At 71.9% G+C, this 57,671-nt stretch carries 44 protein-coding genes (1 of these 44 running past the window's edge); 17 read left to right on the top strand and 27 right to left on the bottom strand.

From position 1 onward, the window contains the following. The 9 genes from AQJ84_RS33100 to AQJ84_RS33060 form a co-directional block, all read right to left on the bottom strand. Positions 1-213, bottom strand: the 5' end (the start) of a protein-coding gene (locus AQJ84_RS33100; protein WP_030040307.1) for a GNAT family N-acetyltransferase. The gene continues 315 nt to the left of window position 1, outside the view; the window shows 213 of its 528 coding nt (coding positions 1-213); its start codon is at positions 211-213; the stop codon falls past the left edge of the window. Beyond that, a complete protein-coding gene (locus AQJ84_RS33095; protein WP_030040306.1) occupies positions 210-1,493 on the bottom strand; it encodes a lysine N(6)-hydroxylase/L-ornithine N(5)-oxygenase family protein in 1,284 nt (427 codons plus the stop codon). Before AQJ84_RS33095 ends, AQJ84_RS33100 begins: the two co-directional genes overlap by 4 nt. Then, a complete protein-coding gene (gene desA, locus AQJ84_RS33090) occupies positions 1,477-2,919 on the bottom strand; it encodes a lysine decarboxylase DesA (protein WP_030040305.1) in 1,443 nt (480 codons plus the stop codon). The genes AQJ84_RS33095 and desA overlap by 17 nt, the downstream gene beginning before the upstream one ends. Positions 2,920-3,106: 187 nt before the next feature. Continuing rightward, the gene (locus tag AQJ84_RS33085) at positions 3,107-3,973 is read right to left on the bottom strand and encodes a siderophore-interacting protein (RefSeq protein ID WP_030040304.1); all 867 of its coding nucleotides are present in this window, start codon (positions 3,971-3,973) and stop codon (positions 3,107-3,109) included. Between the two features lie 48 nt (positions 3,974-4,021). Next, entirely contained in the window at positions 4,022-5,068 is a 1,047-nt protein-coding gene (locus AQJ84_RS33080; protein WP_030040303.1) for an ABC transporter substrate-binding protein, read from the bottom strand. A gap of 394 nt (positions 5,069-5,462) precedes the next feature. Beyond that, the gene (locus tag AQJ84_RS33075) at positions 5,463-6,623 is read right to left on the bottom strand and encodes an acyl-CoA dehydrogenase family protein (protein ID WP_030040302.1); all 1,161 of its coding nucleotides are present in this window, start codon (positions 6,621-6,623) and stop codon (positions 5,463-5,465) included. Then, entirely contained in the window at positions 6,623-7,585 is a 963-nt protein-coding gene (locus AQJ84_RS33070; protein WP_030040301.1) for a hydroxymethylglutaryl-CoA lyase, read from the bottom strand. The genes AQJ84_RS33075 and AQJ84_RS33070 overlap by 1 nt, the downstream gene beginning before the upstream one ends. Continuing rightward, positions 7,582-9,513: an acetyl/propionyl/methylcrotonyl-CoA carboxylase subunit alpha gene (locus tag AQJ84_RS33065; protein ID WP_053191208.1), complete on the bottom strand. Its 1,932-nt coding sequence runs from the start codon at positions 9,511-9,513 to the stop codon at positions 7,582-7,584. Before AQJ84_RS33065 ends, AQJ84_RS33070 begins: the two co-directional genes overlap by 4 nt. A gap of 14 nt (positions 9,514-9,527) precedes the next feature. Beyond that, on the bottom strand, positions 9,528-11,144 hold the full coding sequence (locus AQJ84_RS33060) for a carboxyl transferase domain-containing protein (protein WP_030040298.1): 1,617 nt from the start codon (positions 11,142-11,144) through the stop codon (positions 9,528-9,530). 96 nt (positions 11,145-11,240) lie between these two features. On the opposite strand from AQJ84_RS33060, the gene AQJ84_RS33055 reads away from it, so the two are divergent. The 3 genes from AQJ84_RS33055 to AQJ84_RS33045 all read left to right on the top strand — a co-directional run bounded on the left by AQJ84_RS33055 (position 11,241) and on the right by AQJ84_RS33045 (position 14,620). After that, entirely contained in the window at positions 11,241-11,831 is a 591-nt protein-coding gene (locus AQJ84_RS33055) for an SACE_7040 family transcriptional regulator (RefSeq protein ID WP_030040297.1), read from the top strand. Positions 11,832-12,545: 714 nt separating this feature from the next. Then, on the top strand, positions 12,546-13,703 hold the full coding sequence (locus AQJ84_RS33050; protein WP_030045194.1) for an acyl-CoA dehydrogenase family protein: 1,158 nt from the start codon (positions 12,546-12,548) through the stop codon (positions 13,701-13,703). A gap of 35 nt (positions 13,704-13,738) precedes the next feature. Further along, complete coding sequence (locus AQJ84_RS33045) at positions 13,739-14,620, top strand: acyl-CoA thioesterase (protein WP_030045193.1); 882 nt, start codon at positions 13,739-13,741, stop codon at positions 14,618-14,620. A 104-nt stretch (positions 14,621-14,724) separates the two neighbouring features. Here the strand turns inward: AQJ84_RS33045 and AQJ84_RS33040 are convergent, their stop codons facing one another. Together AQJ84_RS33040 and AQJ84_RS33035 are read right to left on the bottom strand one after the other, a co-directional pair. After that, positions 14,725-15,513 carry a phosphatase gene (locus AQJ84_RS33040; RefSeq protein WP_030045192.1) on the bottom strand — a complete coding sequence of 263 codons (789 nt, stop codon included), beginning with the start codon at positions 15,511-15,513 and terminating at the stop codon, positions 14,725-14,727. 84 nt (positions 15,514-15,597) lie between these two features. Then, entirely contained in the window at positions 15,598-17,184 is a 1,587-nt protein-coding gene (locus AQJ84_RS33035) for a PucR family transcriptional regulator (RefSeq protein WP_198536310.1), read from the bottom strand. A gap of 187 nt (positions 17,185-17,371) precedes the next feature. On the opposite strand from AQJ84_RS33035, the gene speB reads away from it, so the two are divergent. From speB to AQJ84_RS33020, 3 genes are read left to right on the top strand one after another with little or no spacing between them, the layout of a single operon-like run. Beyond that, positions 17,372-18,340, top strand: a complete 969-nt coding sequence (gene speB, locus AQJ84_RS33030) for an agmatinase (RefSeq protein WP_030045190.1) — start codon at positions 17,372-17,374, stop codon at positions 18,338-18,340. A 22-nt stretch (positions 18,341-18,362) separates the two neighbouring features. Continuing rightward, positions 18,363-20,048: a thiamine pyrophosphate-binding protein gene (locus AQJ84_RS33025; protein ID WP_030045189.1), complete on the top strand. Its 1,686-nt coding sequence runs from the start codon at positions 18,363-18,365 to the stop codon at positions 20,046-20,048. Positions 20,049-20,065: 17 nt separating this feature from the next. Beyond that, positions 20,066-21,073, top strand: a complete 1,008-nt coding sequence (locus tag AQJ84_RS33020; protein WP_030045188.1) for a phosphotransferase enzyme family protein — start codon at positions 20,066-20,068, stop codon at positions 21,071-21,073. Between the two features lie 146 nt (positions 21,074-21,219). Here the strand turns inward: AQJ84_RS33020 and AQJ84_RS33015 are convergent, their stop codons facing one another. From AQJ84_RS33015 to AQJ84_RS33005, 3 genes are all read right to left on the bottom strand, one after another. Then, positions 21,220-21,903, bottom strand: coding sequence for a DUF7691 family protein (locus AQJ84_RS33015; RefSeq protein ID WP_445585616.1), 684 nt, complete (start codon positions 21,901-21,903; stop codon positions 21,220-21,222). Between the two features lie 106 nt (positions 21,904-22,009). Next, positions 22,010-22,819, bottom strand: a complete 810-nt coding sequence (locus tag AQJ84_RS33010; protein ID WP_053191210.1) for an endonuclease I family protein — start codon at positions 22,817-22,819, stop codon at positions 22,010-22,012. A gap of 200 nt (positions 22,820-23,019) precedes the next feature. Next, positions 23,020-25,326: an ArnT family glycosyltransferase gene (locus tag AQJ84_RS33005; RefSeq protein WP_053191212.1), complete on the bottom strand. Its 2,307-nt coding sequence runs from the start codon at positions 25,324-25,326 to the stop codon at positions 23,020-23,022. A 155-nt stretch (positions 25,327-25,481) separates the two neighbouring features. Between AQJ84_RS33005 and AQJ84_RS33000 the strand changes: the two genes are divergently transcribed. The 5 genes from AQJ84_RS33000 to AQJ84_RS32980 all read left to right on the top strand — a co-directional run bounded on the left by AQJ84_RS33000 (position 25,482) and on the right by AQJ84_RS32980 (position 33,437). Then, positions 25,482-26,333 carry a serine hydrolase gene (locus AQJ84_RS33000; protein ID WP_030045184.1) on the top strand — a complete coding sequence of 284 codons (852 nt, stop codon included), beginning with the start codon at positions 25,482-25,484 and terminating at the stop codon, positions 26,331-26,333. Between the two features lie 61 nt (positions 26,334-26,394). Continuing rightward, positions 26,395-27,411 (top strand): esterase-like activity of phytase family protein, encoded by a 1,017-nt coding sequence (locus AQJ84_RS32995; protein WP_053191223.1) that lies wholly within the window; start codon positions 26,395-26,397, stop codon positions 27,409-27,411. Positions 27,412-27,511: 100 nt separating this feature from the next. After that, positions 27,512-31,279: an ABC transporter ATP-binding protein gene (locus AQJ84_RS32990; protein WP_053191214.1), complete on the top strand. Its 3,768-nt coding sequence runs from the start codon at positions 27,512-27,514 to the stop codon at positions 31,277-31,279. A 176-nt stretch (positions 31,280-31,455) separates the two neighbouring features. Beyond that, positions 31,456-31,836 (top strand): hypothetical protein, encoded by a 381-nt coding sequence (locus AQJ84_RS32985; RefSeq protein ID WP_030045180.1) that lies wholly within the window; start codon positions 31,456-31,458, stop codon positions 31,834-31,836. Positions 31,837-31,985: 149 nt separating this feature from the next. After that, positions 31,986-33,437, top strand: coding sequence for a S28 family serine protease (locus AQJ84_RS32980; protein WP_030045179.1), 1,452 nt, complete (start codon positions 31,986-31,988; stop codon positions 33,435-33,437). A 51-nt stretch (positions 33,438-33,488) separates the two neighbouring features. Here the strand turns inward: AQJ84_RS32980 and AQJ84_RS32975 are convergent, their stop codons facing one another. The 4 genes from AQJ84_RS32975 to AQJ84_RS32960 all read right to left on the bottom strand — a co-directional run bounded on the left by AQJ84_RS32975 (position 33,489) and on the right by AQJ84_RS32960 (position 40,753). Then, positions 33,489-37,619 (bottom strand): nSTAND1 domain-containing NTPase, encoded by a 4,131-nt coding sequence (locus AQJ84_RS32975; protein ID WP_053191216.1) that lies wholly within the window; start codon positions 37,617-37,619, stop codon positions 33,489-33,491. A 3-nt stretch (positions 37,620-37,622) separates the two neighbouring features. After that, a complete protein-coding gene (locus tag AQJ84_RS42660; RefSeq protein WP_037804248.1) occupies positions 37,623-37,970 on the bottom strand; it encodes a CU044_2847 family protein in 348 nt (115 codons plus the stop codon). Positions 37,971-38,156: 186 nt separating this feature from the next. After that, the gene (locus AQJ84_RS32965) at positions 38,157-38,801 is read right to left on the bottom strand and encodes a hypothetical protein (RefSeq protein WP_030044041.1); all 645 of its coding nucleotides are present in this window, start codon (positions 38,799-38,801) and stop codon (positions 38,157-38,159) included. 116 nt (positions 38,802-38,917) lie between these two features. Then, positions 38,918-40,753, bottom strand: a complete 1,836-nt coding sequence (locus AQJ84_RS32960; RefSeq protein WP_053191218.1) for a glycoside hydrolase family 3 protein — start codon at positions 40,751-40,753, stop codon at positions 38,918-38,920. A gap of 675 nt (positions 40,754-41,428) precedes the next feature. Between AQJ84_RS32960 and aroA the strand changes: the two genes are divergently transcribed. The 3 genes from aroA to AQJ84_RS32945 are packed head-to-tail and all read left to right on the top strand — an operon-like array spanning position 41,429 to position 43,720. Next, the gene (gene aroA / locus AQJ84_RS32955; RefSeq protein ID WP_030044037.1) at positions 41,429-42,673 is read left to right on the top strand and encodes a 3-phosphoshikimate 1-carboxyvinyltransferase; all 1,245 of its coding nucleotides are present in this window, start codon (positions 41,429-41,431) and stop codon (positions 42,671-42,673) included. A gap of 8 nt (positions 42,674-42,681) precedes the next feature. Then, positions 42,682-43,323 carry a GNAT family N-acetyltransferase gene (locus AQJ84_RS32950; RefSeq protein WP_030044036.1) on the top strand — a complete coding sequence of 214 codons (642 nt, stop codon included), beginning with the start codon at positions 42,682-42,684 and terminating at the stop codon, positions 43,321-43,323. Beyond that, positions 43,316-43,720 carry a hypothetical protein gene (locus AQJ84_RS32945; protein WP_051870197.1) on the top strand — a complete coding sequence of 135 codons (405 nt, stop codon included), beginning with the start codon at positions 43,316-43,318 and terminating at the stop codon, positions 43,718-43,720. The genes AQJ84_RS32950 and AQJ84_RS32945 overlap by 8 nt, the downstream gene beginning before the upstream one ends. Before the next feature lie 72 nt (positions 43,721-43,792). On the opposite strand, the gene AQJ84_RS32940 is transcribed toward AQJ84_RS32945, so the two are convergent. The 4 genes from AQJ84_RS32940 to AQJ84_RS32925 form a co-directional block, all read right to left on the bottom strand. Beyond that, the gene (locus tag AQJ84_RS32940) at positions 43,793-44,593 is read right to left on the bottom strand and encodes a sugar phosphate isomerase/epimerase family protein (protein ID WP_030044034.1); all 801 of its coding nucleotides are present in this window, start codon (positions 44,591-44,593) and stop codon (positions 43,793-43,795) included. An 11-nt stretch (positions 44,594-44,604) separates the two neighbouring features. Next, entirely contained in the window at positions 44,605-45,537 is a 933-nt protein-coding gene (locus AQJ84_RS32935) for a bifunctional helix-turn-helix transcriptional regulator/GNAT family N-acetyltransferase (protein ID WP_030044033.1), read from the bottom strand. Positions 45,538-45,648: 111 nt separating this feature from the next. Further along, complete coding sequence (locus AQJ84_RS32930) at positions 45,649-46,245, bottom strand: dihydrofolate reductase family protein (protein ID WP_030044032.1); 597 nt, start codon at positions 46,243-46,245, stop codon at positions 45,649-45,651. A 563-nt stretch (positions 46,246-46,808) separates the two neighbouring features. Next, positions 46,809-47,855: a LacI family DNA-binding transcriptional regulator gene (locus AQJ84_RS32925; protein WP_030044031.1), complete on the bottom strand. Its 1,047-nt coding sequence runs from the start codon at positions 47,853-47,855 to the stop codon at positions 46,809-46,811. 254 nt (positions 47,856-48,109) lie between these two features. Between AQJ84_RS32925 and AQJ84_RS32920 the strand changes: the two genes are divergently transcribed. The 3 genes from AQJ84_RS32920 to AQJ84_RS32910 are packed head-to-tail and all read left to right on the top strand — an operon-like array spanning position 48,110 to position 51,239. Continuing rightward, the gene (locus AQJ84_RS32920) at positions 48,110-49,261 is read left to right on the top strand and encodes a Gfo/Idh/MocA family protein (protein WP_030044030.1); all 1,152 of its coding nucleotides are present in this window, start codon (positions 48,110-48,112) and stop codon (positions 49,259-49,261) included. Continuing rightward, positions 49,258-50,409 (top strand): dihydrodipicolinate synthase family protein, encoded by a 1,152-nt coding sequence (locus AQJ84_RS32915; protein WP_030044029.1) that lies wholly within the window; start codon positions 49,258-49,260, stop codon positions 50,407-50,409. Before AQJ84_RS32920 ends, AQJ84_RS32915 begins: the two co-directional genes overlap by 4 nt. A 32-nt stretch (positions 50,410-50,441) precedes the next feature. Further along, positions 50,442-51,239 carry a sugar phosphate isomerase/epimerase family protein gene (locus AQJ84_RS32910; RefSeq protein WP_051870198.1) on the top strand — a complete coding sequence of 266 codons (798 nt, stop codon included), beginning with the start codon at positions 50,442-50,444 and terminating at the stop codon, positions 51,237-51,239. Positions 51,240-51,501: 262 nt separating this feature from the next. Here the strand turns inward: AQJ84_RS32910 and rbsD are convergent, their stop codons facing one another. The 5 genes from rbsD to AQJ84_RS32885 all read right to left on the bottom strand — a co-directional run bounded on the left by rbsD (position 51,502) and on the right by AQJ84_RS32885 (position 57,389). Then, a complete protein-coding gene (gene rbsD, locus AQJ84_RS32905) occupies positions 51,502-51,891 on the bottom strand; it encodes a D-ribose pyranase (RefSeq protein WP_030044027.1) in 390 nt (129 codons plus the stop codon). Further along, a complete protein-coding gene (locus tag AQJ84_RS32900; protein WP_030044026.1) occupies positions 51,888-52,790 on the bottom strand; it encodes a ribokinase in 903 nt (300 codons plus the stop codon). Before AQJ84_RS32900 ends, rbsD begins: the two co-directional genes overlap by 4 nt. An 81-nt stretch (positions 52,791-52,871) precedes the next feature. Beyond that, positions 52,872-54,824: an ABC transporter permease/substrate-binding protein gene (locus AQJ84_RS32895; protein WP_053190418.1), complete on the bottom strand. Its 1,953-nt coding sequence runs from the start codon at positions 54,822-54,824 to the stop codon at positions 52,872-52,874. Continuing rightward, positions 54,814-56,334 (bottom strand): sugar ABC transporter ATP-binding protein, encoded by a 1,521-nt coding sequence (locus AQJ84_RS32890; RefSeq protein WP_030044023.1) that lies wholly within the window; start codon positions 56,332-56,334, stop codon positions 54,814-54,816. The genes AQJ84_RS32895 and AQJ84_RS32890 overlap by 11 nt, the downstream gene beginning before the upstream one ends. Further along, positions 56,331-57,389 (bottom strand): LacI family DNA-binding transcriptional regulator, encoded by a 1,059-nt coding sequence (locus tag AQJ84_RS32885; protein WP_030044022.1) that lies wholly within the window; start codon positions 57,387-57,389, stop codon positions 56,331-56,333. The genes AQJ84_RS32890 and AQJ84_RS32885 overlap by 4 nt, the downstream gene beginning before the upstream one ends. Between the last annotated feature and the right edge of the window lie 282 nt (positions 57,390-57,671).

Raw genomic sequence — 57,671 nt, 5'->3', positions numbered from 1 at the left:
GTCGTACCTCTCCATCAGGAAGGCGGGGACGCCGTCGCTGAGGCCGAGCAGGGCGTGGTGGTGCTCGTCGGCGGCGATCTCCATGTAGGCGCGCTCGACGTCCTCCAGTCTGGCGTCCTGCATCATCCAGTAGGCCGCCTTGGGGTGGGTGACCCAGGAGTGCAGCAGCTCGGCGTCCTTCAGGGGGTCGAGGGGGCGGAAGGTGAAGGTCATACGGAGAACTCCTGGAACGCGATGGTCTTCTCGACCGGGTAGTACTCGGTGCCGAGCAGCTCGCGGATGATCGAGCTGTTGCGGTAGGCGCCCATGCCCAGGTCCGGGGACGTGATGCTGTGGGTGTGCACGCCGGCGTTCTGCAGGAAGACGCCCCGGCCCGTGGTGTCGATCGAGTAGTTGCGGGCGACGTCGAAGTTGCCCTGTGAGTCGTAGCGCAGCCGGCTCCTGACGGGCCGCAGGAACTCCGGCTCGGCGTACCTGTAGCCGGTGGCCAGGACCAGGCCCTGCGACTCGATCTCGTAGTCCTTGCCCTGCTCCTCCTGGCGGAAGGACAGGGTGTAGGTGCCGTTCTCGTACCGCGCGCCGTTCAGCGCGGAGTTGGTGAGCAGCCGCGTGGGCACCGGACCGCCGAGGTTCTTCTGGTAGAGCAGGTCGAAGATCTCGTTGATCAGATCGCCGTCGATGCCCTTGAACAGGCCCTTCTGTTCGGCGGTGAGACGGTAGCGCGTCGGCTCGGGCAGCTCGCGGAAGTAGTCGATGTACTCGGGCGAGGTCATCTCCAGCGTGAGCTTGGTGTACTCCAGCGGGAAGAAGCGCGGGGAGCGGGTGACCCAGTTCAGCCGGTAGCCGTGGACGTCGATCTCGCTGAGCAGGTCGTAGTAGATCTCCGCGGCGGACTGGCCGGACCCGACGAGGGTGATCGACTCCTTCTTCTGCAGCTCCGCCTTGTGCTGCACGTAGCGGGAGTTGTGCAGGAAGTCGCCGTCCAGGCCCTGGCAGGCCTCGGGGACGTACGGAGGCGTGCCCGTGCCGAGGACGAGGTGGCGGGCGCGGAACTCCTCGCCGGCCGTGGTGCGCACGACGTAGAGCTCGGCACCCTCGTCGTACCCGACCTCCGCGACCGTCGTGGAGAAGCGGACGCCGCTGAGTTTGTTCGCGGCCCAGCGGCAGTAGTCGTCGTACTCGACCCGCAGCGGGTAGAAGTTCTCCCGGATGTAGAACGAGTACAGCCGGCCCTTCTCCTTCAGGTAGTTGAGGAAGGAGTACGGCGAGGTCGGGTCGGCGAGGGTGACCAGGTCCGACATGAACGGGGTCTGGAGGTGGGCGCCCTCCAGGAACATGCCGGCGTGCCACTCGAAGTCGGGCTTCGACTCCAGGAAGACGCCGTCGAGTTCGTCGATCGGCTCGGTGAGACAGGCGAGGCCCAGGTTGAACGGGCCGAGCCCGATCCCCACGAAGTCGTAGGTCTTTTTCGTGGTGTCAGGAAGCGCGGTCAAGGGACTCTCCCAGGTACTGCTCGGCGTGGCCGGCGATCAGGTCGAGTACGACGGACATGTCCTCGACCGTCGTCTCGGGATTGAGCAGGGTGAACTTCAGGTAGTGACGGCCGCCCACCTTGGTGCCCGCGACCACGGCGTCACCGGAGGCGAACAGGGCCTTACGGGCGTACAGGTTGGCGCGGTCGATCTCGGCCGGGTCGGTGACGGCGGCCGGGATGTAGCGGAAGACGAGGGTGGAGAGCGTGGGCTCGACGACCACGTCGAAGCGCGGGTCGGCGGCGAGCAGCTGCCAGCCCTCGACGGCGAGGTCGCAGACCTCGTCGAAGAGCTGGCCGATGCCGTCGGCGCCCATCACCCGCAGGGTCATCCACAGCTTGAGGGCGTCGAAGCGGCGCGTGGTCTGCAGGGACTTGTCCACCTGGTTGGGGATACGTTCCTGCACCATGCGGCGCGGGTTGAGGTACTCCGCGTGGTAGGTGGCGTGCCGCAGCGTGGCCGCGTCCTTGACCAGCACGGCGGAGGAACTCACCGGCTGGAAGAAGGACTTGTGGTAGTCGACGGTGACCGAGTCGGCGCGCTCGATGCCGTCGATCCGCCCGCGGTACTTCACCGAGGCGAGCAGTCCGCAGCCGTAGGCGGCGTCGACGTGCATCCACACGCCGTACTGGGAGCACAGCTCGGCGATCTCGGGCAGCGGGTCGATGGAGCCGAAGTCGGTGGTGCCGGCGGTGGCGACGACGGCCATCGGGACGAGGCCGTCCTGCTCGCAGCGCTCCAGCTCGTGGGCGAGCGCGACAGTCTGCATGCGCTTGTCGTGGCCGACGGGGATCGACACGACGGCGTCCTGGCTCAGGCCCAGCAGTTTCGCGGACTTCTTCACGCTGAAGTGGCTGACCTCGGAGGCGAAGACGCGCAGCCGGCCGAAGTCGTCGGTCTTCGCCTCCTCGCGGGCCAGGAGCAGCGCCTGGAGGTTGGACTGGGTGCCGCCGGAGGTGAACACGCCGTCGGCGTTCTCGCCGAGGCCGATGCGGGCGGTGGTCCAGTCGATCAGTTTCCGCTCGATGAGCGTGCCGCCCGCCGACTGGTCCCAGGTGTCCAGGGAGGAGTTGACGGCGGAGAGGATCGCCTCGCCGAGCACGGCCGGGATGACGACCGGGCAGTTGAGGTGGGCGAGGTAGCGGGGGTGGTGGAAGTACACCGCGTCCCGGAGGTACACGTCCTCCAGCTCGTCGAGGACCGCGGCCGTGTCGAGCAGCGGCTTGTCGAGGTCGATCTCGTCGATGCGGGGGGCCAGGGCGTCGACGGTGACGCCGGTGAACGGACGGGAGGTGGTGGCGAGTTTGGCCGCCACCCGCTCTATTCCTTCGGTCACGGAGCGGCGGTAGTGCTCCGCGGTCGTGTCGTTGAGCAGGTGCGAGCGCATGTGCGGGTCCTCCGGTGGGGACAGTCCGTGGGGCGGGGGAGCGGGGCGGAGCCTCGGCTTCAACTTAGGTTAGCCTAACCTAAATAACTTTGGCGACGTCTCGCATCGTCCGTGACTGCTGTCACTCTGAACGGCGGCCTGTCGTGGGCGAGTTGGCGGTCGCCGGGGCGATGTCCCGGCTGTGCGGCTACTCCTGCTCGCGCAGTTCTTCCTCGGTCAGGCCGTAGCGCCAATAGCCGACGAAGGTGACTCTGCGGCGGTCGAACCCGCGCTCGCGCACGAAGTGCCGGCGCAGCTCCTTCACGCAACCGGACTCGCCCGCGATCCAGACGTACGGGTGCTCGGCGGCCGGGAGCCCGGCGTCGCGCAGCGGGCTGAGGGCCATGGGACCCTTCCTGGCGCCCTTCTCGTCACGGATCAGCCAGGTCATCTCGGTGTCCGCCTCCGTCGTCACGTCCTGGACGTCACCGGCGTGCGGGACCTCCAGCCAGACCCGGGCACGGGTGCCGGCCGGCAGCGACTCGACGATGGCACAGGCGGCCGGGACCGCGGTCTCGTCGCCCCAGATCACCACGAGGTCGGTGTCCTGCGGCGGCCGGAAGCGGATCGCCCTGTTGTCCGCGACCGCCGGGCCCAGCAGCAGGACCCGGTCGCCGGCCGTGGCCCGCGAGGCCCAGGTGGAGGCGGGTCCGGCGGGGACCGCCGCGCCGGGCTCCAGGCCGTGCAGGGCGAAGTCGACGTCGATCTCGGCGGTGTGCCCGGCCGCGTCGCGCCGCAGGGAGCGGAGCGTGTACGAGCGCATCACCGCCCGTACGTCGTCCGGGAGTTCGCGCCAGGCCTGCCACCACCCGTCACCGAGCTCGACGGGCACCTGGGGCTCGGACTGGCCGGGGTGCGGCAGGAACAGCGACAGGGACTGGTCCTGTCCGTCGGAGTGGAAGTCCCTGAGGTCGGGGCCTTCGAAGGTGACCCGGACCAGAGACGGGCCGAGCCGCCTCGTCCGTACGACCTGGAGGGAGAAGAAACGGAACGGGGCGGCCACGGCGGCAGTCACTCTTGTCTCCTGAGAGTCAGGAAGATGTCGGGTGGACAGGTGCGGGGGTCAGCTGACCTTCTTCGCCTTCTCCAGGGCCTCGGCGAGGCTGGTGAGCAGCGGGGTGCACTTGTCGTAGGACAGGATCGGCTCCGCGGAGCGCGCGATGACCTGACCGGCCTTGACCGCGGGCAGCTTCTTCCAGGTCGCCTCGGCGATGTCGGCGGGCTGGATGGCCGAGGAGCGGTCGTCCATCATGATGATGTCGGCCTTGTACTTGTCGACGTTCTCCCAGCTCAGCGACTCGAACCAGCCGCCGCCCTGCTTCTTGGCGCTCTCCGGCGGCTCGACGAAGTTCACGCCGAGGGCCTTGAAGTACTCGAGGTCGATGGAGAGGTTGGTGCCGGAGACGTAGAACAGCTCCTGGCTCGCCGAACCGGCCAGCACCTTGATCTCGGGCTTGGCCTTGGCGGCCGCGCGCAGCCGGGTGGCCGCCTCCTCGAAGGCCTTCTTCGCGTCCGTCACCTTGGTGGCCGTCATGTCGGCGCCCAGGGACTCGGCCAGCTCCCACATGCGCTCCAGCGGCGCGGTGAGCTGACGGTCGTAGACGGAGATGCCGACGCTCGGGGCGAGCTTGGCGATCTTGTCCTTGGACGCCTCGGGGACGTACCAGAGGGTGCCGGCGTCGTCGAACATCGTGGAGATCAGGACGTCGGGGGCGAGGGCCGCGTACTTCTCGACGTTGAACTGGTCCCACACGTTGCCGAGGACGGTGACCTTGCTGATGTCCATGTCGCCGGCCTGGACGTCGGCCTTGCCGTCGGCGGTCTTGGTCGGGCCGAACACGCCCTTGACCGAGATGCCGTAGTCGTACAGGGCCGCGGCGACACCGGTGAAGGCGACGATGTTCGCGGGACTCTTGTCCAGCTTCACGGTGGTGCCGCGGTCGTCCTTGAAGGTCCAGGGGCCGGAGGCCTTCGCGGAGGCGGTCGAGTCCGAGCCGCTGCTCTCCGAGTCGCTGTCGCCGCACCCGGCCAGGAAGGCGCCGAGGCCGAGAGCGCCGCCGGTGGCGAGGATGCCACGGCGGGAGAAGGTGGCGGTTCTGGCGTTCGACATGGGATGGGTCTGCTTTCGTGCGTACGGGGCCACTGGGGGGTCCGCGCCTGCGGGTGGCTGGAATCAGGCTTAGGTTAGCCTAACCTTCTGTCTTGTCCAGGGGTGCCCTGGTACCTGTGCCCCAGCCGTGAACGGGCGATGCCCGCGGGTGCGGTGATCCGAATCACAGACACCGACGCGGGCGGAACGGCGCCTGGAGTACGGCGCCGGTGAACTCCCCGACAGAGCGCGGCCCTTCAGCCCGCCGTCCTCGGACGCACCGGCCGCGAACCCGCCGACGACGGCAGGCCGCTCCGGGCGCTGCCTGAGGGGCGTCACGGGGCGTGGGCGTCACCGGTGCCGGCCAGGGGTGCCGGCGGGAGTGCTCGGCGCGTGACGCCCTCGCGGCCGCGGGTCAGCCGGTCAGGCCCAACTCCCTGGCGATCAGCATGCGCTGGACCTCGCTCGTGCCCTCGCCGATCTCCAGGATCTTGGAGTCGCGCCACATCCGGGCCACCGGATACTCGTTCATGAAGCCGTAGCCGCCGTGGATCTGGGTGGCGTCGCGGGCGTTGTCCACCGCGATCGTCGAGGAGTACAGCTTCGCCAGGGCCGCCTCCTTCTTGAAGGGGTCGCCCGACACCAGCCGGGACGCCGCGTCACGCCAGGCCAGGCGGGCGGTGTGCGCCTTCATCTCCATGTCGGCGACCTTGAACTGGATGGCCTGGTTGGCGCCGATGGGCCGGCCGAAGGCGTGGCGTTCCTTCGCGTACTTCACCGACTCGTCGACACAGCCCTGCGCGAGGCCCGTCGCCAGCGCGGCGATGGCGATCCGGCCCTCGTCGAGGATGCGCAGGAACTGGGCGTAGCCCCGGCCCTCCTCGCCCAGCAGGTTCGCCGCCGGGACCCGGACGTCGGAGAAGGCCAACTCGCGGGTGTCCGAGGCGTTCCAGCCGACCTTCGAGTACGGCGCCGCGACCGTGAAGCCGGGCGTGCCCGACGGGACGATGATCGCCGAGATCAGCGGTTTGCCGTCCGGCTTGCGCCCCGTCACCGCCGTGACCGTGACCAGGCCCGTGACGTCGGTGCCGGAGTTGGTGATGAAGCACTTGGTGCCGTTGATCACCCACTCGTCCGTCTCCGGGTCGAGCCGCGCCGTGGTGCGCGTGGCCCCCGCGTCCGAGCCGCCGTCCGGCTCCGTGAGGCCGAACGCGCCCAGGATCTCGCCGGAACACAGCCGGGGCAGCCACTCCCGCTTCTGCGCCTCCGTGCCGAACAGATGGAGGGGCATCGCGCCCAGCGAGACTCCCGCCTCCAGGGTGATCGCCACCGACGAGTCGACGCGTGCGAGCTCCTCCAACGCGATGCCCAGGGCGAGATAGTCGCCGCCCATACCGCCGTACTCCTCCGGGAACGGCAGCCCGAACAGGCCCATCCGGCCCATCTCGCGGACGATCTCGTACGGGAACTCGTGCCGCTCGTAGAAGTCGCCGATCTTGGGGGCGACGACGTCGTGGGCGAACTCCTCGACCGTACGGCGGAGTTCCTCCAGCTCTGGGGAGAGACGGTGGTCCATCACTGCTCCTTGGGGTCGGCCGGCGCGTCCTCGTGGGACAGGGCACGGACGGTGCGGGACGGGCTGGGTCGGCCCAGGTGGCCGGCCATCCACGCGCTGGTGGCGACGAGGCGGCCGAGGTCTACGCCGGTGTCGATGCCGAGCCCCCGCAGCATCCACACGAGGTCTTCGGTGGCGAGGTTGCCGGTCGCGGACTTCGCGTACGGGCAGCCGCCGAGGCCGCCCGCCGAGGCGTCGACGGTGCTCACGCCGTACTGGAGCGCCGCGAGGGTGTTGGCGAGGGCCTGGCCGTACGTGTCGTGGAAGTGCACGCCCAGCACGTCGGTGGGCACCCGCTCCGCGGTGAGCGCGGTGAGCAGCGCGAGGACATGGCCCGGCGTCGCCACCCCGATCGTGTCGCCCAGGCTCAACTCGTCGCAGCCCATGTCGATCAGGGCCCGGCAGACCCTCACGACCTGGGGGACCGGGACCGCGCCCTCCCACGGGTCGCCGAAGCACATCGACAGGTAACCGCGCACATGGACGTCCGCCGCCTTCGCCCTCGCCACCACCGGCTCCAACATCGCCAGCGCCTCGTCGACCGTGCGGTTGAGGTTGGCCCTGGCGAAGGACTCGGTGGCGCTGGCGAAGACGGCGACGCGGCGGGCGCCGAGCGCGAGCGCCCGGTCCAGCCCGCGCTCGTTCGGCACGAGCACCGGCAGCGCCACGGGAAGATCGCCGACGAGCGGGAACAGCTGCTCGGCGTCGGCCAGTTGGGGCACCCACTTCGGGTGGACGAAGCTGGTGGCCTCGATGGTCGTCAGACCCGCGCCGGCAAGCCGGCGCACGAACTCCGCCTTGACCTCCGTCGGGACGGTGCCCTTCTCGTTCTGCAGTCCGTCGCGCGCGCCGACCTCGTGGATCCGGACGCGGTCGGGCAGGCCGGGGAGCGGGACGACCATGGGCAGTGCGGACGCGGTCATGGCTGCGCCTCCTCGTGGGGTTCGACGACCGCGAGGACCTGGTCCATGGCGACCGTCGACCCCGGTGCCACGTCCAGCTCGGCGACCGTGCCGGCGTGCGGGGCGGAGATGACGTGCTCCATCTTCATCGCCTCGACGACCAGCAGGCTCTGCCCGGCGGCGACCTCGTCGCCGACGGCGACCTTCACGACGGTGACCGTGCCCGGCATGGGTGCGGTCAGGGAGTCGGCACCGGCGTGCCCGGACCCGGTGAGCGAGGCGGCGACCGGGTCGTGGTCGCGCACGTGCCAGGCGTCGCCGTCACGGCCGAGCCAGTCGCCGGCGCGGTGGAAGGTGTGCCGGACACCGTCGAGGGTGACGGCGACCCGGTCGTCGGTGACGGTGTGGGTGCCCTGCGGCACCCACTCGACGGGATCCTGGATCCGCAGGGGGAAGCCCACCGGCCGCGAAGTGCCCCCGAGACGCCAGCCGTTCGGCACCGAGAAGGGGTCCACCCAGCCCTCGGCACGAGGCCTGAGACCCTCCAGCCGCACGGCCGCCGCCGCCTCGTACACCTCGTCCGGTACGTCCGTGGGGACCAGCCCCTCCGCCTCCCGCTCGACCAGCCCGGTGTCCAGCTCGCCCGCCACGACCGCCGGATGCGCGAGCAGCCGCCGCAGGAATCCGGCGTTGGTCTGCACGCCCAGGGTGACCGTCTCCGCGAGGGCCGCGCGGAGCTTTCGCAGCGCGGTGGCGCGGTCCGGGCCGTAGGCGATCACCTTGGACAGCATCGGGTCGTACAGGCTGCCGACCTCGGTGCCCTCGCTCAGTCCGGAGTCGGTGCGCACCCCCTCGCCCTGCGGCTCCCGCAGCCTCAGCACGGTGCCGCCGGAGGGCAGGAACCCGCGCGCCGGGTCCTCGGCGCAGACCCGGGCCTCGACGGCGTGCCCGGTGAGCTCGACGTCCGCCTGCCCGAAGCCCAGCGGCTCGCCCGCCGCCACCCGCAGCTGCCACTCCACCAGGTCGACGCCGGTGACCAGTTCGGTGACCGGGTGCTCCACCTGGAGACGGGTGTTCATCTCCATGAAGAAGTACGACGACGGATCGTGGCCGGGGACGATGAACTCCACCGTGCCCGCCCCCGCGTACCCGCAGGAACGCGCCGCCTGGACCGCCGCCTCACCCATCGCCGCCCGGGTCTGTTCGTCGAGGAGCACACTGGGCGCCTCCTCGATGATCTTCTGGTGGCGGCGCTGGAGGGAGCACTCGCGCTCGCCCAGGTGGACCACCTGCCCGTGGCCGTCCGCCAGGACCTGGATCTCGATGTGCCGGGGCCGGTCGATCCACCGCTCGACGAGCAGCGTGTCGTCACCGAAGGAGGCGCGGGCCTCGCGGCGCGCGGCGGCGATCTCGTCGGCCAGCACGGCCGCGTCCCGCACCAGCCGCATGCCCTTGCCGCCCCCGCCGGCGCTCGGCTTCAGCAGCACCGGCACACCGATCTCCCGGGCCGCGTCGGCGAGCTGGGCGTCCGTCAGCCCGCTGCCGCTCGAACCCGGCACCACCGGCACGCCCGCCGCCCGCACCGTCTCCTTGGCGCGGATCTTGTCGCCCATCAGCGCGATCGCCTCGGCCGGCGGCCCGATGAAGACGAGCCCGGCGTCGGCGCACGCGCGCGCGAAGCCGGCGTTCTCCGCGAGGAAGCCGTACCCGGGGTGGACGGCCTGGGCGCCGGTTCGGGCGGCCGCCGCCAGCAGCCGCTCGACGGACAGATAGCTCTCGGCGGCCGGCGCCGGACCGATCCGTACGGCCGTGTCGGCCTCCCGGACGTGCCGCGCGTCGGCGTCGGCGTCGGAGAACACGGCCACCGAGCGCACGCCCAGCGCCCGCAGCGTGCGGATGACGCGGACGGCGATCTCGCCCCGGTTGGCCACGAGGACTGTGTCGAACATCGTCTGGGTGCCCCTCACATCCGGAAGACGCCGAACTGGGGGTCACCCAGCGGGGCGTTCGCACAAGCGGTCAGTGCCAGGCCCAGCACCTGCCGGGTGTCGAGCGGGTCGATGACCCCGTCGTCCCACAGGCGGGCGGTGGCGTAGTACGCGTTTCCCTGGCGCTCGTACTGCGCGCGGATCGGGTCCTTGAAGGAGTCCTCGTCCTGGGCGGACCACTCCTCGCCGCGCGCCTCGAGCTGGTCCCTCTTCACCGTGGCCAGCACGGACGCGGCCTGTTCGCCGCCCATGACGGAGATCTTGGCGTTGGGCCACATCCACAGGAAGCGGGGGGAGTAGGCCCGGCCGCACATGGAGTAGTTCCCGGCGCCGTACGACCCGCCGACGACGACGGTCAGCTTGGGCACGCGGGTGCACGCCACCGCGGTCACCATCTTGGCGCCGTGCTTGGCGATGCCGCCGGCCTCGTAGTCCTTGCCGACCATGAAGCCGGAGATGTTCTGGAGGAAGAGCAGCGGGATGCCGCGCTGGTCGCACAGCTCGATGAAGTGGGCGCCCTTCTGGGCGGACTCGGAGAACAGGATGCCGTTGTTGGCGAGGATCCCGACCGGGTGTCCGTGCACGCGGGCGAAGCCGGTGACGAGGGTCTGCCCGAACTCGGCCTTGAACTCGGCGAAACGGGAGCCGTCGACCACGCGCGCGATGACCTCGCGCACGTCGTAGGGAGTGCGGGAGTCGGCCGGCACCGCGCCGTACAGCCCGTACGGGTCGACCTTCGGCTCGACCGTCTCGGTGACCTCCCAGGGCAGCGGCGCGCGGCGCGGGAGCGTGGCGGCGATGGTGCGCACGATGCGCAGCGCGTGCGCGTCGTCCTCCGCGAGGTGGTCGGTGACGCCCGACACGCGCGCGTGGACCTCCCCGCCGCCGAGCTCCTCGGCGGTGACGACCTCGCCGGTGGCTGCCTTCACGAGCGGGGGTCCGCCGAGGAAGATCGTGCCCTGGTTGCGCACGATCACGGCCTCGTCGCTCATCGCCGGGACGTACGCCCCGCCCGCGGTGCACGAGCCGAGCACCGCGGCGATCTGCGGGATGCCCGCCCCCGACATCCGGGCCTGGTTGTAGAAGATCCGCCCGAAGTGCTCGCGGTCGGGGAAGACCTCGTCCTGCATGGGCAGGAAGGCGCCGCCGGAGTCCACGAGGTAGAGACAGGGCAGGCGGTTCTCGAGCGCCACCTCCTGTGCGCGCAGGTGCTTCTTCACCGTCATCGGGTAGTACGTCCCGCCCTTGACGGTGGCGTCGTTGGCGACGATCACGCACTCGCGCCCGCTGACCCGGCCGATCCCGGCGATGACGCCGGCGGCCGGGGCCTGCCCGTCGTACATCCCCTCGGCCGCCAGGGGGGCCAGCTCCAGGAAGGGCGAGCCGGGATCGAGGAGGGCGTCGACCCGGTCCCGGGGCAGCAGCTTGCCGCGCGCGGTGTGCCGGGCCCGCGCCTTCTCGCCACCGCCGAGGCGGGCGACGGCGAGCTTGCCGCGCAGCTCCTCGACCAGTGCGCGGTGGGCCTTCTCGTTGGCCTGCCAGGCTTCCGACGCGGGGTCTGCCGCGCTCGTCAGCTCCGCTGCCTCCTGCATCCTGCGGTCCCCTCACCCAGTGATCGACCGGTTAATGAGCGTTAACCATTTCCATCAGGTTAACGACCGCTAACCTTCCTGTCTAGAATTGCTTCCATGGCCACCAGAACCGACGCCCCCACCCGCCGTGAGCAGATCCTCAAGGAGGCTGCCCGGCTGTTCGCCGAACGCGGCTTCCACGGGGTCGGCGTCGACGAGATAGGCGCCGCCGTCGGTATCAGCGGGCCGGGCCTGTACCGGCACTTCGCCGGCAAGGACGCGATGCTCGCGGAGCTCCTGGTGGGCATCAGCGGGCAGCTCCTCACGGGGGCGAAGCGGCGGGTCCGGGAGGCGGACGGGGTGGGCGCGGAGGCCCTCCTCGACTCCCTGATCGAGGGCCACATCGACTTCGCCCTCGACGACCGGCCCCTGATCACCCTGCACGACCGCGAGCTGGACCGCCTGCGCGACAGTGACCGCAAGCTCGTGCGCCAGCTCCAGCGGCAGTACGTCGAGCTGTGGGTGGAGGTGGTGCGGGAGCTGTACCCCGAGCTCACCGAGCCGACCGCGCGGTCCGCCGTGCACTCGGTGTTCGGGCTCCTGAACTCGACGCCGCACCTCGGGCGGGCCGGGTCCCTGCCGGGGCGGGGGGCGACGGCGGCGCTGCTGCACCGGATGGCCCGCGGCGCGTTCGCGTCCGCGGGCTGAGCGGAACGGGCCTGCCGCTCCCACCCGCCCGCCCGTACCCCTCCCGTCGCCGGGTGCGGGTGGCCCTGGCGGGGGCGAACGCCGTCGGCGGGGTGCGGGGGTCCTGACGGGCGCGAAACGCCGTCGGCGGGTGTGGGACGGAGCCCGGCGAGGGTGTCTCCGGCAGGGCCGTGTTCCCACCCGCACCACCCGTACAGCTTTCGTCGCCGGGTGCGGGTGGCCCTGGTGGGGGCGAAACGCCGTCGGCGGGTGCGGGGGCTGCGGGGCACAGGGAGCCGAGCACCCCCGCCGGGGGCTGGGGCGGAGCCCCGTGGCGGGGCCTTGTGTCCCACCGAGTCGGGTGGTGGGTGGGCGAGGTCGGGGTTCGGGGCGGAGCCCCGTGGCGGGGCCTTTGTGTCGTGCCGAGTCGGGTGGTGGGTGGGCGAGGTCGGGGTTCGGGGCGGAGCCCCGTGACGGTGCCCGACGTCCGGTGCCGGCCTCGCCGGAACGTCCGGTGCCGGCCTCGCCGGAACGTCCGGTGCCGGCCTGGCCGGAGCGCCCGGTGCCACCCTCGCCGGCGTACCCCGCGCCACCCTCGCCGGCGGACCCCGCGCCGCCCACCGGCGACGTCCGGCTCCGCACGTGACGAGCGTTACCTGGACGCCGCTTCGTACTCGCCGGTACGGTGATATGAGCAAGCGCTTAGACATGCCCAGAGTCATGGAGGTGGCGGCGGTGCGCCGTACGGTGTTCAACGAGGATCACGAGGCGTTCCGGGAGACCCTGCGGGCCTTCATCGAGGCCGAGGTCGTCCCGGTCTACGACGAGTGGTTCGCAGCCGGCCAGGCGCCGCGCGACTTCTACTACAAGCTCGCCGAGCTCGGCGTCTTCGGCATCCGCGTCGACGAGGAGTACGGCGGCGCCGGCATCGACTCGTACAAGTTCGAAGCCGTGATGTACGAGGAGACCGCCCGCGCCGGCGTCCAGTTCGGCGGCTCCGGCGTGCACGTGCTGCTCGGCCTGCCGTACATCAAGATGCTCGCCACCGACGAGCAGAAGAAGCGCTTTCTGCCGAAGTTCGTCTCCGGCGAGGAGATGTGGGCCCTCGCGATGACCGAGCCGGGCACCGGCTCCGACCTCGCGGGCATGAAGACCACCGCCAAGCTCAGCGAGGACGGCACGCACTACGTCCTCAACGGCTCCAAGACCTTCATCACCGGCGGCGTCCACGCCGACCGCGTGATCGTCTGCGCCCGCACCTCCGCGCCCACCGCCGAGGACCGCCGCCACGGCATCTCCCTGTTCGCCGTGGACACCAAGTCCGAGGGCTACTCCATCGGCCGCAAGCTCGACAAGCTCGGCCTGAAGACGTCCGACACCGCCGAGCTGGCGTTCGTCGACGTGAAGGTCCCCGTCGAGGACCTCCTCGGCGAGGAGAACAAGGGCTTCTACTACCTCGGCCACAACCTGGCCTCCGAGCGCTGGGGCATCGCCTTCGGCGCCTACGCCCAGGCCAAGGCCGCGGTCCGGTTCGCCAAGGAGTACGTGCAGGACCGCACGGTCTTCGGCAAGACCGTCGCCTCCTTCCAGAACACCAAGTTCGAGCTGGCCGCCTGCCAGGCCGAGGTGGACGCCGCCGAGGCCGTCGCCGACCGCGCGCTCGAGGCCCTCGACGCCGGCGAGCTGACCCCCGCCGAGGCCGCCAGCGCCAAGCTGTTCTGCACCGAGGTCGCGCACCGCGTGATCGACCGCTGCCTCCAGCTGCACGGCGGCTACGGCTTCATGAACGAGTACCCGATCGCCCGCCTGTACGCGGACAACCGCGTCAACCGCATCTACGGCGGCACCAGCGAGATCATGAAGTCGATCATCGCGAAGGACATGGGTCTGTAAGGCCCGCGAAATTACCTGCCGGTAGAACTGACGCCATGAGTCAGGCACTACACGATCTCCTCGATCTGCTCGACCTGGAGCAGATCGAGGAGAACATCTTCCGCGGCCAGTCCCGCTCCGCCGTCGTCCCGCGCGTCTTCGGCGGGCAGGTCGCGGCCCAGGCGCTGGTCGCCGCCGGGCGTACGGTCCCCCAGGACCGCCTCGCCCACTCCCTGCACGCGTACTTCCTGCGGACGGGCGACCCGGGCGCACCCATCGTCTACAACGTAGAGCGCATCCGCGACGGCCGCTCCTTCACCACCCGCCGGGTGGTCGCCGTCCAGCACGGCAGGCCGATCTTCACCCTCTCCGCGTCCTTCCAGACGTACGAGGAGGGTCTCGACCACCAGGCCCCCATGCCGCCCTCCCCGGACCCGGCCACACTGCCGACCTCCGAGGAACGGCTGCGCGACTACGACCACCTCGACGCGGCCGTGGTGGAGAAGTTCCTGGAGACCCGCGAGGCGATCGACCTGCGCTACGTCGACGAGCCGCCGTACGGAAGGTTCGGCGAGGCCCGCGAGCCGCACTCCCAGGTGTGGTTCCGCACCAACGGCAAACTCGGCGGCGCTGTCGACGAACCTCTGCTGCACGTCGTCCTCGCCACGTACGTCTCCGACATGACGCTCCTCGACTCGGTCCTCCTCGCGCACGGCCGCGGCGGCTGGGCGGTCGGTGACGTCGTCGGCGCCTCCCTCGATCACGCGATGTGGTTCCACCGCCCGTTCCGCGCCGACGACTGGCTCCTCTACGACCAGGAGTCCCCGTCGGCCCACGGCGGCCGCGGCCTCGGCCAGGCCCGCATCTACACCCAGGACGGACAGCTCGCGATCTCGGTGATCCAGGAGGGCGTGGTCCGCGTCCCCCGGCAGGACTGAGGAACCGGGCCCGGCCGGGGCGGACCCGACGCGGGCCCCGACGAGACCGCCCGGTCCCGCCCGGCCGCACGCGGGGGCTGCGCCGCGCCCCGCCCGGGCTCTGCCTACGCCAGCCCCGCCTCCGACAGGAGATACGCAGTCATCGGGTCGTAGTGGCGCGGGCTGACGACGTGGTCGTCGAGGGGGACCGCCACCTGGACCGTGCCCTCGGACTCGGCGAGGAACAGGGCCGGGTCGTTGCAGTCGGCGTACCCGAGGGAGTCGACACCGTGCTGACCGGCGTAGCCAGCCCAGCCGTGGTCGGCGACGACCAGGTCGGGCAGCGGGCGGCCCGCGCGCTCCAGGTCCGTGAGGATGGCCTTCATCGGCTCGCCGGAATGGGTGTGCCACAGGGTGGCGCCGTGCTCCAGGACGGCCACGTCCGCGAACTGCATCACGTACCCCTCGTCCGTCTGCAGCCCGTCCGGGATCACGACGATCTCGCAGCCCGCCGCGCGCAGGGCGGCGGCGGTCGCGCGGTGCACGTCGAGCAGGCCGCCCGGGTGCCCCGTGGCGAACAGGACCCGCTGCTGCCCGTCCGCCGCCTTGCGCAGCCGGCCGGCCATGCGGTCCAGGCCGGCCACCGTCAGCTCGGGGTCGATGGTGTCCTGGCCGTAGCGGTACTCCGGGTCGTCGTTGACGCCCACCCGCTCCGCCATCACCGCGAGCACGTCCTGCTCGTCGCTCCAGCGGTCACCGAGCTCCAGGCCGAGCCAGAAGTTGCGGACGCCGTTGGCGAGCTGGCGGTAGTGGGAGAGGTTGTTCTCACGCGGAGTGGCGACGTCGCCCGCGATACGGGTTCTCACAAGGTGTTCGACGAGCTCGTCACGGCTGGGTGTCCCGGATATCGGCATGCCTCCCATTGTGAGGCAGCGGCCGGTGGGAGCACCTGTCGTCCCGCACGCTGGGACGTGGGTCACGGTCGGTGCGGGCGGGGGTCACCGCCGCCGCAGCGCGAACCACAACTCCATCCGTACGTCGGGATCGTCCAGGTCGGCCGACAGCAGCGCCGCGCACCGGGCGACGCGCTGCCGCACGGTGTTGCGGTGCACGGCCAGCGCCACCGCCGTACGGTCCCAGCTGCCGTGCAGGGAGAGCCAGGCGCGCAGCGTCTCGGCGAGCACGGGGGTGAGGGGGGCCAGCAGCCCGCGGGCGTGTGCCTCGGCCTCCTCCTCGGGAACCAGGTCGGCGAGGGCCGGGCGGGCGCCGTGCCGGACCAGCGGCGCGCGGGTGGCGCGCGCCCGGGCCAGCGCCCGGGCCGCCTGCCCGTCGGCCGCCGCCCATTCGCCTGGGCCGACGGCCGCGCTGACACCCAGCGTCCAGCCGGGCTGCGGATCCGGCGCGCGCTCGGCCGGCACCAGCACCCGTACGACGTCCCGCGCAAGGTCGACCAGCGGGGAGCCGAGTGACGCGCCGAGCGCGGAGGCCGCCACCGCGTCGGCGGGCCGGCCCTCGGGACCGGCGTGCACGACCACCCAGCGTTCGCCCCCGAGCAGCGGCGCGACCGTCTCCGGCCCGGCCCCCAGCAACAGCCGTACGAGCGCCGACGACCGAGCCGCCCCCGCCCCGCTGTGGTGCTCGCCGGTGAGCAGCGAGAGCAGCACGGCGGCCACCGAGGCGATGGTGTGGTCACCGGCTTCGCGCCGCGGCGCCGCGACCCCGAGCACGAAGCCATGACCGGCGCCCAGGGCGTAGGCGGCGAGGTGCGTGCCGGCGAGGGTGTCGGTGGCGGAGGAGGGAGTGGGCCGACCGGTGGCGGGTGAGCTGCTGGTGCCGGTGCCGGTGCCGGTGGCCCTGCCTCGGCCGGGGCCGGGGCTGCGCACCGGCGCGGGCGGCTCGTCCGGCCGGGGCGGCCTCGCGTCGGGGCGGGGGACCCCGGTCACGGGGCGTACGACCCGCGCCAGCCCGGTCAGGGCCGCCCGCACCTCGTCGGCGGGCTCCCTTCCGGCCGTCGCGATCTCCGTGCCCTCCGGCCCGTACAGCACCGCGCGGCCGCCCACCCGCCGGGCGAGCTGCCGTAGGACGGAGGGGACGGGGTCGGGGCCGGAGGCCGCCGCGGCCAGGCTCTGCTGGGCCTCGGTGACGCGGCGCAGCTCGGCCAGGCGGGCCTGGGCCATCAGCTGCCAGACGGCGCGGGCCACCCCCGAGAAGGTGGTCTGCGGAGGGACCTCCACCAGCGGCAGCCCGTACGCCTCGCAGGCCGCGACCAGCGCCCGCGGCACCGTGTCGTGCACCGGCGCCATTCCGAAGCCGAGGGCCGCGCCGCCCGCCGCGACGATCCGCGAGACGTAGTCGTCGAAGTACGTGCCGGACCCGGCCGCCTCCGGGACATGCACCCCGGCCGTCAGCAGCAGCTCCCCTCCGAGCAGGTAGGGGTAGGGGTCCGCCATCTCCGAGGTGTGCGCCCAGTGGATGACGACGCCGGGGCCGGAGGGTCCCGCGATCTGCCGCAGGGCCAGGTCCTCGCGGGCCAGCAGGGCCGCCAGGGGCACGGGCGGCGTGGGGGGAACAGCGGGGTCCGGCATGGTGTGCGTTCCCTCCACCAGGCAAGGCTCGAATGGATGAAACGTACACTTCGCAGTCGCCCTTCGCCCACCTAGTGTCGGTCCCGACCGGCAGCCGCGGGCACGTCCCGGCTTCCCCGTAGAGTCGTACGAGAAGTAGTGCAAAACGCTCATACGCGATGAAGCGTAGGAAAGAAGGCAGTACCCCATGAGCAGCAACGAGACGCCCCGCGGCCCCGTCGACTCCTCCCGCGTCCCGCGGTACGCCGGTCCCGCGACCTTCGCCCGGCTGCCTCGCCTCGACGAGGTCGGCCGCGCCGACGTCGCCGTGGTGGGCGTGCCGTTCGACTCGGGTGTCTCCTACCGGCCGGGCGCCCGCTTCGGCGGCAACGCGATCCGCGAGGCGTCCCGGCTGCTGCGGCCCTACAACCCGGCACAGGACGCGTCCCCCTTCGCGCTGGCCCAGGTCGCGGACGGCGGCGACATCGCGGTGAACCCGTTCAACATCAACGAGGCCGTGGAGACGGTGGAGGCGGCGGCCGACGACCTGCTCGGCACCGGCGCCCGCCTGATGACCCTGGGCGGCGACCACACCATCGCGCTGCCGCTGCTGCGGTCGGTCGCCAAGAAGCACGGACCGGTGGCGCTGCTGCACTTCGACGCCCACCTCGACACCTGGGACACGTACTTCGGCGCGGAGTACACGCACGGGACCCCGTTCCGGCGGGCGGTGGAGGAGGGCATCCTCGACACCGAGGCCCTCTCCCACGTCGGCACCCGCGGCCCGCTGTACGGCAAGCAGGACCTGACCGACGACGAGAAGATGGGCTTCGGCATCGTCACGTCCGCGGACGTCTACCGGCGCGGTGCCGACGAGGTGGCCGACCAGCTGCGCCAGCGCATCGGCGACCGTCCCCTCTACATCTCCATCGACATCGACTGCCTGGACCCGGCGCACGCCCCCGGCACCGGCACCCCGGAGGCGGGCGGCATGACCTCCCGCGAGCTGCTGGAGATCCTGCGCGGCCTGGCGTCCTGCCACCTCGTCTCGGCGGACGTCGTCGAGGTGGCCCCCGCGTACGATCACGCGGAGATCACGTCGGTGGCGGCTTCCCACACGGCGTACGAACTGACCACGATCATGTCCCGCCAGATCGCGGCGGCCCGCACCGCGTGACGCGCAAGGAGACCGAGACCAAGTGACCCACGACCACGACCTGGTGCTCCGTCCGACGCAGGCGCAGATCTCCGCTGCTCTGAACCCTCCGGCCGGCCGCATCGGCGGAGACCTGGTCGTGGAGACGCTGGCCGGGCTCGGCGCGACGACCGTCTTCGGACTGCCCGGCCAGCACGCCCTCGGCATCTTCGACGCGCTCCGTCGCTCCGACCTGCGTTACGTCGGCCTGCGGGTGGAGAACAACGCCGGGTTCGCGGCCGACGCGTACGGCCGGATCACCGGGGAGGCGGCCCCGCTGCTGCTGTCGACGGGACCAGGGGCGCTGACGTCCCTGGCGGCCCTCCAGGAGGCGGCGGCGGCCTCCGCCCCCGTCCTGGCGATCAGCAGCCAGATCCCGACCGCGGGACTGGGCGGCGGCCGCCACGGCTATCTGCACGAACTCCCCGACCAGTCTGCCTCGTTCCGGGGCGTGGTGAAGTCGGTGCACACCGTCCGCAGCCAGTCCCAGATCCCCTCGGCGATCGCCGAGGCGTGGAAGTCCGCGCTGACGGCCCCGCACGGACCCGTCTGGGTGGAGGTCCCGCAGGACGTCCTGCTCGCCCGGACGGCGATCCCGGTGGTGACCGGCGGCGACGCCTTCCCCGAGGAACTGCCCCCGCGCCCCGAACTGACGGCGGTGGCGGCCGACCTGCTGTCCCACGCCGCCCACCCCGCGATCATCGCCGGCGGGGGAGTCGTACGGGCGGACGCGGCGGGCAAGCTGAGGCAGCTGGCGGAGAAGGTACGGGCGCCGGTCGTGACCACCTTCGGCGGCAAGGGCGCCTTCCCCTGGCAGCACCCGCTGTCCCTCCAGTCCTGGCTGGAGGACCGGCACGTCACGGACTTCCTCGAGGACGCGGACGTACTCCTGGTGGTCGGCTCCGGCCTGGGCGAACTCTCCTCCAACTACCACACGTTCAAGCCCCGCGGCCGCGTCGTGCAGATCGAGGCCGACCTCGGGAAACTGGAGTCCAACCACCCGGCGCTGGGCATCCACGCGGACGCCCGGCTCGCCTTGCAGGCCCTGCTGGAGACGGTTTCCGAGCGGACGGACGACTCCGCCCCGGAGCGGGTGAGCACGGTCCTCTCGCGGGTCCGCGAACGCGTCGCCGCCCAGGAACTCACCCTGGAACAGGACGTGCTGGCCTCGGTGCGCCGAGCCCTTCCGACCCGCTCCCCGTCGTTCTGGGACATGACCATCCTGGCCTACTGGGCCTGGTCGGCCTTCGACGCCAAGGCCCCGAACACCATGCACTCCGCCCAGGGCGCCGGCGGCCTCGGCTACGCCTTCCCGGCGGCCCTGGGCGCCGCGGTTGCCGACCCCACCCACCCGGTACTGGCGGTGTCCGGCGACGGCGGCGCCCTCTACTCCATCGCCGAACTGGCCACGGCCCGCCAGTACGATCTGAACGTCACGTGGCTGATCGTCGACGACGGCGGCTACGGGATCCTGCGCGAGTACATGACCGACGCCTTCGGCGAGGCGACGGCCACCGAACTGAGCCGACCGGACTACGTGGCCCTGGCCGAGTCGTTCGGGGTACCGGGGGTCCGCACGACCCCGGAGACCCTCGCGGACGACCTGGCGAAGGCACTGGCGGCACCCGGTCCCGCGGTGGTCGTCCTCCCCGCGGTGCTGCGGATGTTCGCGCCCACGCATCTGGACTGACCGAGGAGAGGCCCTTCATGCGGAGCGTGGCGGCGGCATTCATAGCGGACACCTACGCGCTCGGCACCGGACCCTGGACGGTGTCCCCCGTCGCCCGGGGCGCCCTGGGACAGATCTGGAAGCTGTCCGGGCACGGCTCCTCGTGGGCGGTCAAGGAGCTGCTCTTCGGCTGCGACGAGGAGCAGGTCGAGCGGGAGGCCGCCCTGCGCGACGCCACGGAGAGACTCGGCATCTCCTCGCCGACGCTCGTCCCCAGCCGCGCCGGCGCCCACGTCTGCCGGCTCCCGCCGTCGCTGGGCGGCTCCTTCGTGAAGCTGTACGACTGGATCGAGGGAACCGAGGCGGACCCCCGCGACCCGGATGTCCTGAGCTGGTGCGGCCGGACCCTGGCCCTGCTCCACCGGGCCGGCGAGGGGGCGGCCGGGAGGCCGAGCGCCTGGTACGAGGAGTGCCCCGGGGAAGCGGACTGGGAGGAGTTGCTCGAGGCGGCCCGCCGGGCCGGCACCCCGTGGTCGGAGGACCTGGGCCGGTTCGTCGCCACCTCGGCGGCGGAACTGGCGCGGCACGTCACCCCGTCCGGCCCGGACCCGGTGACGTCCCATCTCGACATGCGGCCGCAGAACGTGCTGGTCGGCCCGGCCGGACCGGTACTCCTCGACTGGGACAACGCCGGACCCGTCTCGGCGGAACGCGAGCTCGCCCGCGCCGTGTACGTGTGGGCGGGCGGGAACCACTTCGACGCCGATCGCGCACGGCGGCTGGTGCGCGCGTACCGGGACGCGGGGGGCCCCGGCGCCGTCAAGGGCCCGGACTCGTTCTCGATGCTCTTCGCGACCGACCTGAACTACGTCCGCGTACAGGCCGAGTGCGCCCTCGACCCGACCGTGACTCAGGCGCAGCGCCGGTTCGCGAGCGACCAGGTGGTCGCCGCACTGCGCGGTCTGCCGGACCTGTCCGCCGTCACCCGGCTGACGCGGGCCCTGGAGTGCGACGGCCCGGCCGCGAAGCCCGCTGGTGAGCCGTGACCGGTGGCCGGTGAGCGCTCAGCGGCGGCCGGTGACCCTGACCCGTGACCCTGACCCGTGACCCGTGACCCGTGACCCGTGACCCCTGACCCGTGACCCGTGACCGCTGACCTGTGCCTCGGCGCGGCGCTCCCCGCCGGGCGCCGTCACGCGAACCAGAAGAAGATCGTGTCCAGGGTCTGCCCGAGTTTGCGGGCGCTCTCCCACTCCTCCGCCTCGAAGCGCATGAGCTCCGCGAACTTGCGGGCCGCGTCCTGGTATTCGGGGTCGAGATGGTGGACCACGGACTCGTAGGCGTCGGCGAGCGCGGCGGCACGCTGGGCCGGCAGGGTGCCGATGGAGGGGAAGGCGTCGCCGGTCTGGGGAAGCCTGAGCGGCGGTCCGCCGAACAGGAACGCGACGGGGCGCAGCTCGGACGGGACGCCGTGCCGGGCGAGTTCGTCGTCCATGCGGAAGAACCACGACGGGCGGCGCCACGAGCCGAGGTCGGTGGTGTCGGAGAAGTGGGCCGCCACGACCTCGTGGAAGGCGTAGGTGTAGGCGGGGCTGACCTCCACGCTGGGCGCCCCCTCGACCAGTTCGTCCAGCGCCCGGCTCACCGTCACGTCGAGATCGATGCCCTGCTCCCCGAACCGCGCGTCGGTCCGCGCGCACCGCTCCCGTACCACCCCCAGCGCCCGCTCCTGCTTCTCGGTGCGCTCGACCGCCGTGAGCAGACGCATCACGTCCCGCATGTCCCCGGTGCTCATCTCCAGGCAGTAACTCACCGCTCGCCTCCCCGTCCGTCGTCGCGCCCGGCTCGTTCCAGGTCGTCCGGGCTGCCCGTCCATGATCTCTACGGGGGTGGGGGGCGTGTGCAGGGGGGTGGTCGTGGGGGCTGAGGAAACGCGACAGGGCCCGGCCGGACACCCCGGCCGGGCCCTCGCTGTCCTGCTGCTACCAGATCGCCTCGACCCACTCCGGGTGGTCGATGAACGGGTTGCGGTTGTGCTGATAGGTGTCGTAGATGACCTCGTTGCGGTTCTCCTCGAACGCGCTCGGCGGGTCCTCTTCGTTCCACTGCTTCAGGACGGAGAGGCGGCCGTGGTACGGGACGCTGCCGTTGGTGACGGTGTCGTTGGGCTCGAGGTCGGGCCAGCTGTCCTCGCCCTCGTAACGGACGGCCATGTAGAGGATCATGCGGGCCACGTCACCCTTGACGGCGTCACGGGGCTCGAAGGAGTTCGAGTCGGTGAGGCTGCCGCCGGCGTTGGTGAAGGTGCTGCCGCCGTTGTCGAAGTCCTTGTTGCCGCGGATCGAGTTGACCGACACGTCCTCGGGGCGCAGGTGGTGCAGGTCGGTGCCCGGGCCGGCGGAGGTGCCGAAGTCGCCGTGCGACTGGGCCCAGACGTGCTCGCGGTTCCAGTTGCCGCTGTTGCCGCCGTTCAGCGACTTGCTGCGGGAGATGCCGGAGTACAGCAGGACCACGTTGTTGCTGTTGTTCGGGTCCTGGTCGGTGACCTTCAGCGCGTTCCAGACCGCCGAGTACGACAGCTTCGTCTGGCTGCTGATGATGTTGTTCAGCGCGGACTTGAGGCTGGTCCCGGTCTTGCCGATCGCGCCGGCGTAGTACGTGTCGTCGTAAGCCGTCGTCGTGGCCGCGGCGGGGGTCGCGGTCAGCGCCGGAGCGGTCAGGGCGACCATGGCGGCCGATACGGCGAGCGCGAGCGGCTTCCAGCGGCGGCGTATGTGGGGTGTAACGGGCATCGGGGGTGTCCGTTCTACGCGGGTGGATTGAGCGGGCAATCGGGAGCGTGACATGGACATGCGCTCCTGTCCATGAATCGAACGTGTCCATCAGATGTCCGGGTCCGACAATCTGCCCCTTGTCTACGCGAGTTGACATACCGAAACGGCCCCCGACCGTTGGGTCAGGGGCCGTTGGCCTCAGGGGCGGCCGGGGGAGGTCAGCCGACGTCCGACGCGTCCAACCGGTAGACCGCCGACTGGTTCGACTGGTTCGACTGGGACGAGGAGTCCGACCCCGACTCCGACTCCGACTCCGACTCCGACTCCGAGTTCGAGTTCGAGTTCGAGTTCGAGTTCGACGTCGAGCCGGAGCTGTACTCGCTCTCCTTCACCGCCGTCCCGTGCTTCTGCACCCACGCGGTGACCTCGGAGCTGACGCTGGAGCCGCCGCCCATGCCCCCGCCCATGCCGCCACCGAGCTGGATGTAGTGCAGCTCGCCCTTCTTCACCAGCTCCTTCAACTTGGCGAGGGTCATCGCCTTGTCGCTGCCGGACCAGCCCCACATGGAGATGACGGGCTCGCCGCTGCTGAGGATCAGCTGCGCCGCGCTCTGTGAACTGGACACCGCCAGCAGCCACTTGGCGCCGTCCTGGTGCTTCTTCAGGTACGCGACGAGCTCACTGCTCGCGCCGCCCATGCCGCCGCCACCGCCCATACCGCCGCCGCCCGCGCCACCCGGCTGACCGCCGGTGCCGCCGGGAGCCTGACCGCTCGGGGTGCCCTGGCCCGCCTGGCCGCCCGGCAGTTCGCCGTTGCCGCCGCCGGTCGTCATCTGGCCGCCACCGGGCGCGCTGCCCTGCTGACCTGCCTGTCCGCCCTCCTGCGCGGCCGGCCCGTCCGCCTGCCCGCCGGCCTGGGCCTGACCGCCCTGCTGCGTGCCGCCCGGCATCTCACCGCCGCCGAAGCCGCCCCGGCCGCCGCCGCCTCCGCCGCCGGGGCCGCCGCCGAAGCCGCCGCTGCCCGTGGTCGGGCCGGCCGTCGGGTTCGTACCGCCCATGCCGCCGCCCGAACCCGACGGCACCGACCAGGCGTACGCGGCCGGGCCCGCCACCGCGGCGACGACCGCCGCGGCCACGGAGGCCGCCAGCAGCCTGGCGCGGTCGCCGGAGCGGAAGACGAACAGGCCCACGATCGCCAGCGCCATGACCACCGCGATCGCCGGCCACAGCCAGGTGTTCCAGCCGGAGGCCCGGCGCAGCAGCACCACGGCCCAGACCGCTGTGACCGCGAGTCCGGCCGGCAGCACCCAGATCCAGCGCCTGTCGGCACGGAAGGCGCGCAGCAGCAGCGCCCCGCCGCCACCGCACAGGGCCGCGACACCGGGAGCGACCGCGGTCGTGTAGTACGGGTGCATGGTGCCCTCGGCCATCGCGAAGGTCAGGTAGTGCAGCGCCGTCCAGCCGCCCCACAGCACCAGCGCGGCGCGCGTCGCGTCCGTGCGCGGGGCGCGCCCGCACAGGACCAGGCCGCCGACGCAGGCGATCGCGGCGAAGGGGATCAGCCAGGAGATCTGGCCGCCGAGGACGTCGTTGAAGAGGCGTCCGAGGCCCGCCGTGCCGGAGAAGCCACCGCCTCCGCCCCCGCCGCCCCCGCCGTTGCCCTCGCCGCCGAAGATCCGGCCCAGGCCGTTGTAGCCCATGATGAGGTTCCAGGCGGAGCCGTCCGTGGAGCCGCCGATGTACGGCCGCTCGGAGGCGGGTACCAGCGACACTGCCGCCGCCCACCAGAAGCTGGAGACGGCCAGCGCCAGAGCCGCCAGGGCCAGGTTGACGGCCTTCTTCCGCCAGCCGAGCCTCGACGCGTAGACGTACACGGCGAAGACGGCGGGCAGCGCGATGTAGCCCTGCAGCATCTTGGTGTTGAACGCGAGCCCGAAGCACACCGCGGAGCCGAGCAGCGGCAGCAGCCGGTCGGTGCGGACCGCCCGCAGCGCCAGCGCCGCGCCGCCCACCATCAGCAGCACGAGCAGCGTGTCGGGGTTGTTGTCACGGTTGATCGCGACGGTGATCGGGGTCAGGGCGAGGACCAGCGCGGCGACGGCCGCCGCCGCGTGCCCGAACACCCGCTTCACGGACGAGTGCAGGATCCAGACGGTGCCGAGCGCGGCCGCGATCATCGGCGCCATCATCTGCCAGGTGCCGTACCCGAAGATCCGGCACGACAGCCCCATGACCATCAGCGCGAACGGCGGTTTGTCGACGGTGAGGAAGTTGCCGGCGTCCAACGAGCCGAAGAACCAGGCCTTCCAGCTCTGGGTGCCGCTCAGCACGGCGGCGCTGTAGAAGCTGTTCAGGCTGGAGCCGGAGAGGTTCCAGGAGTAGAGCACCGCCGCCATGATCATGATCGCGATCAGCGCGGGGAGCGACCAGCGAGGTGCCTTCTCCGGGGGCGCCACGGGCGGGGCCGGCGGCGGCAGGTCGGGGGTCACGGTCGGGTGGGGGTGGGGATCGGTGGCTGATGTCACCCGCGCATGCTCCTCAGCGAGCGTGAGCGCGCGCTGTGCCGGACCTTGTCCCCGCCTGTGAATACGCCAAGGGTGCGGTAACGCGTCGTACAGGCTTTGCCCAACCGTTCCCGGACGCGTACAACCTTTCGTTCGAACTCGTGCGTCAACAGGGCATGACTCACGGGATATCCAGACGCGCGAGAGTGCTCGCGGCAGGCGTGGGCGCCGGGGTGCTCATCCCCGTCGTGGCCGCCGCCTCGCCCGCCGCCGCCGCCACACCGGTCGTCAGCTGCACGTCCGCGAAGGCGGGCCTCGCCGACAAGCTGAAGAAGGACATCACCGCGGCCCTCGCCAACCGCAAGGGCACGATCGCGGTCGGCGTCTACGACCGCACCACCAAGACCACCTGCACCCTGCGCCCTTCGACGGCCTTCGACTCCGCCAGCGTCGTCAAGGTCACCGTCCTCGCCACGCTGCTGTGGGACGCGAAGAAACACAACCGCTACCTGACCGACCGCGAGGCCACCCTCGCCAAGGCCATGATCACCAAGTCGGACAACGCCGCGACCAGCACGCTCTGGAAGCAGTTGGGCATGACGAAGATCAAGGGGTTCCTCACCGCGGCCGGCATGACGCAGACCAAGCCGGGGGCGAACGGCTACTGGGGCCTGACCCAGATCACCGTCACCGACCAGCAGAAGCTGCTCAAACTCCTCACCGCGAAGAACACGGTCCTGAGTGACAACTCCCGTGCCTACATCATCAAGCTGATGAGCCAGGTCGTCTCCTCGCAGCGCTGGGGGACGCCGTACGGAGTGCCGTCCGGGGTCTCCGTCGCCGTCAAGAACGGCTGGCTGGAGCGGGCCACCAACGGCTGGCGGGTGCACAGCGTCGGCGCGTTCAAGGGCGGCGGCCACGACTACGTGATCACGGTGCTCACGCAGGGCAACAGCACCATGAACTACGGCATCACGACCATCCAGGGCGTGGCCAAGGTCGTCCACCGGGATCTGGCGGCGAGCTGACGCTCCGACGCTTCACGAGCCGGTCTCCCGTCCGTCACCGGCCCGCCCTACGGTGGCGTCCATGCGCCTGAGAACCGTACTCGCCACCACCTCCGCGGCCGTGGCGGCGGCCACCTGCCTGACCGCCGCCACACCCGCCGACGCCGGGGAGAACCACGCCTGCTCGCCGTCCGTCGCCATCGAGCGCTTCTCCGACGCGCTCGACAAGACGACGTACGACGGCACCTTCGTCGGCAATCTGTCCGCGCTCGCCGTGGACCGGGACGGCTCGCTCGCCGCCCTCTCCGACCGCTCCGCCCTCTTCGACCTCGACGCGAGGACGCTCGCCCCGCGGTCGGTCGTCCCGCTCGCCGACGAGAGGGGCACCGCGCTCGACTCCGAGGGCCTGGCGATCGACCGGGACGGCACCCGGCTGATCACCTCGGAGACCGAGCCGTCCATCCGCCGCTACTCCGCGGAGGGCCACCTCCTCGGCCGCCTGCCCGTGCCGGACGCCCTGAAGGTCGCCCCCGCGGGCCGCGCCGTCTCCAACGGCACCTTCGAGGGCCTCACCCTGCTGCCCGGCGGCCGCACCCTGCTGGCGTCGATGGAGTACCCGCTCTCCGGCGACAGCTCGACCATCGTCCGTTTCCAGACCTGGCAGCGGCACGGGAAGACCTTCGAGCTCGGCGCCCAGTACGCCTACCGCACCGACACCGGCCTCGGCGTCCCCGAGGTCCAGGCCCTCCCCGACGGCCGCCTCCTCGTCCTGGAGCGCGGCTTCACCTCCGGCGTCGGCAACACTGTCCGCCTCTACCTGGCCGACCCCCGCCGCGCGACCGACACCGGCGGCATCGAGAACCTCACCGGGCAGGACGGCGTGCGCCTGATCGGCAAGACCCTGCTCACGGACATCGCCGACTGCCCGACCCTGGGCGCCACGGCGAAGCAGCCCCAGCCGAACCCGCTCCTCGACAACATCGAGGGGATGACGGTCACGGGCAGGGGCAAGGGTGGCCTGAAGGTGCTCCTGGTCAGCGACGACAACCAGAACGCCGTCCAGACGACCCGGCTCTACCACCTGCGGGTACGCGTCTGATCCCACCTCCGTCCTGTCCCGTCCTGTTGCGGAGGGATGAAATCCGCTTCGTTTCGCGTTGGTGCCTTCCGGAAGATCAGGTCTGAAGGAGGGCACCCGCGTGGCAGCGCAACAGGGGGAGACACAGGGCTGGGCGCGCAGGCTGGCCGGTTACGCGTGGCGCCACCCCGCGGACGTCGTCCTCGCCCTCGGCTCCTCCCTGGCCGGCATGGCCGTCATGGCACTGGTGCCCCTGGTCACCAAGGTGATCATCGACGACGTGATCGGCGACCACACCCGGGACATGGCGCCCTGGGCCGGCCTCCTGATCGCCGCGGCCGTCCTCGTCTACGTCTTCACCTACATCCGCCGCTACTACGGCGGCCGTCTCGCCCTCGACGTGCAGCACGACCTTCGCACCGAGATGTTCGGGACGATCACCCGCCTCGACGGCCGCCGTCAGGACGAGCTGTCCACCGGCCAGGTCGTCGGCCGCGCCACCAGCGACCTCCAGCTGATCCAGGGCCTGCTCTTCATGCTCCCGATGACCATCGGGAACCTCCTGCTCTTCGTGATCTCCCTGGTGATCATGGCGTGGCTGTCCCCGCCGCTCACCCTGGTCGCGCTGGCCGTCGCCCCGGCCCTGTGGTGGATCGCCAGGCGCAGCCGCAGCAAGCTCCACCCCGCCACCTGGTACGCCCAGGCCCAGGCCGCCGCCGTCGCGGGCGTGGTCGACGGTGCCGTCAGCGGCGTACGCGTGGTCAAGGGCTTCGGGCAGGAGGACCAGGAGACCGGGAAGCTCAGGGAGGTCGGCCGCCGGCTCTACGCGGGCCGGCTGCGCACGATCCGCTTCAACTCCAGGTACACCCCGGCCCTCCAGGCCGTCCCCGCCCTGGGCCAGGTCGCGATGCTCGCGGTCGGCGGCTGGCTCGCCGTACGCGGCCACATCACGCTCGGCACCTTCGTGGCCTTCTCCACCTACCTCGCCCAGCTCGTCGGCCCGGTCCGCATGCTCGCCATGGTCCTCACGGTCGGCCAGCAGGCCAGGGCCGGCACCGAGCGGGTCCTGGAGCTGATCGACACCGAGCCGTCCCTCCAGGAGGGCACCAAGGAGCTCCCCGCCGACGCCCCCGCCACGGTCGAGTTCGACGACGTCGCCTTCGGATACGACCACGAGCGGCCGGTCCTCGACGGGCTCAGCTTCGAGATCCGCCCGGGCGAGACCCTCGCCGTGGTCGGCTCCTCCGGCTCCGGCAAGTCCACGGTCTCCCTCCTCCTGCCGCGCTTCTACGACGTCACCCGCGGCGCCGTCCTCATCGGCGGCCACGACGTCCGCGAGCTGACCCTCGACTCGCTCAGGGCCGCGATCGGCCTGGTCCCCGAGGACTCCTTCCTCTTCTCCGACACCGTGCGCAACAACATCGCCTACGGCCGTCCCGAGGCGACCCAGGAGGAGATCGAGGAAGCCGCCCGGGCCGCCCAGGCGGACCGTTTCATCAGAGAGCTGCCCGAGGGCTACGACACCACGGTCGGCGAGCACGGCCTCACCCTCTCCGGCGGCCAGCGCCAGCGCGTCGCGCTCGCCCGCGCGATCCTCACCGACCCGCGCCTGCTGGTCCTCGACGACGCCACCTCCGCGGTGGACGCCCGCGTCGAGCACGAGATCCACGAAGCCCTCCAGCAGGTCATGCGGGGCCGCACGACCCTGCTCATCGCCCACCGGCGCTCCACCCTCAACCTCGCCGACCGCATCGCCGTCCTGGACGGCGGCCGGCTCGCCGACCTCGGCACCCACGAGGAACTCCAGCAGCGCTCCGCGCTCTACCGCCGCCTGCTCACCGACCCGGACGAGCTCGGCGGCGTCTCACCCGGCCACGCCCGCCCCGCCGCCCCCGCCGAGGACACCTCCGTACGGGAGGAGCTGGACGCCGAGTTCGACGCCGAGCGCGGGGTGACCCCACGGCTGTGGACCGGCGACCGCGAGCCGAAGGACACCGCCCTCAGCGGCACCCCGGCCACCCCCGAGCTGCTCGCCCAGGTCGACGCGCTGCCCCCGGCCACCGACGTCCCGGACGTCGACGAGGGGCGGGCGGTCACCGCCGAGGAGTCGTACGGCCTGCGCAGGCTGCTGCGGGGCTTCGGCCGGCCGCTGCTGCTCAGCCTCGGCCTGGTCGCCGTGGACGCCGGCATGAGCCTGCTGCTCCCGGTGATGATCCGGCACGGCATCGACGACGGCGTCACCCGGATGGCACTGGGCGCGGTCTGGGCCGCCTCCCTCCTCGCATTGCTCGCGGTGTTCGCGCAGTGGGTGGCGCAGATCGGCGAGACCCGGATGACCGGGCGCACCGGCGAGCGGGTCCTGTACTCCCTGCGCCTGAAGATCTTCGCCCAGCTCCAGCGGCTCGGCCTCGACTACTACGAGCGGGAGCTCACCGGCCGGATCATGACGCGGATGACGACGGACGTCGACGCGCTGTCGACCTTCCTGCAGACCGGCCTGGTCACCGCCTTCGTCTCGGTCGTCACCTTCTTCGGCATCATGGTCGCCCTGCTGGTCATCGACGTGGAGCTGGCCCTCGTCGTGTTCGCGACGCTGCCCCCGCTGATCGTCGCCACGTTCTTCTTCCGCCGGGCCAGCGTGAAGGCGTACGAGCTGGCCCGCGAACGGGTGTCGCTGGTCAACGCCGACCTCCAGGAGTCGGTGTCCGGCCTCAGGATCGTGCAGGCCTTCGGGCGCGAGCGGGACGGCCGGGCGCGGTTCGCGGAGCGCAGCGACAGCTACCGCCGGGCGCGGATCCGCGGCCAGTGGCTGATCTCGATCTACTTCCCCTTCGTGCAGCTGCTGTCGGCGGTGGCGGCCGCCGCCGTGCTGATCGCGGGCGCCGGCCGCGTCGACGCGGCCACCCTCACCACGGGCGCCCTGGTCGCGTACCTCCTCTACATCGACCTGTTCTTCGCCCCCGTCCAGCAGCTCTCCCAGGTCTTCGACGGCTACCAGCAGGCCACCGTGTCACTGGGCCGCATCCAGGAGCTGCTCCAGGAGCCGACCTCCACGAAGGAGGCCGACGAGCCGCTCGAGGTCCTCTCGCTGCGCGGGGAGATCGCCTTCGAGGACGTCCACTTCGCCTACGGCAAGGAGGAGGAGGCCCTCGGCGGCATCGACCTGCGGATCCCCGCCGGCCAGACGGTCGCCTTCGTCGGCGAGACGGGCGCCGGCAAGTCGACCCTGGTCAAGCTGGTCGCCCGGTTCTACGACCCGACCGGCGGCCGGGTGACCGTCGACGGCACGGACCTCCGCGCCCTCGACCTCACCTCCTACCGCCACCGCCTCGGCGTCGTCCCCCAGGAGGCCTACCTCTTCCAGGGCACCGTCCGCGACGCCATCGCCTACGGCCGCCCGGACGCCACCGACGCCGAGGTCGAGGCGGCGGCCCGCGCGGTCGGCGCCCACGAGATGATCGCCACCCTGGAGGGCGGCTACCTCCACGACGTCGCCGAACGCGGCCGCAACCTCTCGGCGGGCCAGCGCCAGCTGATCGCGCTGGCCCGCGCCGAGCTCGTCGACCCGGACGTCCTCCTCCTCGACGAGGCCACCGCCGCCCTCGACCTGGCCACGGAGGCCCAGGTCAACCAGGCCACCGACCGCATCGCGGGCCGCCGTAGCGCCCTTGCGGAGTCCGACGGCGGCCCCGCGACGAGCCGCGGCGCGCGCACTACCCTGATCGTCGCCCACCGGCTGACCACGGCGGCCCGCGCGGACCGTGTGGTCCTCATGGACCAGGGGCGGATCGCCGAGGACGGCACGCACGACGAGCTGTTGGCGCGGGGCGGGCGCTATGCCGAGCTGTGGCGGACCTTCGTGGGGGAGGACACGCCCGCGGCGGCCTGACGTCCGACGGCCTGGCGTCCGGCGGCAGACGGCCTGGCGTCCGACGGCCTGGCGTCCGGTGGTCCGTCTGCCGACGGTCCGTGGTTCGGCAACCATCCGACACGCGTCCTGCGTCCGTACACCAGTACGCTCATCGCCGCGTTACGGGAGGGACGACTGTGCACTGGGGTGCTGGGATGCGTCGACGGCTGGCGCTGGGCTTGACCGTGCTGACCGCCTCCGGACTGCTCGCCGTCGCCGCGCCCGGCAGCGCGCAGGCCGCCTCCGACACGTCCTGCGCGGGGCGCAAGATCAGGACGTTCCCGTTCTCCACCGGCTCGGTGAAGGTCTACAAGCAGGGCGTCCGTCTCTGTGTGATGACGGTGCCCAAGAACCCCGGCAGGCAGCGGTACATGATGGTCAGCATCCAGGTGCGCGGCCACCACGCGGTCGTCGACGAGGGCCAGTTCTCGCGGCACGCCGGACCGCGGACCGTCCGGGTCGGCCAACGCAAGGTGTGGCTGAAGGGCGCGGTGGGGCACGGGTCGTACGACTCCGGGGGGTGGATGCGCCTCTGAACCACCACGGCCCCCGGCCGAACCGTCCGAATCGGCCGAAACACAGGTTTCCTACAGGGTTTTCCCCATCGACACCCCATCTCCCCTGGTGCTGAGGCGACTTGCTCCGCTAGCTTCCGGCGCACATCTGTACTCACAGGGGAGGGTGCATGCGCAAGGCGCTCAGATGGCTGCTGGCGTTCACCGTGCTGCTAGGCACAGCGAGCACGGCCGGGGCGGCCACCGCCGCCGAGCCGGAGGCCACCGGCACCACCAGCACCACCGGCACGACCGACATCAAGGACCGGATCCTCTCCATCCCGGGGATGAGCCTGGTCCAGGAGAAGCCCTACACCGGCTACCGCTTCTTCGTCCTGAACTACACCCAGCCGGTCGACCACCGCCACCCGTCCAAGGGCACGTTCCAGCAGCGCATCACCCTGCTGCACAAGGACGTCTCCCGCCCGACGGTCTTCTACACCAGCGGCTACAGCGTCTCCACGAACCCCGGCCGCCGCGAACCCACCCAGATCGTGGACGGCAACCAGGTCTCCATGGAGTACCGCTTCTTCACCCCGTCCCGGCCCGACCCGGCCGACTGGACCAAGCTGGACATCTGGCAGGCCGCCAGCGACCAGCACCGCATCTTCAAGGCGCTGAAGAAGATCTACAGCAAGAAGTGGATCTCCACGGGCGGCTCCAAGGGCGGCATGACCGCCACCTACTTCGAGCGTTTCTACCCCAAGGACATGGACGGCGTCGTCGCCTACGTCGCCCCCAACGACGTGGTGAACAAGGAGGACTCGGCCTACGACCGCTTCTTCGCCACCGTCGGCACCAAGGAGTGCCGCGACCGGCTGAACGGGGTGCAGCGCGAGGCGCTGGTGCGCCGGGAGCCGCTGGAGAAGCGGTACGCGGCCTACGCGGCGGAGAACGGCTACACCTTCGACACCATCGGCAGCCTCGACAAGGCGTACGAGGCCACGGTGCTGGACTACGTCTGGGGCTTCTGGCAGTACAGCCTGCTGTCCGACTGCGGGTCGATCCCGGCGGACGCGAAGAACGCGACCGACGACGACATCTGGACCTCGATCGACACCATCGCCGGGTTCTCCTTCTACACCGACCAGGGCCTGGAGCCGTACACGCCGTACTACTACCAGGCGGGCACCCAGCTCGGCGCGCCGACGATCGTCTTCCCGCACATCGAGAAGAAGTACATCCGCTACGGCTACCTGCCGCCCCGGCACTTCGTGCCGCGCTCGATCCCGATGAGGTTCCAGCCGTCCGCGATGCGTGACGTCGACACGTGGGTGAAGCACAACGCCCGCCACATGCTCTTCGTCTACGGCGAGAACGACCCGTGGGGAGCGGAGCCCTTCCGCCTCGGCAAGGGCGCGAAGGACTCCTACGTCCTCACCGCCCCCGGCCTCAACCACGGCGCGAACGTCGCCGGTCTGGTCCCCGACCAGAAGGCCCTGGCCACGGCCCGCATCCTGAAGTGGGCGGACGTCGCCCCGGCCGCGGTCCAGGCGAACCCGTCGGCGGCCAGGCCGCTGGCGAAGTTCGACGCGAAGCTGGACGTACGGGACGTGGAACGGGAGCCCACGCTGCGCCCGTGACGCCCCACTGAATTGCCGCCGACGGCGGGCTCGGCAGGGCCCGCCGTCGGTTCACCCCGGGCAGACGGACTCGTCGGAACCCTCGGGGAGATAGGCGGCGCGCTCCGCCGGGGTGAGGTCGCGGTCGACGTCGTGGCAGATGCGTTCGACCGCTTCCGCCGGTTTCCGGGAGGCGACGGCGACGGTGTCCCACAGGCGTACGGTCTCACCGACGGTCGCGAGGGTGCGGCCGTCAGGGCTGACAGCCAGTGAGCCCACGCCTTCGCCGACGGCCAGGGTGGTGCGGGGTTTGCCGCGGACCGCGTCCCACAGACGTACGTCCCCGTCGGCGCCACCGGTGGCAAGGGTCTGGCCGTCATGACTGAAGGCCACCGCGACCACCGCGTAGGTGTGCCTGGTCAAGGTGGTGCGGATCTCTTCAGTGGCCACGTCCCACAGGCACACGGTGCTGTCAGCGCTGGCAGTGGCGAGGGTGTGGCTGTCGTGACTGAACGCCAGTCCGTACACCGACGCGTCATGTCCGTTGAGGCTGGTGCGGGGTCTGCCCGTAGCGACGTCCCAGAGCCATACGGCGGAGTCGTCCCCACCTGAGGCGAGCGTCCGGCTGTCGGGGCTGAAGGCGAGCGCCCACACGGCGTCAGTGTGTCCCTCGAGGACGCCCCGGGGTTTGCCGGTGGCCACGTCCCAAAGCCGCACGGTGTCGTCGTCGCCCGCGGTCGCGAGGGTGCGGCCGTCAGGACTGAAGGCCGCCGCGTACACGCCTTTGGTGTGTCCGGTGAGCTCGGCGCGGACCTTGCCGGTGTCGGCGTCCCACATGCGTGCCGTCTTGTCGTCGCTGGTGGTGGCGAGGGTGCGCCCGTTGGGACTGTAGGCCACCGCGTTCACCTCGTTGGTGTGTCCGGTGAGCTCGGTGCGGACCTTGCCGGTGTCGGCGTCCCACATGCGTGCCGTCTCGTCGGCGCTGGCGGTGGCGAGGGTGCGCCCGTCGGGGCTGAAGACCACCGAGGTCACGGTCATGGCGTGCCCAGTGAGAGTGGTGCGGTTCCTTCCGGTGTCGGCGCCCCAGAGGCGTACCGTCCTGTCGCGGCCGGCGGTGGCCAGGGTGCGGCCGTCAGGGCTGAACGCAGCGCCGAGGACCGCGTTGGAGTGTCCGGTGAGAGTGGCGCGCGGTGAACCGGTGTCCGCATCCCGAAGTTGTACGAAGCGGTCGTTGCCGGTGGCGCAGGTGGTGCCGTCAGGACTGAAGACCAGCCAGGCGGCCCCCCATTCGTCGAAGGTCGTGCGGACCCTGCCCGTGGCCGCGTCCCTGAACTGAACCTCGTAGTCGTCGGTGGTGGTCGCGAGGGTGTTGCCGTCGTGACTGAACGCCAGCGAAATCACCTGGTCCGACAGCCCGGTGAGGGAGGCGCGGGGCTGTCCCGTGGCCGGGTCCCAGAGGCGGGCTGCCTGGCCCTTGCCACCGGTGGCAAGGGTGCTGCCGTTGGGGTTGAAGGCGACCGGGTGCGTCGCACCAGCGAGAGTCTTTCGGGTGTCACCGGTGCGCGGGTCCCACAGACGTACGGTCCCGGCGTCGCCGACCGCCAGGGTTCGGCCGTCCCGGCTGAAGGCGAGAGAGCGGACCGCGCCCGCGTGTCCGGTGAGCTTGATGCGGACCTTGCCGGAATGGATGTCCCACAGGCGTACGGTGCGGTCGAATCCGCCGGTGGCCAGGGTGCGACGGTCAGGACTGAAGGCCAGCGCGATCACCGCACCGGAGTGCCCCTTGAAGGTCTTCCGCGCCTTGCCGGTGGCCGGGTCCCACAATCGCACCGTCCCGTCCGCGCCGGCGGAGGCGAGGACGCGGCCGTCGGGACTGCCATCGGGACTGAAGGCCACGGCGCCCACTTCCTCGGAGTGCCCGGACAGGCGGCGGTGCTGCGGGAGGGCCGCGGCGGCCCGCAGGCTTTCGACGGCCTCGGAGGTGTGGTCGGCGCGGTACGCCTCGACCGCCAGCAGCGAGGCGAGGTCGGGGTTCGTGGAGATGAGGTCGGTGGACTGAAGGGCGAGCTGGCGGGACAGGGCTTCCTGCCGTTCGGCCGTGACCGCCCGCCACTGCCAGATCGCCCCCGCCCCCGCGACCAACGCGAGCACCAGCAGCCCGGCCAGCACCGCGACGACCCTCCTGGTGCGCCGTACGGAGGCCCGCTGCCGTTCTCTGCTCGCCTGCAGGTATGCCGTGATGTCGGTCGGCAGACGGCGCCGCCGCGACCACTCCATCGCCTCCGCCAGCGCTGTTCTGCCCAGCAGATCCCCGGGGTCCTTCTTGATCGCCCAGTGCGCCTGCCGCTCCCGTGTACGGTCCAGCCACTCGTGGAAACGGTGGTCCTGCTCGACCCATTCGCGCAGCGCGCCCCAGTTGCGGATGAGTGCCTCGTGGATCAGTTCGGCCACCGGTTCCCCGGGAGGTGCGCCGAGCTGCTGCGCGGGCCGAAGCGTCTGGGTCGTGATGATGCGGTGGCGGGTGAGGGTGGCGATGACGTGGTCGACGGCCGCCTGCTCAGCGCCCGGGCTGTCGCCGGGGTCGGCCGGGTCCGCCGCCAGGTCGCGCAGCTCGTCCAGCGGGACCTGCGTGCGGACGGCCGTGATGTTGTGGCTCGGGTCGGCCGGGTGCACCAGGGAGGTCAGGGTCCGGCGGGCGATGAGCTGTTGCTCGGCGGACAGCTCGGCGAGCGCGCTGTCGCACCACGTGGTCAGGCTGCCGCCGACCGCCCCGATACGCCCGTACGCCTCATGGGTGAGGTAGCCGTCCTGACGCCGCTGCCACAGCTGGCTGAGTGTCATCTCCAGCAGGGGGAGCACGGTGACCGGTGCCTCACGGGTGAGGGCCGACCCCGGTGTGATCTCCAGGACGTCCCTGATGATCTGCTCCGGGAGCCCCTGCTGGAAGCGGAGCCCCACGTCCAGGGCGGGCCGGACGATGATGTCGTGCAGGTCCTGCCGGCTCAGCGTGCCCGGCACGTTCAGCAGCCCGGGCATCGCGGCTTCCAGCAGCCTGGGGGCGAGGGCGGCCAGCTGGGGATAGAAGTCGTCACGCATGATCAGGATCACGGTGACCTTGGTGTAGGCGTCGGCGGCCGTGGTGACCTCGTCGATGACGCCGAGGAGCTCCCGCAGCCGGCCGTTGGTCGTCTGGACCAGCAGTTCCTCGAACTGGTCGATGACGAGCAGGACGCGCTGGTAGGAAGGCTCGGACGCCAGACGGCGGTTGACAGCCGCCGTGATCCCGTCGGCGGCGGCCCCCGGCAGCCCCGCCCGCTCGATCTCGGCGAGCATGTCCTGCCTCGGCCGGGTGAGAACGGGCAACCAGCGGTCGCTGTTCGGCAGTTCCCCCTCCGCCAGCGCCCGCAGCACGCCCGCCTGGATCAAGGACGACTTGCCCGACCCGGAGGGCCCGAGCAGCAGTGTCAGCTGCCGTTGCCGGCCCAGGTTCGTCAGGACCTGCCGTACCGCCTCCTGACGGCCCTGGAACCACCGCGCGTGCTCCGCGGTGAACGGCTCCAGTCCCCGGTAGGGGCACACCTCACGCTCGGCCAGTTCCGGCAGGATCTCCCGCAGTACCTGGGTCGGCGTCACATACGCGATGCCCTGGCCCCGTTCGTACGCGTCAGGCGCCGCGATCTCGGTGAGCATGCCGATGACCAGGCCGGTCACCTCGTCCAGGACGGGCCCGCCGCTGAACCCGGTGGTCAGGTCGTTGGCGGCGGTGAGCTGCAGATGCGCGCCGCCGCCGTCCGGGCCCGGCAGCAGGTCACCGGTCACCCCGAAGCCGAAGTGGCCCTCCGGTGGGGCCTGTGCCGGGAATCCGAAGGAGCGGACCTGATGGCCCCGGCACCCTTCCGCGGAGCCCAGCGGAAGCGTCCGCATGTCTGCCGGCGTGCTGTTCAGCCGGATGAAGGCCACGTCCTCCACCTCGGCGGCACGCCACAGCTCGGCGGGCACCCGGCCCTCCACCCGGTCCGCGCCCGCCACGTGGGGGAAGGACAGCAGGACCGTCGCCCCGGGGCCGCCGCCGGCTGCCTCGACGACGTGCGCGCAGGTGACCACGACACCCTCGGCCACCAGGAACCCGGCCCCGGCCACCGCTCCGTCCGGCCCCAGGATTCGGGCCACCGCGGCGGGAAGTCCGCTCTCCGTACCGTCCATGGGTCAGCCCGCGCCCTCGTCCGCGTCGGAGCCGCCGGAGTCGGGTCGCTGCCACGACACCGTCACCTTCAGATGGCAGGTCGCCTGGCTCTTGGTGATCACGGCACCGGCCTCGACCGCGAGATCGACACCGAACTCGACCGTGATCGCGTCGGGTCGTGCCTTGCGCAGTTGCTCGAGCGTGGCGCGCGCGGCCTGCGTGACCGGCTCCAGGGCACCCTGCAGGGTCACCGGCAGGTCGCGGACGGCGTCGCCGACGCGGCCGGCCTTCACCGGTCCGTCCCCCGCGGCTCCCGCCTCGACCAGTACGCAGCCGCCGTCCTCCAGCGAAATCCGAGTCAGAGGTGCCACCACGCCTCCTCTGCCTTCGTGCTCGCCCAGCCGGGAACTCGACCAGCATCCTCAGTACTGGCATATGCCGCACTCCGGGGTGGGCTGTACGGATGAGCCCCCGACCGGCCTCTCAGGAACGAGGCCGGGACCGGGACCGGGGCCGGGGCCGGGGCCGGGGCCGGTGACCTGCGTCCCGTCCCCGGGTCACACCGGCCGGGCGCAGCCCACCGGGTGTTCGCCGCCCAGCTGGACGTACAGGGCCGTCGACAGGGGGCACTGGCCGCGCTTGTCGACGGCCTTGGTCACCTTGTGTTCCGGCTGCTTGTCGCCCTTGCCGTCGCAGGCGGTCTCGCGTACCTGGCCGTCGCCCAGGCCGTAGACGCAGTCGCCGACGATGGTCCGCGGGCCGCCCCCGCCGCCCGGGTCGCCGGGGTGCGACGGTCCCAGGTTGCGCATGCAGGCGTAGCCCTGCGGGATCGCCCCGTCGCCGTCCTCGTCGGACACCTGGCTCTGTTCACTGATGTGCAGGACGAAGTCCGTGGTCCCCGGGCACTGCGGCCCGTCGGCGACCCTGCCGTCGTGGCGGGCCACGACCCGGGCCGCCGCCCGCTCACCGGCGCACGCCACCTCGGTGAAGCTGGTCGTGCCGAAGGAACTGCACTCGTCGACCGCGAGGAACACCGCGCCGTAACCGGAGGTCCGCGACGGCGAGGGCGACACCTCCGTGCCCAGCCGGCCGTCCCGCCCGCCGTCGCCCGCACCCGACGCCGATCCCGAACACCCCGTCAACAGGGCGGCCAGCAGCGCCAGCAGTGCGCACACCACCCCCACGGAACATCTCTCACGCATCGCCATCCCCCCGGGTACCCCCGCCCAGCGTGACCCGCCGCGGCGGGCCCACGCCAGGCGTGCGGGGCGCTTTGAGTATTTTGGGGGTCGTGCGCCGATTACGTGGCGTATGAGCGCTACGGCTGATACGACAGCCCGTGGCCTACCGGATAGAGCACCCGCGCCGGATCGTCCGCCCGCAGCACCGGCACCGGCAGTTTCCCGCGTGGCCGCACCCGCCCGGCGATCACCCGTGCGGCGGCCCGCAGTTCGACGTCGGTCCACGAGTACGCCGCCAGACAGGCCGGCACGGAGGGCAGGTGGGCCACGTCGTACGGATTGCGGATCGCGACCGCCACCACCGGCCTGCCGGTCGCCACCAGCTGCTCGACCAGCGCCTTCTGGGAGCTTGCGGCGGTGACGTTGTACGTCCCCACCACCACCGCGTCCACGTCCCGGGCCGCCGCGACGGCCTTGGCGATCGTGGCGGCGGAGGGTGCCGTGCCGGTCGACAGGGCGGTGGCCGTGAAGCCGAGCTCGGTGAGCGCGCCCGCGAGCACCCCGGTGGGCGGCCCGGTCGTCCCGGACGGAGAGGCGGGGTCGGCTCCGACGACCAGCAGCCGGCGGTGGCGGCGCCGGGACAGCGGCAGCAGCCGCCTCTCGTTGACCAGCAGGGTGGTGGTCCGCTCGGCGATCCGGTCGGCCGCGGCCAGATGCGCCCGGACGCCGACGGTGTCGCTGACCCCGGCCTGGCTGACGTAGGGCTCCTCGAACAGCCGCAGCTTCGCCTTCAGCCGCAGCACCCGCAGGATCGACTCGTCGAGCCGCGCCTCGGTGAGCTCCCCGTCCTGTACGGCCTTCAGGACGGCGTTCCAGGCGAGGTCCAGGGACGGCGGGTTCAGGAGCTGGTCCACCCCGGCCTTCAGTGCGAGCACGGGCACACGGTCGTCGCCGTACTTCTCCCGGACGCCCTCCATGCCGAGGGCGTCCGTCACCACGACCCCGTCGTAACCGAGCTCCTCGCGGAGTATGCCGGTGAGGATCGGGTGGGAGAGGGTGGCCGGATCACCGGAGTCGTCGAGCGCCGGGACCATGATGTGCGCGGTCATGATCGAGTCGATGCCCGCGCGGATCGCCGCCCGGAACGGCGGTGCGTCGAGCTTCTCCCACTCGGCGCGGGTGTGCGTGATGACGGGGAAGCCGTAGTGGCTGTCGACGGCGGTGTCGCCGTGCCCCGGGAAGTGTTTGGCGGTCGCGGCGACCCGCGAACCCTGGTAGCCGGCCACCTCGGCGGCCACCAGGGAGGCCACCGCGTCGGGCCGCGAGCCGAAGGACCGTACGCCGATGACCGGGTTGGCCGGGTTGACGTTCACGTCGGCCACGGGGGAGTAGTTCTGCCGCACGCCCATCGCGCGCAGTTCGCGGCCCGCGACCCGGCCGAGGGTGCGCGCGTCGGCTCTGGAACCGCCGGCGCCGACGGCCATGGCGCCCGGGAACAGCGCGGCGGGCTCCCCGACGCGGCAGACGATGCCGTGCTCCTGGTCGGTGGAGATCAGGACGGGCAGCCCGCGCGGCTGCTCCAGTGAGGCCCGCTGGATCCCGTTCGACAGATCGGCGATCTGGTGCGGGTCGCGGGTGTTGTGCGCCCAGGTGAAGTAGATGATCCCGCCGACCCGGTACCTGGCGATCAGCTCGGCGGCCGTGCGCACGCCGAGTTCCCTGAGGTTGGCGTCGATGTCGGCCTGGTCGGGTGCGGTGGCCGAGTGGCCGTGAACCCGTGTCACGAAGAGCTGGCCGACCTTCTCCTCCGGCGTCATACGGGAGATGAGGGCGCGGAGGTCGCGGTCGGAGGCGGCGGCGTACGACGTGCCTCCCACGGCCAGTGCGGCGGTGGCGCCGGCGCTCGCGGCGAGGACGGTGCGTCTGGAGGGCTGTGCGGTGTTTCCCGAGCTTCCCGTGCTGGTGTCGGGCACGTGTGCTCCTTCCGGAGAGCCACTGAAGGAAACTTCCGAGGAGTCACCAATATCCGGGAAGTTTCTGCCGGTCAAGGGAAGGCGCGCACACGGCCAGGGCAGGCCCTGGGGGCCGCCATCGGCGCTGTTGGAGGGGGGCGCGCCGATGGCGGCGTGCTGCCGGCCGCAGTACGGAGGAGAGGGTAGGTCAGCGTTCGCAGCCAGCAGCGAGGCCGACGCCGCACCACGGTGACTCTCCGACAGCTTGCGGATTGGACGAGCGGGGACGGAGCGGGGTTCCCGGCCCGACCCCGATTTCCCGAAGTCGGTGGGCGTGGGGAGGGAGGGACCCAGGGGGCGTGCGGGCCGGGGCGGAGGGTGTGGGGCGGGGATGACGGGGGCGGGGTAGGCGTGGCCGGTGTATGCGGTGGCTGGTCCGTGGGTGGCGGGTTGGTGTCGTGCCGGGTGTCCGGTGGCTGGTCCGTGGGTGGCGGGTTGGTCTCGTGCCGGGTGCCGGGTGCCGGGTGCCGGGTGCCCGGTGGCCGGTGGCCGGTCCGCCCGCGGCGGGTTAGCCCCGTGCCGGGCATCCGGTGGCCAGTCCATTCGTGCCCGGTCCATCCGTGCCCGGCACACCGTGCCCGGTCCATCCCGTGGACGTCCCGGCGCGGGGCGTGACGGTCGGGCGATCATGACGGCATGCCCGCAGTCGACATCCCAGGCTCGAAGTCCATCACCGCCCGCGCCCTCTTCCTGGCGGCCGCGGCCGACGGTGTCACCACCCTCGTACGCCCGCTCCGTTCGGACGACACGGAGGGCTTCGCCGAGGGGCTGGTACGGCTCGGCTACCGGGTCGGCCGCACCCCGGACACCTGGCAGGTCGACGGCCGCCCCGAGGGCCCCGCGGTCCCGGAGGCCGACGTGTACTGCCGGGACGGCGCCACCACGGCCCGCTTCCTGCCCGCCCTGGCGGCGGCCGGCCACGGCACGTACCGCTTCGACGCCTCGCCCCAGATGCGCCGGCGGCCCCTGCTGCCCCTGACCCGGGCCCTGCGCGACCTCGGTGTGGACCTGCGGCACGAGGAGGCGGAGGGCCACCACCCGCTGACGGTGACGGCGTCCGGCGTCGAGGGCGGCGAGGTGACGCTGGACGCCGGCCAGTCCTCGCAGTACCTGACGGCGTTGCTGCTGCTGGGCCCGCTGACCCGGACCGGCCTTCGGATCGCGGTGACGGACCTGGTCTCGGTGCCCTACGTGGAGATCACCCTCGCGATGATGCGGGAGTTCGGGGCAGAGGTGCGCCGGGAGGGGAACGTCTTCGTCGTCCCGCCCGGCGGCTACCGGGCCACGACCTACCGGATCGAGCCGGACGCCTCCACCGCGAGCTACTTCTTCGCGGCGGCGGCGGTGACCCCGGGCGCCGAGGTGACGGTGCCGGGCCTCGGCACCGGGGCGCTCCAGGGCGACCTGGCCTTCGTCGACGTGCTGCGGCGGATGGGCGCCCAGGTGACGGTGGGCGCGGACGGCACGACGGTCCGCGGCACCGGCGAACTCCACGGCCTCACGGTCAACATGCGGGACATCTCGGACACCATGCCGACGCTGGCCGCGATCGCGCCGTTCGCCGACGGCCCCGTCCGCATCGAGGACGTGGCGAACACCCGCGTCAAGGAGTGCGACCGCCTGGAGGCCTGCGCGCGGAACCTGCGACGCCTGGGCGTGACGGTGGAGACGGGTCCCGACCACATCGAGATCCGACCGGGCTCCGCCGCGCCCGCCGGCACGGAGATCACGTCGTACGGCGATCACCGCATCGTCATGTCCTTCGCGGTCACCGGTCTGCGGGTGCCGGGTATTTCGTTCGACGACCCCGGATGCGTACGGAAGACTTTCCCGGGCTTCCACGAGGCGTTCGCGGAGCTGAGGGGCCGACTGCTGCGGTAGGGGGACGTATGGCGACGGTGAGTGGCCACAGGCTGGCAGGGCCGCCGCTGGAGGGCGAGTTGGTGCGCCTGGAGCCGCTGGGGCACCGGCATGCCGCCGACCTGGCGGTGGCCGCCGAGCAGGACCGGGGCACCTACGCGTTCACGTGGGTGCCGCGTGCCGACGAGGTGCCGGCGTACATCGACGCGCAGCTCGCCCGCGCGGCGACGGGCCGGCTCGCACCGTACGCGCAGGTCTCGACGGCGACGGGCCGGGCGGTCGGCGCGACCTCGTACTGGGAGCCGCGCTGCTGGCTGACGGAGGACACGCTGGACGCCGTGGAGATCGGGTTCACCTGGCTCGCCCGGGCGGCCCAGGGCACGGGGATCAACGCCGAGGCCAAACTGCTCCTGTTCCGGCACGCCTTCGAGAAGTGGGGCGTGGCACGGGTGGACCTGAAGACGGACGCCCGCAACCAGCGCTCCCGCGCGGCGATCGAAAGCGTGGGCGCCCGTTTCGAGGGAGTTCTGCGCAACTGGTCGCGCTCCTGGGCGCCGGGCGAGGACGGCCGGCTGCGGGACTCCGCGATCTTCTCGATCACCGCGGCGGAGTGGCCGGAGTGCCGGGAGCGGCTGGAGCAGCGGGTGGGAAGGTTCGTGACAGGTGCGTAGGGACGCGGACACCACGGCGTTCCGGGGCGCGTGTCTCGAGGCGGCGAGGGGCCTCGGCGCCCGGGTCGAGACGCCGGACCTCCCTTTCATGTCGAGCTTCCACGCGGTCACGATCACCGGCCGCGGCGCGGCGCGCACCGTCCTGCGCCACGCCGACCGGCCGCTCGTCGCCTTCACCCTCGCCCCGCCCGTACCGGGCCCGCCGGTGTCGGGGTTCGTGGACCCGCCGGCCTGGGCCGCGGTCTTCGAGGCCATCGGACTGCGGTCCCTGAGCGTGCGCGAACTCGGTACGCCGCTGAGTCAGGTGGACGAGCGCGAGCTGGCGGAGGCGGCGGACGACATCCGCTACTGGCGCCCCGAGGTGCTGAGCGACCTCCTGTTCAACTGGTGGGACTGAAAGCCGCGTCGGCCACCGCGTCCGGCCGGGTCTCCGCGCCGGACGCGGAGACCCCGCTCCGGGACACCTCGACTACGCCGAGTCGTTGAGCAGCCGGGCCAGATGGTCGTGGCCCGCGCGCAGCAGCTCGGGGAGCGGGGTGGCCGCCTCGTACCAGCGCTTCTCGTACTCCCAGCACAGCCAGCCGTCCCAGCCGTTGCGGCACAGGACGTCGACGCACTCGGTCAGGGGCAGGACGCCGGCGCCGAGCCGGAGGGGGGTCGTGTCGTCGGCGGAGGCGATGTCCTTGACCTGGACGTACCCGAGGTAGGGGGAGAGCGCCGCGTACGTCTCCGCGGGCTGCTCGCCGCCCAGCCAGGTGTGCATGACGTCCCAGAGGGCGCCGACGTGACGGTGGCCGACCGGGCCGAGGACGCGGATGGCGTCGGCGCCCGTGCGGTGCGAGTCGTGGGTCTCGAGGAGGATGCGGACGCCGAGGTCGGCGGCGTACTCGGCGGCCGTGCCGAGCCGTCGGGCGGCCGTGGCGTCGGCCTCCTCGCGGCTCTGCTCGGGGGTGCCGCCGGGGAAGACCCGGACGAACGGGGCGCCCAGGTCGCGGGCGAGGTCGAGCAGCCGGCGGATCTCCTCGATCACCGGGGCGTCGTCGCCCGGCGCGGCCACCCGCGCGTACCCCGCGACTCCCAGGACCTCCACTTTGGCCGCCTTGAACTCGGCGGCCACCTCCGCGCGTTGGGCGAGATCGAGGCCGGGGTGGACCGGCTCCTCCGGATCCGCGCGCAGTTCGACGCCGTGGTAGCCGTACGTGGTCGCGAGCCGCAGTACGTCGGAAAGGGGCAGGCCGGGGACACCGAGGGTGGAGAACGCCAGTTTCATGGTCCCTACTGTCACTCGCCGGTGCCGGTGAGGTCCAGGCGCCAGTCCTGGCCGTTCAGGTCCTTTCCGAACGAGCGGTGGGGTTTCTCGGCGACGAGGACGAAGCCGTGGCGCTGATAGACGCGGCGGGCGGCGGTCAGGACGTCGTTGGTCCACAGGACGAGGTCGCGGTGGCCGACGCCCCGCGCGAAGTCGACGACCGCGCCCACCAGCCGGTCGCCGATGCCGAGGCCGCGTGCCTCGGGCTCGACCAGGAGCAGGCGGAGGCGGGCAGTGGCCGGCGCCTCGTCCCGTACGCACATCACGGTGCCGACCGGACGTCCGTCGAGCTCGGCGATCCACACCCGCTCCAGACGCGGATCGTGGTCCTGCGCGAAATCGGCGACGATCCTCGCCACCAGCGCCTCGTAGTCGGCGTTCCAGCCGTACTCGGCCGCGTACAGCGCGGCGTTGCGCTGCACGATCCAGCCGAGGTCGCCGGGTCCCGGCTCGCGCAGCACGACGTCCTCACGGCGGGGCCGGCGGCCGTCGGACAGGAGCTCGCGGACGGTCCGCATCGCCTCGGCCAGCCGGGGCCGCTCGGCGGACGGGACGGTGGCGAGCAGCGCGCCGACGGACTGGTTCGCCCGCTCGGCCAGCAGGACGGCCCTCTCGCGGCCGCGCGCGGTGAGCGTGACGCGGCGGCGCCGCGGGTCGTCCTGGGAGGGGGACCGCTCGACGAGTCCGTCCTGCTCGAACTTGTTCAGGATCCGGCTCAAGTACCCCGCGTCCAGCGAGAGTTCGGCCCGCAGGTCGGCCGCGTCGGTACGCGGGGAGTGCGCGAGCTCGTACAGGACGCGGGACTCGGTGAGGGTGAACGGGGCGTAGAGGTGGCGGCTGTAGTCGAGGGCGCCGATGACGTTCGTGTAGAAGCGGTTGAAGGCGCGGAAGTCCTGGACGGTCATGGCGATCGCTCCCCGGCGGCCGGCTCTGACAGCTGTCTCGACATCTCTGACTCAGTCAAAGATACCTCTGACCGAGTCAACCGTCCGCCGAGTCGCCCACCTCGCTACGCGTCACGCCTCGGCCGCCGCCCGGTACACGCACACCAGCGCCCCCGTCGGCGCGGTCGTCGTGGAGACCAGCTCGAAGGCGGCCTTGGTCCCGTCGTCCGGGAAGATCGACTTGCCGCCGCCGAGCATCACCGGCATCACGATGAGCCGCAGCTCGTCGACCAGGCCCTCGCTCAGCAGCGTGCGGGCGAGCGAGGGGCTGCCCATGACCACCAGGTTGCCGCCGTCGCTCTCCCGTAGCTTGCGGAGGTGGGCGACGGCCTCGTCACCCGCGATACGGGTGGTGTTGTCCCAGGTCAGCTGGTCGTCGGTGAGCGTCCGGGACACGACGTACTTGGGCAGGGAGTTCATCCGGTCGGCGAACGGGTCACCCGCCCGCTCCGGCCACGCCCCCGCCATCGCCTGCCAGGTACGCCGGCCGAACAGCAGCGCGTTTGCCTCCCGCAGCGCCCCGTCGAAGGCCCCGCCGACGACCTCCGGGTCGAAGAAGGCGTGCGTCCAGCCACCGTGCGCGAACCCGCCCTCGGTGTCCTCCTCCGGTCCGCCGGGCGCCTGCACGACGCCGTCCAGGCTGATGAACGAGGTGATGACGATACGCATGGGACTCACTCCAGTTCCTCACGGGTGCCCTGCTCGGGCGGTTACGGCTTTACAGACCGGCGCCCGCCGCGAAACTCATCGGTGGGGCCGAGACTACGACTCGGACGTCGTCCCCACGACCGGCTCGGCGATCAACGCCCCCTCCACGCCACCGGCCCGCACGGCCGCCCCGTGCGCGCATCGCCTCGTCACGGCCGCCCGTCGGCACCCCGGGCCCTGTGCACCCTCCCGTTCATACCCGGGCCTGTGCGCCCTCCCGTTGGTACCCCGGGCCCTGTGCGCCCTCAAGTGCGCACCCAGTGCCCTGTGCGCCCTCCCGTTCATACCCGGGCCTTGCGCAGCCGGTGTCCTCGCCCGGGTCTCGCGCACCTCGCCCTCGCCTCACGCAGCCGGGGCCCTCGCACCGGGGCCGGAGACCTCACCCGCCCAGGGTTGCGTCGGGAGGGGGCACTTGCGCGCCCGGGCCCCGTGCACGCGAGTCCTCGCCCGGGCCCCGCGCACCCGAGCCCTCGCCCGGGCCTCGCCCACCCCGGCCCCGCGCACCCGGGCCCCCGCCCGCCCGCTCAGCCCCGCGGCCCCCCGGAGGACCCCCGCACCATCAACTCCCCCCGGACCGTGGCGATACCCCCCGGCGGCGGCTCCTCACGTCCCATCGCGATCCGTCCGGCGCGGGCCCCCGCCTCGGCCAGCGGCAGGCGCACGGTCGTCAGGGCCGGCACCGCGTCGATGCTGAAGGGGAGATCGTCGAAGCCGGCCACCGACACGTCGTCCGGGATCCGCAGCCCGGAGTCCCGCAGCGCGGCGCACGCGCCGAGTGCGACGGAGTCGTTCGCCGCCACCACCGCCGTCAACGACGGGTCCCGGCGCAGCAGTTCCAGCGTCGCCTCGTAGCCCGAGCGCCGGTCGTAGCGCCCGTGGACGGTCCAGCGCGGGTCCTCCTCGATACCGTGGGCCGCGAGCGCGTCCCGGTGCCCCTCCAGCCGGTGACGGGTCGTCGTACGCTCCTCGGGACCCGCGATGTAGCCGAGCCGCCGGTGACCCAGGCCGATCAGGTGCTCGGTCAGTTCCCGTCCGCCCCCGCGGTTGTCGAAGGTCAGCGCGATCGCCGTGGTCTCCGGCTCCGGCGGCCGCCCGCACAGCACCACCCGCGTCCCGGCGTCCGTCAGCTTCCGCAGCTTCGCGGTCATGGCCGCCGCGTGCGGCACGTTCTCCACGGCACCGCCGGTCAGCACGACGGCCGCCGCCCGCTGCCGCTGGAGCAGCGTGAGGTAGGTCAGTTCGCGCTCCGGGGAGCCCCCGGTGTTGCACACGACCGCCAGCCGCTCGCCGCCGGCGCGTCCGCCCGGCCCGCCGATCTCGGACTGGATGGCGCCGGCCATGACCCCGAAGAACGGGTCGGCGATGTCGTTCACCAGGATCCCGACCAGGTCGGACGTCGCCGCGGCCAGCGAACTCGCCGGGCCGTTCAGCACGTAGTCCAGCTCGTCCACAGCCCGCAGCACCCGTTCCCGGGTGGAGGCGGCGACGGGGTAGTTCCCGTTGAGCACGCGCGACACCGTCGCGGGGGAGACCTGGGCGCGGGCCGCCACGTCCGCCAGGGTCACCGTCATCTCGTCGTCCTCCGGTAGCGCATCTCGTAGTACCTCGTTGTACACGCGGGCGCCCACGGCCCGGTTCCGAGCCGACCTTAAGCCCCCCACCCCGGGTTGTTCGCCCCCTCGAACAACTCAACCCCGTCACGGTCTTGTCTGGACCGCTGGTCAGAGGCTAGCTTCTTCGTAGATAGAAAGCGCTTGCTGTAACGCTCATCAGTAGGGCGTGCGCGGCGCGCACAACCGCGTACCACACCTACGAAGGGACCGACGTGACACGCAAGACGGTGCGTATCGCCATGAACGGCGTGACCGGACGCATGGGCTACCGCCAGCACCTGGTGCGCTCCATCCTGGCTCTGCGTGAGCAGGGCGGCCTCGACCTCGGCGACGGCACGGTGCTGTGGCCGGAGCCGATCCTGGTCGGCCGCCGCGAGGACGCCCTGCGCGCGCTCGCCGAGCAGCACGGCCTGGAGCACATCTCCACCGACGTCGACGCGGTCCTCGCCGACCCGAGCGTCGACATCTACTTCGACGCCCAGGTCACCTCGGCCCGCGAGGAGGCGATCAAGAAGGCGATCGCCGCGGGCAAGCACATCTACACCGAGAAGCCGACGGCCACCGGCCTGGAGGGCGCACTGGAGCTCGCGCGGCTCGCGAACGCCGCCGGCATCAAGCACGGCGTGGTCCAGGACAAGCTCTTCCTGCCGGGCCTGCTCAAGCTCAAGCGCCTCATCGACGGCGGCTTCTTCGGCCGGATCCTGTCCGTCCGCGGCGAGTTCGGCTACTGGGTCTTCGAGGGCGACTGGCAGTCCGCGCAGCGCCCCTCCTGGAACTACCGTTCCGAGGACGGCGGCGGCATCGTCGTCGACATGTTCCCGCACTGGGAGTACGTCATGCACGAGCTGTTCGGCCGGGTGAAGTCCGTCCAGGCCCTCTCCGCCACCCACATCCCGCAGCGCTGGGACGAGAACGACAAGCCCTACGACGCCACCGCCGACGACGCGGCCTACGGCGTCTTCGAGCTCGAGGGCGGCGCCATCGCCCAGATCAACTCCTCCTGGGCCGTACGCGTCAACCGCGACGAGCTCGTCGAGTTCCAGGTCGACGGCACCGAGGGCTCCGCCGTCGCGGGCCTGCGCAACTGCCGCGTCCAGCACCGCAGCGCCACCCCCAAGCCGGTCTGGAACCCGGACATCCCCGCCACCGAGGTCTTCCGCGACCAGTGGCAGGAGGTGCCCGACAACGCCGAGTTCGACAACGGCTTCAAGGCCCAGTGGGAGCTCTTCCTCAAGCACGTCTACGCCGACGCGCCCTACCAGTGGGACCTCCTGGCCGGCGCCCGCGGCGTCCAGCTCGCCGAGCTGGGCATGAAGTCGTCGGCCGAGGGCCGCCGTCTCGACGTACCGGAGATCGCGCTGTGACCATCCACCTCCCCGACTTCGAGGGCGGGGTGCGGATCTACGAGCCCCGCCCCGAACCCCTCGCCGTCACCTCCGGTGCCGCCTTCACCTCGCGTACGGTCTTCTCGGCGGCCCACGTCGTCGCCGACCCGTACGCCGACGTCAGCCCCGACTCGCCGGCCGCCGTCGACTGGGAGTCCACCCTCGCCTTCCGCCGCCACCTGTGGTCCCACGGGCTCGGCGTCGCCGAGGCCATGGACACCGCGCAGCGCGGCATGGGCCTGGAGTGGGCGGGCGCCGCCGAGCTGATCCGCCGCAGTGCCGCCGAGGCCAGGTCGGTCGGCGGCCTCATCGCGTGCGGCGTCGGCACCGACCAGATCGCGGCCGGCTCCCTGGCCGAGGTCCGGGCGGCCTACGAGGAGCAGCTCGCGCTCGTCGAGGAGAGCGGCGCGCAGGCGATCCTCATGGCCTCCCGCGCGCTCGCCGCGGCGGCCTCCGGCCCCGAGGACTACCTGGAGGTCTACGGCCACCTGCTCCGCCAGGCCTCCGAGCCCGTGATCCTGCACTGGCTCGGCCCGATGTTCGACCCCGCGCTGGAGGGCTACTGGGGCTCGTCCGACCTGGACGCGGCCACCGACACCTTCCTGGAGGTCATCGCCGCCCACCCGGACAAGGTCGACGGCATCAAGGTCTCCCTCCTGGACGCCCAGCGGGAGATCGACATCCGCCGCCGGCTGCCCGGCGGGGTCCGCTGCTACACGGGCGACGACTTCAACTACCCCGAGCTGATCGCGGGTGACGAGAAGGGCTTCAGCCACGCGCTGCTCGGCATCTTCGACCCGCTGGGCCCGCTGGCGGCGGAGGCGGTCCGCGTCCTGGACACCGGGAACGTGGCCGGCTTCCGTGAACTCCTCGACCCCACGGTGGAGCTGTCCCGCCACCTCTTCCAGACGCCGACCCGCTTCTACAAGACGGGCGTGGTGTTCCTGGCGTGGCTCGCGGGCCACCAGAGCCACTTCACCATGGTCGGCGGTCTCCAGTCGGCCCGCTCCCTCCCGCACTTCGCCCGCGCCTACGAACTCGCCGACGGCCTGGGCCTGTTCCCGGACCCGAAGCTCGCCGAGGAGCGGATGAGGAACCTGCTGTCCCTGTACGGAGTGGCCCAGTGAGTACCGGACTTGACCGCTTCTCCATCAACCAGATGACGGTGAAGCAGCTGTCGATGCCCGAACTGGTGGACACCTGCGTCGAGTTGGGTGTGCCGGGCGTCGGCCTGTGGCGGGAGCCCGTCCAGTCGTACGGGGTGGAGGCGACGGCGAAGCTGGTCCGCGACGCGGGTCTGAGCGTCACCACCCTGTGCCGCGGCGGCTTCTTCACGGCCATCGACCCGGACGAGCGCGCCAAGGCGCTCGACGACAACCGCCGGGCCGTCGACGAGGCCGCCACCCTCGGCACCGACGTACTGGTCCTGGTCTCCGGCGGCCTGCCGGCCGGCTCCAAGGACCTGCACGGAGCCCGGGAGCGGATCGCCGACGCGCTGGCCGTCCTCGGCCCCTACGCGCAGGAGCACGGTGTGAAGCTGGCCATCGAGCCGCTGCACCCCATGTACGCCTCCGACCGCTGCGTGGTCTCCACCCTCGCCCAGGCACTCGACCTCGCCGAACGCTTCCCCGCGCACCAGGTCGGCGTCACGGTGGACACGTACCACATCTGGTGGGACGACGCCGCCCCCGCGCAGATCGCCCGCGCGGGCGCCGGTGGCCGCATCCACACCTTCCAGCTCGCCGACTGGACCACCCCGTTGCCGGAGGGGGTCCTCACCGGCCGCGGCCAGATCGGGGACGGGGCGATCGACATGCGGGAGTGGAAGGGCTACGTGGAGGCGGCCGGTTACGACGGCCCCATCGAGGTCGAGCTCTTCAACGACGGGCTGTGGGCACGCGACGGCCGCGAGGTGCTCGCGGAGACCGCGTCACGGTTCGTGGAGCACACGGGCTGAGCCGCCACGGCGGCCCGCCCGACCTCCTGGACCACGGCCTGGGCCGGACGTCCTGAAAAGAAATCCCGACCTCCGTACAACCCTTCCCCCACCTGCCGTGTCGTACTTGGCATCAGGACATCCCGGAGGGGGATCTGGGGGGATCACAGGGGTTCTGATGTGGAGGGGAAAACCCGAGGGGGCCCGGTCGACGGACCGGGCCCCCTCGAAGTTTCCGGGTCGCCGGAAGCCGGGCCTCCGCGGCCCTCGCCGACGCGGGCGCCTAGAAGAAGACCCCGCAGCGCAGCAGCACGTTCGCGTACGGCCGGGCCTCCCCGGTCCGCACGACCAGACGCGCGCCCGCCGACAGATCCTTGAGCCGCTCGTGCGGGACCAGGGTCAGCTCCGGGAAGCGGCCCTCCAGCAGCGCCGACACCGCCGGGTTCGCCTCCCGTGCCTCCGCCGCAGCCGTCGCGCCCTCCACCACCAGCTCGGCCAGCAGACCGTCCAGCACCTCGGCGAAGGACGGCACCCCGGCCCGGAACGCGAGGTCGACGAGGCGCGGGCCGTCGGGTATCGGCATGCCGGCGTCACACACCAGCACCCCGTCGCCATGGCCCAGCTCGGCCAGCGCGCCGGAGAGCTGACGGTTCAGGATTCCGGCCTTCTTCACAGGGACTCGACCTCTTCGGCCGTGGGGAAGGAGTCCTGCGCGCCCTGCCGGGTCACCGCGGCCGCTCCCACCCGGGAGGCGTATGCGGCGGCCTCGGCCAGAGAGGAGCCCGCCCCCAGCCGCCACGCCAGCGCCGCGGTGAACGCGTCGCCCGCACCCGTCGTGTCCACCGCGGACACCCGCACCGACGGAACCCGGGTCATGCCCTCCGAGGACGCCACCAGGGAGCCCTCCGCGCCCAGCGTCACCACCACCGACCGGGGGCCCTTCGCGAGCAGGATCCGCGCCCAGTCCTCGGGCCGGTCGCTGACACACGCGTCGCCGAGGATCACCTTCGCCTCGTGCTCGTTGACGATCAGCGGGTCGCAGGCCGCCAGGATCTCCTGGGGGAGGGGACGCGGCGGCGAGGGGTTCAGTACGAAGCGGCTGTCCGGCGCCAGAGCGCGTACGACCTCCACGACCGTCTCCAGCGGGATCTCCAGCTGCGCCGACACCACCCGGGAGGCGTGGAAGAGGCTCGCGGCCGCCCGGACGTCCGCCGGTGTCAGTCGGCCGTTCGCGCCCGGCGAGACCACGATGCTGTTGTCCCCCGACGGGTCCACGGTGATCAGCGCGACCCCGGTCGGGGCGCCGCCCACCAGGACGCCCACCGTGTCGACACCGGCCGTCCGCTGCGAGTCGAGCAGCAGCCGGCCGTGCGCGTCGTCGCCGACCCGGGCCAGCAGCGCCGTACGGGCGCCCAGGCGGGCGGCGGCGACCGCCTGGTTGGCACCCTTGCCGCCCGGGTGGACGGCCAGGTCGGAGCCGAGGACCGTCTCGCCGGCCGCCGGCCGGCGTTCGACGCCGATCACCAGGTCGGCGTTGGCCGACCCCACGACCAGGAGGTCGTAGTCGTACATGGAATTGCTCCCCTAGTAGGTGAGGTGGGGCGGGCGGCCACGTTCCGGGACCGCCCGCCCCCTCGGTCCCGGCCCGTGGGTTCAGCCCGTGAAGCCGGCCACGTTCTCCTTGGTGACCACCTTCACCGGCACCATCACCGACTTCGCGACCTTGCCGCCCTCGGCGACCTTGACCGCGTTGCGCACCGCGATCTTCCCGAGCTCGGTCGGCTGCTGCGCCACCGACGCGTACAGCGTGCCCGCCTTCACGGCGGTCAGGCCGTCCGCGGTGCCGTCGAAGCCGACGACCTGGACGGACTTGCCGGCCTTGGAGCCCAGCGCCTTGATCGCGCCGAGCGCCATCTCGTCGTTCTCCGCGAAGACACCGTCGATGTCGGGGTTGGCCTGGAGCAGGTTGGTCATGACGTCCAGGCCCTTGGTGCGGTCCCAGTCGGCGGGCTGCTTGGCGACCACCTTGATGCCCGGGTAGGCCTTCAGGCCCTCGGTGAAGCCCGAGCCGCGCTCGCGGCTGGCGGAGGTGCCCGCCTGGCCCTGCAGGACCACGATCGTGCCCTTGCCACCGAGCTTCTCGGCGAGCGACCTGGCGGCGAGCTTGCCGCCGGTGACGTTGTCGGAGGCGACGAGCGCGGCCGTGTCGGCGTTGTTGACCGAGCGGTCGACGGCCACCAGGGGGATGTCCGACTTGTTCACGGCCTTCGCCGCCGGGGTCACCGCGTCGGAGTCCACCGGGTTGACGATGATCGTGCCGAGGCCCTCGCTGGTGAAGTTCTGCAGCTGGTTGGCCTGCTGCGAGGCGTCGTTCTGCGCGTCGGTGACCGTCAGGTCCACGCCCAGCCTCTTCGCCTCCGCCTGCGCACCGGCCCGGATCTGCACGAAGAAGGGGTTGTTGAGGGTCGACAGGGACAGCCCGATCTTCTGGCTCTTCGCCTCCGAGGAACCGCTGTGCAGGAACGACATGGCCCCGACGACCGCCGCCGCGACCACGGCCGCGAGTACGTACGTCGCCGCCTGCCTGCCCTTGCCACCACTGGACGTGCCGGCCGCCACCGGGGTCGCCCCGGCCTTGCGCCGCAGGGTGTCCAGCAGGACCGCGAGCGCGATCACGACGCCGATGACGACCTGCTGCCAGAAGGCCGACACGCTCAGCAGGTTCAGTCCGTTGCGCAGCACCGCCAGGATCAGCGCGCCGATCAGCGTGCCGGACGCCTTGCCGGTGCCGCCGGCGAGCGAGGCGCCGCCGATGACGACCGCGGCGATCGCGTCGAGCTCGTACCCCTGCGCGGCCTGCGGCTGCGCGGAGGACAGCCGGGCGGCGAGCACGATGCCCGCGGCGGCCGCGAACAGGCCGGAGAACGCGTAGATGGCGAGCTTCTGCCTCTTCACCCGCAGACCGGAGAGGCGGGCCGCCTCCTCGTTGCCGCCGATCGCGTACATGGAGCGGCCGATGTACGTCCGTCCCAGCACGAACGCCGTGATGAGCCCCATCACGACCATCACGAGCACCGGCACCGGCAGCCAGCCGCCGAGGGTGTCACCGAGGTGCGAGACCGACTCGGGGAGGGCGATGGGCGAGCCCTGGGAGACGACGAGGGACAGGCCGCGGGCCACCGACAGCATGGCCAGCGTCGCGATGAACGGCGGCAGTTTGCCGTAGGAGATCAGGAAGCCGTTGACCAGGCCGCACGCTATGCCGGTCGCGATCGCGAGGACGACCGCCAACGCGACCGGCATGCCCTCGGAGGTCGCGCTCCAGGCGAGCACGGTGGCCGACAGGGCCGCAACCGAGCCGACCGACAGGTCGATGCCCGCCGAGACGATCACGAAGGTGACACCGAAGGCGAGGATGGCGGTCACGGCCGCCTGGACGCCCACGTTCAGCAGGTTGTCGGTGGTCATGAAGTCGCCGGACAGCGCCGACATCGCGACGACCAGGACGATCAGCGCGGTCAGCGCGCCGTTGTCGAGCAGGAGACGGCGCAGGCCGCCCGAGGCGCCACTCGCGCCCGTCGTGCTCTTGAGCGTGTCAGTGGCCACGGGAGGCCTCCTTGTCTGTGGTGGGGTTGCTGACGGCGAGCGCCATCACTGCGTCCTGGGTGGCCTCAGCCGCGGGGAGTTCACCCGCGATCCGGCCCTGGGCCATCACCAGCACCCGGTCGCTCATGCCGAGCACCTCGGGCAGGTCGCTGGAGATCATCAGGACGGCGGCACCGGCCGCCGTCAGCTCGTTGACCAGCTGGTAGATCTCCACCTTGGCGCCGACGTCGATGCCGCGCGTCGGCTCGTCGAGGATCAGCACCCTGGTGTCGGCCAGCAGCCACTTGCCGATGACTACCTTCTGCTGGTTGCCGCCGGACAGCGTCCTGACATGCTGGCCGAGCCCGGCCATCCGCACGCCGAGCTGCTCGGCGATCCGCGCGGCCGACGCGCGCTGCGCCCTGAGGTCGACGAGTCCGGCGCGGGTGGCGGACCGCATGGTCACCAGGCCGAGGTTCTCCTCGACAGAGGCGTCGAGTACCAGGCCCTGGCCCTTGCGGTCCTCGGGGATCAGCCCGATCCCGGCCGCCATGGCGGCGTTGACGTCATGCCGCCGCAGGACCGCGCCGGCGACCTTCACGGCCCCCTTGTCGTACGGGTCCGCCCCGAACACGGCCCGTACGACCTCCGTACGGCCGGCTCCGACGAGGCCCGCGATGCCGACGACCTCACCGGCGTGCACCTCGAAGGTGACGTCGTGGAAGACACCGTCGCGGGTGAGCCCCTCGACGGTGAGCAACGCGGCGCCCGTGTCCGGGCGTTCACGCGGGTACTGCTGCTCGATCGACCGCCCCACCATGAGGCGTACGAGTTCGTCCTCGGGGGTGTCGGCGGGGACCTGCCCGACGCTCCTGCCGTCCCGGATGACCGTCACCCGGTCGCCCAGGGCGGCGATTTCGTCCAGGTGGTGCGTGATGAAGACGATGCCGACCCCGTCCTCGCGCAGCCTGCGCACGATCGCGAAGAGCTTGTCCACCTCCTCGGAGGTGAGTACGGCGGTCGGCTCGTCCATGATCAGCACGCGTGCGTCCAGGCTGAGGGCCTTCGCGATCTCGACCATCTGCAGGCGCGCGATGCCGAGTTCGCGGACACGCGCGCGGGGGGACACCCGCACACCGACCCGCTCCAGGAGGACGGCGGCGTCGGCCTCCATCTTCTTCCGGTCGATCATCCCCAGGCGGCGCGGCTGCCGCCCCAGGAAGATGTTCTCGGCGACCGTCAGGTCGGGAACGAGGTTGAACTCCTGGTAGATGGTGGCGATCCCGAGACGCTCGGAGTCCTGCGCACCATGGATGCGCACCTCCTCGCCGCCGGCCAGGATCCGCCCGCCATCGGGCGTGTAGGCGCCGGAGAGCATCTTGATGAGGGTGCTCTTGCCCGCGCCGTTCTCACCGAGGAGCACGTGCACCTCGCCCCGGCGCAGGTCGAAGTCGACGCCGTCGAGCGCGACGACGCCGGGGAAGGTCTTCCGTATGCCCTCGATGCGCAGCAACTCGTCCTGGTTGCTCACGTCTGGCTCCTTCTTACGGGGGACCGCACAGCGGGGGACTGCGCGGGGGGTGGCTCGGGGGGAGCCGGCTCGCCGCACGAGCGGCGTACGACGAGACGGGCGGGGAGGGTGACCGACTCGGGGGGCCGGCCCTCGATACGGTCCACGAGGGCGCGCACGGCGGCCCGGCCCAGCTCGCCCGTGGGCTGGGCGATCGCGGTGATCGGCGGATCGGTGTGCACGAACCAGCGGATGTCGTCGAACGCGGCCAGCGCGATGTCGTCGGGAACCCGCAGTCCGCGCGCGCGGATCGCGTCCAGGGCGCCCAGGGCCATCAGGTTGTCCGCGGCGAAGACCACCTCGGGCGGCTCGGGCAGCGCGAGGAAGCCCTCGGTGACCCGCCGCCCGCTGTCCGCCTGGAAGTCGCCCTGACCTATGTAGACGTCGGGGAGGTCGAGACCGTACGCGCCCAGCGCCTCCCTGAAGGCCGCCACCCGCTCCTGCCCGGTCGTGGTCGCCGCCGGACCCGCGATGATCGCGAGCCGCCGGTGACCGAGACCGTGCAGATGGGCCACGAGGTCGCGTACGGCCTCCAGCCCGTCCGCCCGCACCACCGGTACGTCGACCCCCGGGATCCACCGGTCCACGAAGACCATCGGCGTCCCCCCGCGCGCGGCGTCCAGCATCAGCGGCGAGCCGCCGTCGGTGGGGGAGACGAGGAGGCCGTCGATGCGGCGGTCCAGCAGGTTGCGTACGTGGTGGTCCTGGAGGTCCGGCCGCTCGTCGGCGTTGCCGATGATCACGCTGTAGCCGAGTGCGCGGGCCGCCTCCTCCACGGAGCGGGCCAGCTCGGTGAAGTAGGGGTTCATCACGTCGCTGATGACCAGGCCGAGGGTGTGGGTCTGGTCGGTGCGCAGCGAACGGGCGACGGCGTTCGGGCGGTAACCCAGTGTCTCGACAGCGGACAGCACGCGCGTGCGTGCGTCGGCGCTGACCGACGGATGGTCGTTCAGGACGCGCGAGACCGTGGCGACGGACACGCCCGCCTCGGCAGCGACATCCTTGATGCTCGCCATCGCCGCTCCACCTCCTTGTGGAACTCATGGAACTCATCGAACCCGGGGACCTGCGTGACGCGTGGAATCGATTACATCGGACGCGTCCCGAGGATTGGAATCGATTACACGAGGGTTAATCAAGAGCCCGGTGAGGCCGAGACTGAATCGTTACCTTTGGAGGTGGGTGCCCGATTTCTGCGGGGTCCTGTGGCAGGGCTGTGACGCAAGACGGTTGCAGGTGTGATCGCGAATGGCGAACATAGTGAGTGAGGAAACGTTCCGGGCAGGCAACGTCCGTAT

This window comes from Streptomyces resistomycificus, from assembly GCF_001514265.1.
In the GTDB taxonomy this organism is placed as follows: Bacteria; Actinomycetota; Actinomycetes; order Streptomycetales; family Streptomycetaceae; genus Streptomyces; species Streptomyces resistomycificus.
Note: the sequence above shows the minus strand (reverse complement) of the source record. Positions and strands in the feature narration are given on the sequence as shown.

What these genes read in the sequence shown, in the direction of transcription:
- desA (WP_030040305.1), bottom strand. Translation starts at nt 2,919, where the DNA reads ATGCGCTCGCACCTGCTCAACGACACGACCGCGGAGCACTACCGCCGC.
- AQJ84_RS33080 (WP_030040303.1), bottom strand. Translation starts at nt 5,068, where the DNA reads ATGTCGAACGCCAGAACCGCCACCTTCTCCCGCCGTGGCATCCTCGCC.
- AQJ84_RS33075 (WP_030040302.1), bottom strand. Translation starts at nt 6,623, where the DNA reads ATGGACCACCGTCTCTCCCCAGAGCTGGAGGAACTCCGCCGTACGGTC.
- AQJ84_RS33070 (WP_030040301.1), bottom strand. Translation starts at nt 7,585, where the DNA reads ATGACCGCGTCCGCACTGCCCATGGTCGTCCCGCTCCCCGGCCTGCCC.
- AQJ84_RS33065 (WP_053191208.1), bottom strand. Translation starts at nt 9,513, where the DNA reads ATGTTCGACACAGTCCTCGTGGCCAACCGGGGCGAGATCGCCGTCCGC.
- AQJ84_RS33060 (WP_030040298.1), bottom strand. Translation starts at nt 11,144, where the DNA reads ATGCAGGAGGCAGCGGAGCTGACGAGCGCGGCAGACCCCGCGTCGGAA.
- AQJ84_RS33055 (WP_030040297.1), top strand. Translation starts at nt 11,241, where the DNA reads ATGGCCACCAGAACCGACGCCCCCACCCGCCGTGAGCAGATCCTCAAG.
- AQJ84_RS33045 (WP_030045193.1), top strand. Translation starts at nt 13,739, where the DNA reads ATGAGTCAGGCACTACACGATCTCCTCGATCTGCTCGACCTGGAGCAG.
- AQJ84_RS33040 (WP_030045192.1), bottom strand. Translation starts at nt 15,513, where the DNA reads ATGCCGATATCCGGGACACCCAGCCGTGACGAGCTCGTCGAACACCTT.
- AQJ84_RS33035 (WP_198536310.1), bottom strand. Translation starts at nt 17,184, where the DNA reads ATGCCGGACCCCGCTGTTCCCCCCACGCCGCCCGTGCCCCTGGCGGCC.
- speB (WP_030045190.1), top strand. Translation starts at nt 17,372, where the DNA reads ATGAGCAGCAACGAGACGCCCCGCGGCCCCGTCGACTCCTCCCGCGTC.
- AQJ84_RS33020 (WP_030045188.1), top strand. Translation starts at nt 20,066, where the DNA reads ATGCGGAGCGTGGCGGCGGCATTCATAGCGGACACCTACGCGCTCGGC.
- AQJ84_RS33015 (WP_445585616.1), bottom strand. Translation starts at nt 21,903, where the DNA reads ATGGACGGGCAGCCCGGACGACCTGGAACGAGCCGGGCGCGACGACGG.
- AQJ84_RS33010 (WP_053191210.1), bottom strand. Translation starts at nt 22,819, where the DNA reads ATGCCCGTTACACCCCACATACGCCGCCGCTGGAAGCCGCTCGCGCTC.
- AQJ84_RS33000 (WP_030045184.1), top strand. Translation starts at nt 25,482, where the DNA reads ATGACTCACGGGATATCCAGACGCGCGAGAGTGCTCGCGGCAGGCGTG.
- AQJ84_RS32995 (WP_053191223.1), top strand. Translation starts at nt 26,395, where the DNA reads ATGCGCCTGAGAACCGTACTCGCCACCACCTCCGCGGCCGTGGCGGCG.
- AQJ84_RS32985 (WP_030045180.1), top strand. Translation starts at nt 31,456, where the DNA reads ATGCGTCGACGGCTGGCGCTGGGCTTGACCGTGCTGACCGCCTCCGGA.
- AQJ84_RS32980 (WP_030045179.1), top strand. Translation starts at nt 31,986, where the DNA reads ATGCGCAAGGCGCTCAGATGGCTGCTGGCGTTCACCGTGCTGCTAGGC.
- AQJ84_RS32975 (WP_053191216.1), bottom strand. Translation starts at nt 37,619, where the DNA reads ATGGACGGTACGGAGAGCGGACTTCCCGCCGCGGTGGCCCGAATCCTG.
- AQJ84_RS32965 (WP_030044041.1), bottom strand. Translation starts at nt 38,801, where the DNA reads ATGCGTGAGAGATGTTCCGTGGGGGTGGTGTGCGCACTGCTGGCGCTG.
- aroA (WP_030044037.1), top strand. Translation starts at nt 41,429, where the DNA reads ATGCCCGCAGTCGACATCCCAGGCTCGAAGTCCATCACCGCCCGCGCC.
- AQJ84_RS32950 (WP_030044036.1), top strand. Translation starts at nt 42,682, where the DNA reads ATGGCGACGGTGAGTGGCCACAGGCTGGCAGGGCCGCCGCTGGAGGGC.
- AQJ84_RS32940 (WP_030044034.1), bottom strand. Translation starts at nt 44,593, where the DNA reads ATGAAACTGGCGTTCTCCACCCTCGGTGTCCCCGGCCTGCCCCTTTCC.
- AQJ84_RS32935 (WP_030044033.1), bottom strand. Translation starts at nt 45,537, where the DNA reads ATGACCGTCCAGGACTTCCGCGCCTTCAACCGCTTCTACACGAACGTC.
- AQJ84_RS32930 (WP_030044032.1), bottom strand. Translation starts at nt 46,245, where the DNA reads ATGCGTATCGTCATCACCTCGTTCATCAGCCTGGACGGCGTCGTGCAG.
- AQJ84_RS32925 (WP_030044031.1), bottom strand. Translation starts at nt 47,855, where the DNA reads ATGACGGTGACCCTGGCGGACGTGGCGGCCCGCGCCCAGGTCTCCCCC.
- AQJ84_RS32910 (WP_051870198.1), top strand. Translation starts at nt 50,442, where the DNA reads ATGACGGTGAAGCAGCTGTCGATGCCCGAACTGGTGGACACCTGCGTC.
- AQJ84_RS32900 (WP_030044026.1), bottom strand. Translation starts at nt 52,790, where the DNA reads ATGTACGACTACGACCTCCTGGTCGTGGGGTCGGCCAACGCCGACCTG.
- AQJ84_RS32885 (WP_030044022.1), bottom strand. Translation starts at nt 57,389, where the DNA reads ATGGCGAGCATCAAGGATGTCGCTGCCGAGGCGGGCGTGTCCGTCGCC.